This is a genomic window from Hymenobacter oligotrophus, assembly GCF_003574965.1.
GTDB lineage: Bacteria > Bacteroidota > Bacteroidia > Cytophagales > Hymenobacteraceae > Solirubrum > Solirubrum oligotrophum.
Window position 1 is genome coordinate 3,317,232 of record NZ_CP032317.1, and the last position, 56,734, is coordinate 3,373,965.

The 56,734-nt window shown below is 61.9% G+C and carries 49 protein-coding genes (2 of these 49 only partly in view); 17 read left to right on the forward strand and 32 right to left on the reverse strand.

Annotated elements, in window-relative coordinates; genetic code table 11:
- Nucleotides 1–352 carry the final stretch of a S9 family peptidase gene (locus D3Y59_RS14220; RefSeq protein WP_119445643.1) on the forward strand. 1,871 nt of this gene lie to the left of the window's left edge, so only the last 352 of its 2,223 coding nucleotides appear in the window; its start codon lies off the left edge, out of view; its stop codon occupies nt 350–352.
- A gap of 175 nt (nt 353–527) precedes the next feature.
- Entirely contained in the window at nt 528–1,994 is a 1,467-nt protein-coding gene (locus D3Y59_RS14225; RefSeq protein ID WP_162910799.1) for an energy transducer TonB, read from the forward strand.
- Between the two features lie 9 nt (nt 1,995–2,003).
- Here D3Y59_RS14225 and D3Y59_RS14230 read toward each other — a convergent pair whose 3' ends face one another.
- The 7 genes from D3Y59_RS14230 to D3Y59_RS14260 form a co-directional block, all read right to left on the reverse strand.
- Nucleotides 2,004–3,518, reverse strand: coding sequence for an ArnT family glycosyltransferase (locus tag D3Y59_RS14230; protein WP_119445645.1), 1,515 nt, complete (start codon nt 3,516–3,518; stop codon nt 2,004–2,006).
- A 57-nt stretch (nt 3,519–3,575) separates the two neighbouring features.
- On the reverse strand, nt 3,576–5,018 hold the full coding sequence (locus D3Y59_RS14235; RefSeq protein WP_119445646.1) for an aldehyde dehydrogenase: 1,443 nt from the start codon (nt 5,016–5,018) through the stop codon (nt 3,576–3,578).
- Between the two features lie 154 nt (nt 5,019–5,172).
- The gene (locus D3Y59_RS14240; RefSeq protein ID WP_119445647.1) at nt 5,173–6,138 is read right to left on the reverse strand and encodes a glycosyltransferase family 2 protein; all 966 of its coding nucleotides are present in this window, start codon (nt 6,136–6,138) and stop codon (nt 5,173–5,175) included.
- A 48-nt stretch (nt 6,139–6,186) separates the two neighbouring features.
- Nucleotides 6,187–6,957 carry a class I SAM-dependent methyltransferase gene (locus tag D3Y59_RS14245; protein WP_119445648.1) on the reverse strand — a complete coding sequence of 257 codons (771 nt, stop codon included), beginning with the start codon at nt 6,955–6,957 and terminating at the stop codon, nt 6,187–6,189.
- On the reverse strand, nt 6,958–9,225 hold the full coding sequence (locus D3Y59_RS14250) for a hypothetical protein (protein ID WP_162910800.1): 2,268 nt from the start codon (nt 9,223–9,225) through the stop codon (nt 6,958–6,960).
- A 263-nt stretch (nt 9,226–9,488) separates the two neighbouring features.
- On the reverse strand, nt 9,489–10,235 hold the full coding sequence (locus D3Y59_RS14255; protein ID WP_240410380.1) for a glycosyltransferase family 2 protein: 747 nt from the start codon (nt 10,233–10,235) through the stop codon (nt 9,489–9,491).
- Nucleotides 10,236–10,242: 7 nt separating this feature from the next.
- Nucleotides 10,243–11,034, reverse strand: a complete 792-nt coding sequence (locus D3Y59_RS14260; protein ID WP_119446491.1) for an SDR family oxidoreductase — start codon at nt 11,032–11,034, stop codon at nt 10,243–10,245.
- Nucleotides 11,035–11,231: 197 nt separating this feature from the next.
- Here D3Y59_RS14260 and D3Y59_RS14265 point away from each other — a divergent pair, with 197 nt between their 5' ends.
- From D3Y59_RS14265 to D3Y59_RS14290, 6 genes are all read left to right on the forward strand, one after another.
- On the forward strand, nt 11,232–11,768 hold the full coding sequence (locus D3Y59_RS14265) for a 3-hydroxyanthranilate 3,4-dioxygenase (RefSeq protein ID WP_119446492.1): 537 nt from the start codon (nt 11,232–11,234) through the stop codon (nt 11,766–11,768).
- A 6-nt stretch (nt 11,769–11,774) separates the two neighbouring features.
- Nucleotides 11,775–12,170, forward strand: a complete 396-nt coding sequence (locus D3Y59_RS14270; protein ID WP_119445650.1) for a four helix bundle protein — start codon at nt 11,775–11,777, stop codon at nt 12,168–12,170.
- A gap of 43 nt (nt 12,171–12,213) precedes the next feature.
- Nucleotides 12,214–13,314 (forward strand): amidohydrolase family protein, encoded by a 1,101-nt coding sequence (locus D3Y59_RS14275; RefSeq protein WP_119445651.1) that lies wholly within the window; start codon nt 12,214–12,216, stop codon nt 13,312–13,314.
- A 203-nt stretch (nt 13,315–13,517) separates the two neighbouring features.
- Complete coding sequence (kynU, locus tag D3Y59_RS14280; protein WP_119445652.1) at nt 13,518–14,804, forward strand: kynureninase; 1,287 nt, start codon at nt 13,518–13,520, stop codon at nt 14,802–14,804.
- A 118-nt stretch (nt 14,805–14,922) separates the two neighbouring features.
- Complete coding sequence (locus tag D3Y59_RS14285; protein WP_119445653.1) at nt 14,923–15,582, forward strand: hypothetical protein; 660 nt, start codon at nt 14,923–14,925, stop codon at nt 15,580–15,582.
- A gap of 35 nt (nt 15,583–15,617) precedes the next feature.
- Nucleotides 15,618–16,193, forward strand: coding sequence for an alpha-ketoglutarate-dependent dioxygenase AlkB family protein (locus tag D3Y59_RS14290; protein ID WP_240410381.1), 576 nt, complete (start codon nt 15,618–15,620; stop codon nt 16,191–16,193).
- Nucleotides 16,194–16,276: 83 nt separating this feature from the next.
- On the opposite strand, the gene D3Y59_RS14295 is transcribed toward D3Y59_RS14290, so the two are convergent.
- Together D3Y59_RS14295 and D3Y59_RS14300 are read right to left on the reverse strand one after the other, a co-directional pair.
- Entirely contained in the window at nt 16,277–19,045 is a 2,769-nt protein-coding gene (locus D3Y59_RS14295) for a TonB-dependent receptor (RefSeq protein WP_119445654.1), read from the reverse strand.
- Between the two features lie 256 nt (nt 19,046–19,301).
- Nucleotides 19,302–21,986, reverse strand: a complete 2,685-nt coding sequence (locus D3Y59_RS14300) for a TonB-dependent receptor (protein WP_119445655.1) — start codon at nt 21,984–21,986, stop codon at nt 19,302–19,304.
- 618 nt (nt 21,987–22,604) lie between these two features.
- Here D3Y59_RS14300 and D3Y59_RS14305 point away from each other — a divergent pair.
- Nucleotides 22,605–24,002: an FAD-dependent oxidoreductase gene (locus D3Y59_RS14305; protein WP_119445656.1), complete on the forward strand. Its 1,398-nt coding sequence runs from the start codon at nt 22,605–22,607 to the stop codon at nt 24,000–24,002.
- Nucleotides 24,003–24,056: 54 nt separating this feature from the next.
- Here D3Y59_RS14305 and D3Y59_RS14310 read toward each other — a convergent pair whose 3' ends face one another.
- Together D3Y59_RS14310 and rpoN are read right to left on the reverse strand one after the other, a co-directional pair.
- Nucleotides 24,057–24,683 (reverse strand): hypothetical protein, encoded by a 627-nt coding sequence (locus tag D3Y59_RS14310; protein ID WP_119445657.1) that lies wholly within the window; start codon nt 24,681–24,683, stop codon nt 24,057–24,059.
- Nucleotides 24,684–24,768: 85 nt separating this feature from the next.
- A complete protein-coding gene (gene rpoN, locus D3Y59_RS14315; protein WP_119445658.1) occupies nt 24,769–26,346 on the reverse strand; it encodes an RNA polymerase factor sigma-54 in 1,578 nt (525 codons plus the stop codon).
- A 281-nt stretch (nt 26,347–26,627) separates the two neighbouring features.
- Between rpoN and asnS the strand changes: the two genes are divergently transcribed.
- On the forward strand, nt 26,628–28,022 hold the full coding sequence (asnS, locus tag D3Y59_RS14320; RefSeq protein WP_119445659.1) for an asparagine--tRNA ligase: 1,395 nt from the start codon (nt 26,628–26,630) through the stop codon (nt 28,020–28,022).
- Nucleotides 28,023–28,078: 56 nt separating this feature from the next.
- Here the strand turns inward: asnS and D3Y59_RS14325 are convergent, their stop codons facing one another.
- The 3 genes from D3Y59_RS14325 to D3Y59_RS14335 all read right to left on the reverse strand — a co-directional run bounded on the left by D3Y59_RS14325 (nt 28,079) and on the right by D3Y59_RS14335 (nt 29,464).
- Nucleotides 28,079–28,381: a hypothetical protein gene (locus D3Y59_RS14325; RefSeq protein WP_162910801.1), complete on the reverse strand. Its 303-nt coding sequence runs from the start codon at nt 28,379–28,381 to the stop codon at nt 28,079–28,081.
- Between the two features lie 207 nt (nt 28,382–28,588).
- On the reverse strand, nt 28,589–28,837 hold the full coding sequence (locus D3Y59_RS14330) for a hypothetical protein (RefSeq protein ID WP_119445661.1): 249 nt from the start codon (nt 28,835–28,837) through the stop codon (nt 28,589–28,591).
- 111 nt (nt 28,838–28,948) lie between these two features.
- Nucleotides 28,949–29,464: a hypothetical protein gene (locus D3Y59_RS14335; protein ID WP_119445662.1), complete on the reverse strand. Its 516-nt coding sequence runs from the start codon at nt 29,462–29,464 to the stop codon at nt 28,949–28,951.
- A gap of 255 nt (nt 29,465–29,719) precedes the next feature.
- On the opposite strand from D3Y59_RS14335, the gene uvrA reads away from it, so the two are divergent.
- Both uvrA and D3Y59_RS14345 read left to right on the forward strand, forming a co-directional pair.
- On the forward strand, nt 29,720–32,737 hold the full coding sequence (uvrA, locus tag D3Y59_RS14340; RefSeq protein ID WP_119445663.1) for an excinuclease ABC subunit UvrA: 3,018 nt from the start codon (nt 29,720–29,722) through the stop codon (nt 32,735–32,737).
- A 132-nt stretch (nt 32,738–32,869) separates the two neighbouring features.
- Nucleotides 32,870–33,304 carry a hypothetical protein gene (locus D3Y59_RS14345; protein ID WP_162910802.1) on the forward strand — a complete coding sequence of 145 codons (435 nt, stop codon included), beginning with the start codon at nt 32,870–32,872 and terminating at the stop codon, nt 33,302–33,304.
- Nucleotides 33,305–33,311: 7 nt separating this feature from the next.
- On the opposite strand, the gene D3Y59_RS14350 is transcribed toward D3Y59_RS14345, so the two are convergent.
- The 4 genes from D3Y59_RS14350 to D3Y59_RS14365 form a co-directional block, all read right to left on the reverse strand.
- A complete protein-coding gene (locus D3Y59_RS14350) occupies nt 33,312–33,761 on the reverse strand; it encodes a RidA family protein (RefSeq protein WP_119445665.1) in 450 nt (149 codons plus the stop codon).
- 179 nt (nt 33,762–33,940) lie between these two features.
- The gene (locus D3Y59_RS14355) at nt 33,941–34,636 is read right to left on the reverse strand and encodes a DUF4142 domain-containing protein (RefSeq protein WP_119445666.1); all 696 of its coding nucleotides are present in this window, start codon (nt 34,634–34,636) and stop codon (nt 33,941–33,943) included.
- A 35-nt stretch (nt 34,637–34,671) separates the two neighbouring features.
- Nucleotides 34,672–34,935: a hypothetical protein gene (locus D3Y59_RS14360; protein ID WP_119445667.1), complete on the reverse strand. Its 264-nt coding sequence runs from the start codon at nt 34,933–34,935 to the stop codon at nt 34,672–34,674.
- A gap of 38 nt (nt 34,936–34,973) precedes the next feature.
- Nucleotides 34,974–35,546 (reverse strand): DUF4142 domain-containing protein, encoded by a 573-nt coding sequence (locus D3Y59_RS14365; RefSeq protein WP_119445668.1) that lies wholly within the window; start codon nt 35,544–35,546, stop codon nt 34,974–34,976.
- A 191-nt stretch (nt 35,547–35,737) separates the two neighbouring features.
- Between D3Y59_RS14365 and D3Y59_RS14370 the strand changes: the two genes are divergently transcribed.
- Nucleotides 35,738–36,583, forward strand: coding sequence for a hypothetical protein (locus D3Y59_RS14370; RefSeq protein WP_119445669.1), 846 nt, complete (start codon nt 35,738–35,740; stop codon nt 36,581–36,583).
- Between the two features lie 68 nt (nt 36,584–36,651).
- On the opposite strand, the gene D3Y59_RS14375 is transcribed toward D3Y59_RS14370, so the two are convergent.
- The 3 genes from D3Y59_RS14375 to D3Y59_RS14385 form a co-directional block, all read right to left on the reverse strand.
- Nucleotides 36,652–37,404: a hypothetical protein gene (locus tag D3Y59_RS14375; RefSeq protein WP_162910803.1), complete on the reverse strand. Its 753-nt coding sequence runs from the start codon at nt 37,402–37,404 to the stop codon at nt 36,652–36,654.
- A 142-nt stretch (nt 37,405–37,546) separates the two neighbouring features.
- A complete protein-coding gene (locus tag D3Y59_RS14380; protein WP_119445671.1) occupies nt 37,547–38,692 on the reverse strand; it encodes a S1 family peptidase in 1,146 nt (381 codons plus the stop codon).
- Nucleotides 38,693–38,747: 55 nt separating this feature from the next.
- Nucleotides 38,748–39,335, reverse strand: a complete 588-nt coding sequence (locus D3Y59_RS14385; protein ID WP_119445672.1) for an RNA polymerase sigma factor — start codon at nt 39,333–39,335, stop codon at nt 38,748–38,750.
- Between the two features lie 139 nt (nt 39,336–39,474).
- Between D3Y59_RS14385 and D3Y59_RS14390 the strand changes: the two genes are divergently transcribed.
- Both D3Y59_RS14390 and D3Y59_RS14395 read left to right on the forward strand, forming a co-directional pair.
- Nucleotides 39,475–39,741 carry a hypothetical protein gene (locus D3Y59_RS14390; protein ID WP_119445673.1) on the forward strand — a complete coding sequence of 89 codons (267 nt, stop codon included), beginning with the start codon at nt 39,475–39,477 and terminating at the stop codon, nt 39,739–39,741.
- Between the two features lie 170 nt (nt 39,742–39,911).
- Nucleotides 39,912–40,118 carry a hypothetical protein gene (locus D3Y59_RS14395; RefSeq protein ID WP_162910804.1) on the forward strand — a complete coding sequence of 69 codons (207 nt, stop codon included), beginning with the start codon at nt 39,912–39,914 and terminating at the stop codon, nt 40,116–40,118.
- A gap of 15 nt (nt 40,119–40,133) precedes the next feature.
- Here D3Y59_RS14395 and D3Y59_RS14400 read toward each other — a convergent pair whose 3' ends face one another.
- From D3Y59_RS14400 to D3Y59_RS14425, 6 genes are all read right to left on the reverse strand, one after another.
- Entirely contained in the window at nt 40,134–41,915 is a 1,782-nt protein-coding gene (locus D3Y59_RS14400; protein ID WP_162910805.1) for a hypothetical protein, read from the reverse strand.
- Between the two features lie 14 nt (nt 41,916–41,929).
- Entirely contained in the window at nt 41,930–44,152 is a 2,223-nt protein-coding gene (locus D3Y59_RS14405; protein ID WP_119445676.1) for a hypothetical protein, read from the reverse strand.
- Nucleotides 44,149–45,699 carry a BatA domain-containing protein gene (locus tag D3Y59_RS14410; RefSeq protein ID WP_262696957.1) on the reverse strand — a complete coding sequence of 517 codons (1,551 nt, stop codon included), beginning with the start codon at nt 45,697–45,699 and terminating at the stop codon, nt 44,149–44,151. Before D3Y59_RS14410 ends, D3Y59_RS14405 begins: the two co-directional genes overlap by 4 nt.
- A 62-nt stretch (nt 45,700–45,761) precedes the next feature.
- Complete coding sequence (locus D3Y59_RS14415; protein ID WP_240410382.1) at nt 45,762–46,643, reverse strand: DUF58 domain-containing protein; 882 nt, start codon at nt 46,641–46,643, stop codon at nt 45,762–45,764.
- Between the two features lie 11 nt (nt 46,644–46,654).
- The gene (locus tag D3Y59_RS14420; protein ID WP_119445678.1) at nt 46,655–47,641 is read right to left on the reverse strand and encodes an AAA family ATPase; all 987 of its coding nucleotides are present in this window, start codon (nt 47,639–47,641) and stop codon (nt 46,655–46,657) included.
- A gap of 82 nt (nt 47,642–47,723) precedes the next feature.
- Entirely contained in the window at nt 47,724–48,347 is a 624-nt protein-coding gene (locus tag D3Y59_RS14425) for a DUF4159 domain-containing protein (protein WP_119445679.1), read from the reverse strand.
- A 269-nt stretch (nt 48,348–48,616) separates the two neighbouring features.
- Between D3Y59_RS14425 and D3Y59_RS14430 the strand changes: the two genes are divergently transcribed.
- Together D3Y59_RS14430 and D3Y59_RS14435 are read left to right on the forward strand one after the other, a co-directional pair.
- Entirely contained in the window at nt 48,617–49,240 is a 624-nt protein-coding gene (locus D3Y59_RS14430) for a porin family protein (RefSeq protein WP_119445680.1), read from the forward strand.
- Nucleotides 49,241–49,361: 121 nt separating this feature from the next.
- Nucleotides 49,362–49,994 (forward strand): porin family protein, encoded by a 633-nt coding sequence (locus D3Y59_RS14435; RefSeq protein WP_119445681.1) that lies wholly within the window; start codon nt 49,362–49,364, stop codon nt 49,992–49,994.
- Nucleotides 49,995–50,051: 57 nt separating this feature from the next.
- On the opposite strand, the gene D3Y59_RS14440 is transcribed toward D3Y59_RS14435, so the two are convergent.
- The 5 genes from D3Y59_RS14440 to D3Y59_RS14460 form a co-directional block, all read right to left on the reverse strand.
- On the reverse strand, nt 50,052–50,720 hold the full coding sequence (locus D3Y59_RS14440) for a hypothetical protein (protein WP_119445682.1): 669 nt from the start codon (nt 50,718–50,720) through the stop codon (nt 50,052–50,054).
- A 63-nt stretch (nt 50,721–50,783) separates the two neighbouring features.
- Entirely contained in the window at nt 50,784–52,109 is a 1,326-nt protein-coding gene (locus tag D3Y59_RS14445; protein WP_119445683.1) for a TldD/PmbA family protein, read from the reverse strand.
- Between the two features lie 161 nt (nt 52,110–52,270).
- Nucleotides 52,271–53,920: a TldD/PmbA family protein gene (locus tag D3Y59_RS14450; protein WP_119445684.1), complete on the reverse strand. Its 1,650-nt coding sequence runs from the start codon at nt 53,918–53,920 to the stop codon at nt 52,271–52,273.
- A 143-nt stretch (nt 53,921–54,063) separates the two neighbouring features.
- A complete protein-coding gene (locus D3Y59_RS14455; protein WP_119445685.1) occupies nt 54,064–55,395 on the reverse strand; it encodes a TldD/PmbA family protein in 1,332 nt (443 codons plus the stop codon).
- Nucleotides 55,396–55,606: 211 nt separating this feature from the next.
- Nucleotides 55,607–56,734: the 3' portion of a TldD/PmbA family protein gene (locus tag D3Y59_RS14460; RefSeq protein WP_119445686.1), read on the reverse strand. The gene runs 519 nt beyond the window's last position; the window shows 1,128 of its 1,647 coding nt (coding positions 520–1,647); its start codon lies beyond the right edge, outside the window; its stop codon occupies nt 55,607–55,609.

The following is a 56,734-nucleotide window of genomic DNA, read 5'->3' on the forward strand; positions in this document are numbered from 1 at the left end:
CGACTTGTTTAAAGTGGGCATTTCGGTGGCGCCCGTAACCACTTGGCGTTACTACGACTCCATCTACACCGAGCGTTTCCTGAAAACCCCGCAGGAAAACCCTTCGGGCTACGACGACAACTCGCCTGTGCAGTTTGCTAACCAGCTGAAGGGCAAGCTGCTGCTGGTGCACGGTACCGGCGACGACAACGTGCACTTCCAGAACTCCGTGGCTTTTACCGATGCCCTCGTGAAGGCCAACAAGGACTTCCAGCAGCTGTATTACCCCAACCGCAACCACAGCATTTACGGAGGCAACACGCGCCTGCACCTGTTCCGGCAAATGACAAATTTCCTGCAGCAGAACCTGTAAAGAGTAAAAATTTCCAATAAAAAGTCCTTCTTTTGAGCTGAGCCCTAGGTCGCGCGTGCCCCCGGCACCGCAGCCAACGTGCTCGGTCAAGAGGAGGATTTTTTATTTTCCGTAAGAAAACCTGCCCCCGGCCGTTTCCCTACAGGTGAATTTTGCGTACAACCCCGCCATGCGTATGCTTACACTGAAAACGGCACTGGTAGGAGCAACCCTTGGGGTGTGGGTGCTTGGCAGCTGCCAACGCGAACCGGCCGCCAAAGCCGAGGCTGCCGCGGCGCGCCAAACCGATGCCCTGGATGCCGATGCCGCCCTAGGTGCCGACACCGCCGCGCAGCAGGCCACGCAAGTAACCTGGCACCGGCTGCAGCAAGCCACCAGCCGCAAAGCACCGCTCATTCGCTACGCCGCCGTACGCCGGCCCGCCGCGCTCGATACCGCCGCGCCGCCGCCCAGCGAAGCGCGCCTGTTCGACCTGACCTTAAAACCGAGCGAGTTTTTCCGCATCGACCCCACGCAGCCCGCCGAAGTGCGCGGCCGCGAGGGCACCGTGGTGCGCATACCGGCCAATGCCTTGGTTGATGCGCGCCAGCAAACACCTAGGGGCGCGGTGTGGGTAGAGCTGAAAGAATGCTACTCGCTTACCGATTTGCTGCTCTCGAACTGCGTGAGCATGAGCGTGAGCGGCGATGCGCTGCAGGCCAGCGGCATGCTGCTGGTGCGCGCCACCACCGCCCGCGGGCAGCAATTGCGGTTGGCCGAAGGCCGCGCGCTTGAACTGGTGGTACCCAGCGAACAGCGCCACCCGGGGCTGCAGTTGTACCACAGCTCCGGCCGCACGCCCAAACGCTGGGCCGCCGCCCCCGTACCCGCCGACGAAGAGCAGGTACTCACCGAGGCCCAAACCATGCCCAGCTACGGCAGCGGCCCCGAGGCCCTGAGCCGCTTGGTGCGCTACCCTGCCTCGGCCGCCGAGCGCAAAACCGAAGGCTTTGTGTTTGCCTCGTTTGTGGTTGATGAAGCCGGCCGCGTGCAAAGCCCCAAGGTATTGCGCGGCCTGGGCGACGGCTGCGACGAAGAAGCCCTGCGCGTGCTGCAGCAATCGTCGGGGCACTGGCTGCCGGGCCGGCAAGGCAGCCAAGCCGTGAAAGTGAAAATGGTAGTGCCCATCCGCTTCACGATGAACGATGCCGTGGTGGCTTCGGCTGAAAGCACGGCAGTGGCTGCTGCACCTGCCGCCAGCGAGTTTCCGGCCGCGCCCGCTGCTCCTGCCGAACCCGCACCCGAGCCCGGCTCGATGTTCCGGAGCGGGCGCCTAGGTTGGCTTACCTGCCTGCGCCCTTGGCGCACGGCCTCGCAAACTACGTCCTTCACCGTAGCTGCCGATGTGGATGAGCACACCACCGTGCGCTTGGTGTACCCCGATTCGCCCGTGATTCTGGAAGGCGAGCCGCAAGCCGATGGCTATTCGTTTGCGCAAGTACCGGCGCAGCAACGAGCCGTGCTGGTGGGCCTGCGCTACTTCAACGGCAGCCCCTACATAGCCATGCGCGAGGTGGTGCCCGGCAGTGGCCCCGTAGCGCCGCTCGAGTTCAAAGAAAGTACCCTCGGCGACTTGGAACAACTGCTGGAGCGCTTGCGCTAGCCTGCCAACCTAGGGCTGCTTGCGCGCGAGCAGGCGCACGGTTTTGCACGAGTCGGTTTGCAGGAGCACTTGCGTTTCGTACTGTTGCAGCCAATGGCGAGCGGCCCGGTCGCCGCAGGTAACGATAATTTTGCCGGGGTAGCCTTTGTCGGTTTGCCACGAGGCCAGGCGCTCTACTTGGTGGCCGTATTGCATTTCAGCGGCTGTGCGATAAAACTCCGGGCTGTCGTTGAAAATGGCCTCGGTTACCAGCGTGTACTGGCGCAGCTCGGGTAGCTTGGCCGCTTGCGCCTGAATGTGCCGGCCGTACAAGAGCTGCGACCAATCGAGGCGGTGCTTGTGCAGCATGCGGATGTGCTGCCACTGGGCCAGGTACGGAAAAGCGGCTACGGCCAGCACGCCACCTAGGCGCAGCAGCTCTTTCGGCTGCCGCCCGAAGTGGGCGGCCAGGGCGCGGCCCGTCCAGACCAAGCCCGCCGCCGCCTGCAACGCCAGCAGCGGGTATACCTGGGCATCGTACCACTCGAGGCGCGTTTGCACCAGCGAAATACTCAGCAAAAAGCTAACCGCTACGGCGGCCGTAAAGCGGCTAAGCCACCAACCGGGGCTGTGCTGCGGTTGCCAAAACCCGATCAGCCAACCCAATAGGGCAGCCAATAGCCAAGCCGTGAACTTGCGTTCGGCCAGCAGGCTGAGGTACCATTCGAAGGGGTGGTAATGCTCCTCGAGCTGCTCGCCGGCCGGGCCGCCCACTTCGTAAGCCCATACGCCCGCGAGGTAGCCGGGCGCCGCCAACTCGCGCACGGTGTACCAGCCAACGGCGGTAATCAGCACCAAGCCGGCGGCCAGCCAGGGCACCGGGTGGCGCAGGCGCTGCCACTGCTTGGTAAGCGCCACGGCCACCAGCAGCCCCGGGCCGAACAGCACGCCGGCAATGCCCTTGGTAAACAGCGCCAGCGCAAACGCTGCCCCCGTAAGCCAGGCCCAGCGGGCAGTGCCCGTGCGCAGGTAAGCCAGCCAGCTGAGCGCCCCAGCCGTGGCCCAAAAGGTGAGCAGCGTGTCGTAGTCGCCGGTGCGAGTAACGTGCAGCGTTACATAGCCTTGGCTAGTGAGCAGCACCAGGCCCGCCAGCAGGCCGGCGCGGCGGCTGCCCAGCCAGTGGTGGCCGGCGCGGTATACCAGCAGCACGGTAGCCAAGGCTACCAAAGCCGCGGGCAAACGCAAACCGAGTTCGTTCGGGCCAAATACCCGAAAGCTGAGGGCCAGCAGCCAGGGCCAAAGCGGCGGCTTGCCGTTCCACAAATCAGGCTCGCCTAGGTGGCGCAGCACAATCCAGTCGTGGTGCAGCCAAATGCCGAGGCCGTTTAGGCCCGTGCGGGCTTCGTCCCACTGCTGCACCGGCAAACTGCTCAGCAGCCAAAACAGCGGAATAAACGAAAGGCCCAGCAACAACAGCAACGGCAACCACCGCCGCCAATCCGACTTAGCCGAAACAGGAGAAGAAACCGGCACGAAACGCTTCAAGAACTTAACACAGAAGCAGCAAGCTACGAAAGCATACGCCTAGGTGCCTGCGGCTCGTTACAGCTTAACGGTAATGCTTTGGGGCTCGGTGAAAAAGCGCAACGCTTCCAAGCCGCCTTCGCGCCCCACGCCCGAGTTTTTCATGCCGCCGAAGGGCGTGCGCAGGTCGCGGTGCAGCCAGGTGTTCACCCACACAATGCCCGTTTCCAGCGCGTGCGCCACGCGGTGGGCCCGCTGCAGGTCGCGCGTCCAGAGGGTGGCGGCCAGGCCGTACTCGGTGCCGTTGGCCCAGCGCAGCACCTCCTCTTCGGTGTCGAAGGGCGTGAGGGTGACTACCGGACCAAACACCTCCTCGCGGTTGACGCGGCACTCCGGACCTAGGCCCTCGAACACGGTAGGTTGCAAAAAGTAGCCGCCGGCGCAGCGGCCACCTAGGTGCACGCGCTGCCCGCCGGCCAGCAGGGTGCCGCCTTCGTGGTGCGCCAGTTCGATGTAGCTCAGCACTTTTTGCAGGTGCGGCTCGCTTACCAGCGCGCCTTGGCGGCTGCCCTCTTCCAGCGGGTCGCCAACATTAAGCATGGCCACGCGCTCCAGAAATGCCGCCTTAAATTGCTCGTACACGGGCCGCTCCACGAAAATGCGCGAGCCGCACAGGCAAATCTGGCCTTGGTTGGCAAAGCTCGACTGCACGCTGGTATTCACGGCCGCTTCAAAGTCGCAGTCGGCGAAGACGATGTTGGGGTTTTTGCCGCCCAGCTCCAACGACAGTTTTTTGAACATGGGGGCGGCCGTGCGGGCAATATGCTCGCCCGTTTTGGTGCCGCCCGTAAAGCTGATGGCCTTGATGTGCGGATGCTCCACCATGGCTTGGCCGGCGCCGGGGCCGGTGCCGTGCACAATGTTCAGCACGCCCGCTGGCAAGCCCGCCTCCTGGCACAGCTCGCTCAGCAGGTAAGCCGTCATGGGCGTTACTTCCGAGGGTTTGGCCACCACGCAGTTGCCGGCGGCCAGTGCGGGCGCAATCTTCCAGGTGAAGAGGTACAGCGGCAGGTTCCAGGGCGAAATGCAGCCCACCACACCTAGGGGGTGGCGCACCGTGTAGTTCAGGGCTACGCCGTCCTGCATGTGCGTTTCGGAGGCAAAATGCTGCGCCGCCGTACCGAAGAAAGAGAAGTTGCTGGCAGCCCTAGGTATATCCACGGTGCGGGCCAGCTTCAGCGGTTTGCCGTTGTCGATGCTTTCGGCGCGGGCCAGCCGCTCCAGGTCGCGCTCAATCAGCTCGCTGATGCGCACCAGCAGCTTGCCCCGCTGCTCAGCCGGAGTAGCGCGCCACGCCGGCCACGCTGCCTGCGCTGCTTCCACGGCCCGTTGTACGTCCTGCGCATCCGAATCGGGAACTTGGCTGTACACCTGGCCGGTAGCCGGTTCGATGTTGGGCAAGTAGCGGCCGGCGGCCGGCGCTACCAATTGCCCGCCGATGTAGTTGCGAAGCTGAAGCATAAAGCAGGAGGTGTAAGCAGCCAAAGCTACCAAAACTGCCCGGCGTTTCGGCCAGCCCTAGGTGCCCAAAAGCGTTGGCACAAGCAGGAGCCGCCAACGGCAACGCCCCGCTCCGGGGCAGAGCGGGGCGTTGACAAACCTCGGAACGCGGCGCTTACGGATGCGTTGAGGACGACAACGCCTGCGGGTTTAGCTCCACCGGAATGTTGGTGTCGGAAATAATGTAGAGCGGGCGGCGGCGCACGTTGTTGTTGAGGCGAGCTAGGTACTCGCCAATCACGCCCACGGCAATCAGCTGCACGCCCCCCAAGAACAGGATGCTAACCATGAGCGAAGGCCAGCCGGGTTCGTATTCCTGCGCGATGAAGCGGGCGTATAGCGTGTAGAGCAGCACCAAAAAGGCCACACCCGATACCGTAAAGCCCATTATCGTAGCGGCTTTTAGGGGCACGTCGGAAAACGCCGTGATGCCGTCCAGAGCCAGCCGGAACATCTTGCGGTAGGTGTAGCCGGTTTCGCCGCCGGCGCGCTGGGCCCGGTCGTACTCGATGTAGGTTTGCCGGTAGCCGATCCACGATATCTGCCCGCGCAAAAACTTGTTCTGCTCGGGCATCAACTTAAGCGCCTCCACCACCTTGCGCGAAATGATGCGGAAGTCGCCGGTATCAACCGGAATGGAAACGTTAGTAATGTTGGCCAGAATGCGGTAGAACATCTTGGCCGTAAACAGCTTCATGGCGCTTTCGCCCTGGCGGCGGCGGCGCTTGGCGTACACCACTTCGTAGCCCTCGCGCATGCGCTGGTACAGCTCCGGAATCAACTCGGGCGGGTCCTGCAGGTCGGCATCGATAATCACCACCGCCTCGCCCTGCGACAAATCGAGGCCCGCCGTTACGGCAATTTGGTGGCCGAAATTGCGGCTGAAATTGATGTAGCGCACATCGGCGTGCTGGGCCGCCAGCTCATGAATCAGCGCCAACGAACGGTCGCGCGAGCCATCGTTGATGAAGATGTACTCGCACTGCAGCTGCATCGGGTCGATTACACCGCGCAGGCGCTGATACAGCGTCGGGATGTTCGCTTCCTCGTTGTAGATAGGAATGATAACGGAGAGGTCCACAGCGGGCAGGTATGTGGGTGGGGTAGGGCTAAAAACCGGGCTGCAAAATTAGGCTGCGGGGCAGCTGGGCTTGTGCGCCACGGCAAACACACTCATGCCCACCGGAAAGTTAAGGCGGTTGAGCACGGCGTTTTCGAGCCGTAGCAAACCGAGGAGGGTGCTGTTCAGCGGTTTGGGCAGGGCTGCTAGGTCGCCGCTGGCGTTGGTGGCTTGGCTTTGCGCTTTGCTGGGCTGCAGCAGCCGCTGTAGGCTGCGCACCAGCAGGGCGGGCGCAAACAAGGCCCCGTTCCAGTACGAGCTGCGGCTCACCCCGAACGCGCTGGTGCGCAACGCGGCCAACAGCGTTTCGCGCGTGTAGCGCCTAAAGTGGTGATTCACCACGTCGTGCTGGCTCCAGAGCACCGGAAAAGCAGGTACAAACACAAGCAGCCGCCCGCCGGGCTTCAGCACGCGGTGCCACTCGCGCAAGGCCTGGGCCTCGTCCTCGATGTGCTCGAGCACGTCGGAAGCAATGATCAGATCGAACTTTTCGTCCTCAAAATCGAGGTGCGCCGCGTCCATCACCGAGGTGCTGGGCAAGCCCCGTTGCTGGGCCAGGGCAATGGCACGCGGGCTAATGTCGATGCCCGTAAGGTTGCTAAAGCCTTTGTCGCGCATGCGCAACATCAGCGGACCGCCCGAGCACCCGATTTCAAGAATCGAAGCCGTAGGCGCAAGGCCCAGCTGCTGAACCAAGGAAAAGACAAAATCGCGGCGCCCTTCAAACCACCAGTGTTTTTCTTCCAGCAGGTGGTATTGCGCTTCGTAACGTATATCCATTTAAAGTCGGGGCAGGTTACCAATGGGGTAACCGTTTTTGGCTATTTGCTTGTGGGGGCCTAGGTTGCTGATGGTGTAAACATCGGTATCGAGCGGCCGGATCAGCAGCTCATCGGCAATCAGGTCGTCGTTTTCGTACAGCACCTCCAGGCGGGTGGTGGCCGGCGTGGCGTGCACCACCACGGCGCTGCGCACCCAATCGCCGCTGATTTCGGTGGAGCGCCGCGTGTCGTTTACTACGTGCTCCAGCAAGTTGCCCTGCTTGTCGTACAGCTTGGCCTGAATGTGCCCGATGCCGTACTGGCTGCGCGCGTCAATCCATACCGATACCTCGTAGCGGCCCGTATCGGCGGGGGCGGGCAGGGGGCCATCGTACAAGGTAGCAAAGCCTTTGGGCGAGGTAAAAGCCCCCGGCCGCAGAAACGCGCGCTCCGAAGCGCGGCCGGCGTACGACTCGAGCAGCACACCCCGCGGCGTGGTGGCGTACACCTGCTGCGGATGCGCCGTGAGCTGCAACCGGTGCTCCTGAAAATATTGCAGCGCAGCGGCTCGGTCGGTGGCGGCCAAGGCTGCCACCGGCAACTCGTACAAGCTGAACCTAGGGGTGCTGACCAACGGCTTGCCCAGCGCCACGATGCGCTTTTCGAAGGCGGCTAGCTCGTCGGGCGTTACCAGCAGCAAAAACGGTTTGCCGTTGGGCAGCTGGCGCAGCAAGGGCTTATCAACCAGCGGGCTGCCCAAAATCTCCGTCAGGCGCAGCGTTTGGCCGATGGAGGTGCGTGCCATGGCAGCCGAGAGCAACGGCAGTTTGGTATCGAGCGAGGCCCGAAAGCTCTCGTAACGGGCGCGGTCGGGCGCATCGAACTGCAGCTTGTCGGTGCCGAAACGAGCGTAGGGCAGCGGCAAAATGGCCTGAAAATCTTCGGGTTGGCGCCCAATGCCCCGCAGTGCTTCGCGGTAGTTGCCTTGGCCCGCCTGCAAGTCGGCGGCGTTGGCACGGTCGCGCAGCGGGCGGGCTTGCGCCTGCCAGTTCACCAACGCCTCGAAGCCGGCTACCGCCCCCGCCACCAACAGCACCGAAACGCCGAAGCGCTGGGCCCGGCGCTGCTTGAGGTAGCGATACAGCTGGTAAAAGTAGTAGGCGACGTAAACGGTGTAGACGTAATAGAAATACCAGGCAAAACGCCCCAACGCGCGCAATTGCTTAACAGGACCTAGGAACGGCAGCAGCAGCTCGCCGCCCGGCGCACGCAGCGGCAGCGCCATGGCCCACAGCAGCAGCAGCACCGAGGCCCACAAAGCGGCCCGCAGCCCTTGCGGCAGCGCTGGGCGCAGCACCAGGCGGGCATGGCCACGCATTACGTAGCGCACCAGCCGCACAGCCGCCACCACCAGCACCAGCAAGCCCAACGCGCCCACGTACGATTCGCCCTCCCAGGCGTACGGGTTCGGCAGCCACGGGAATATGTGTCGGAGCGCATCGCGCACGGGGTTAATTACCGGCAGAAATACGCTGGCGAAGTTGGCGTAGTAATGCATGAGCCCCCACGGGTTGGGCGGGCGGTCGGTTACCGCATCGGTAAGCAGCAGCCACACGCGGTACACCACCAAAGGCGTTATAGCCGCCGTAAGCAGGCGCAGCAGCCAAGCGTAGTGTTGCTGGCGCTGCCGCCATTGCTGCGCCAAAAACACCCCGCCGAACGTGATGGTGATGATGGAGCCCATCAGCAGGAAGTAGGGGTGCAGCAGCCCCGAAAGCAAGGCCGTAAGGGCGTAAGCCAGGTACCAACGCCAGCGGCGCGGCTCGTCTTTGCTGCGCAACAACCAGTACCACAGCAGCGGCAACACGGCCGGGTGCGCCATGGAGGCGTGCGAATCGAGGCGCGCCATTTGCGGCGACAAAAACGCGATGATAAGCGCCGCCGGAACGGCATACCAATTGGGCAGGCCCAAGCGGCGGCACACGCCCAGCACCGCTACCGGCGTAAGCCCAATCGAAGCCAAGCTGATGATATTCAGCACGCCCAGGATGCGCTCGTCGAAGGGCAAAAGGTGCTGGTTGACCCAGGCCAGCGGGTACGACACCAGCGGCTGCATATCGTTGTAGTTGATATGCTCGCCGTAGGGGTACTGCATGCCGCTAAAGTGCGTGCCGAAGTTGTAGCGGATGTAATAGGCTATTGAGTAGTAGCCCCGAACGCCGTCGCCGGCGGAGTTGAACAGGTATTGGTTGGGGTGAAATAACACCGGCCCGTATACAACAGCCATCAATCCCAACGTGATCAGCAGAATCAGAAAATAAGGCCAGCGTGAGGAATGCTGCTGCATCGGATGCGCCTGGGCAGGCTAAAGAAAATCAGACTAGTGTTGAACCCGCAAGTTACGCGTTCGGGCTTAAAGCAGGGCTAGGAGTTGGCGCGTAGGCCCGGCCGCCGCAGTGCTGCCTTTGGCCTAGGTGCCACGAGGCTGGCCGCGGCCTAGGAGCCTTGGCGGGGCGTGGGGGTTGTATGCCCGCGCCTGAAATTCGGAGCTTACCGGAACAAGCCGTACCGCGCAATGCACCACAGGGCCCACAGGCCGTCGCGCCAGTTAATTTTTTTGCCCTCGGCGTAGGTGCGCCCGTAGTAGCCCACGCCCACTTCGTAAATGCGTACGCCCGGCACGCGGGCCATTTTGGCCGTTACCTCGGGCTCGAAGCCGAACCGTTTTTCGCGCAGCACCAGGCCTTGTAGCAACTCGCGCCGGAACAGCTTGGCGCCGGTTTCCATGTCGGTCAGGTTCAGGTCGTTAAAAGCGTTCGATAGAAACGTAAGCAGCTTGTTGCCGATGCTGTGCCAGAAGAACAGAATGCGGTGCGGCTCGCCGCCCACAAACCGCGAGCCGTACACCACATCGGCGTTGGCCTTGAACACGGGTTGCAACAGCTTGGCGTAGTCGGCTGGGTCGTATTCCAGGTCGGCGTCTTGCACCACAATGTATTCGCCGGTGGCGGCGGCAATGCCGGTGTGCAACGCGGCGCCTTTGCCTTGGTTGTGGGCATGGCGCAACAGCCGCACACCTAGGGCGGGGCGGGCGGCGGCGTAGGCGGCCACCACGTCGGCCGATCCATCGGCCGAGCCGTCATCAATTACCACTACCTCGCGCGCCACGCCGGGCGGCAGCGGCGCCGCGTACACGGCATCGAGCACGCGCCCAATGGTGGCGGCTTCGTTGTAGAGCGGGATGATTACCGAGAGCAGGCCAATGCGCGGGGCTGGGTCGGGAAGGCTGGTAGGCAAAGCGGAGTTATAAACTGCTGGTGCGGCCGCCGTCTACGGGTACGTTGATGCCGTTGATGTAGCCCGCCGCCGGCGAAGCCAGGAAAGCCACGGCCGCTGCCACTTCCTCCGAGTGCCCAAACCGCCCGGCCGGAATCAGGCGCAGCATGTTGGCTTCGAGCGCCTCCACGGGTTGGCCCGTACTGGCGCTGCGTGCTTCGAGCAAGCTGTGGTGGCGCTGGGTAAGGGTGGCGCCGGGCAGCACGTTATTTACCGTAATGCCGTGTGGGCCCAGCTCGGTGGCCAGGGTTTTGGCCCAATTGGCTACGGCCCCCCGAATGGTGTTCGATACCCCTAGGTTAGGCAGCGGCTGCTTCACCGATGTGCTGATAATGTTGACGATGCGCCCGTACCCAGCTGCTTTCATGCCCGGCACCAGGGCTTGGGCCAGCAAGTGGTTGCAGATAACGTGCTGCTCGAAGGCAGCGCGCAAGGCATCCACGGCGGCGTCGAGCAAGGGGCCGCCGGCGGGGCCGCCGGTGTTGTTCACCAAAATGTGGGTGGCAGGATGACGGGCCACGTGGCTGGCTATCTGGGCGGCCACGTCGAGGGGGTGGGCAAAATCGGCCACCAGCCAATCGTGCTGTTGCCCTAGGTGCGCAGGCAGCGCGGCAGCGGCCTCGCGCAGGCGGGCTTCGTTGCGGGCCACGAGCGTAACGGCGGCGCCTTGCGCCGCCAGCGCCTCGGCCACGGCGCGGCCTATCCCTTGCGTGCTGCCGCACACCACGGCGCGGCGCCCCGAGAGTTGTTCTGAAAGCATAAGCTCGAAAGTAGACAAACGGCGGCTCATTGGCACCAAATGGGGCGTTTTGCGTAAGTTGGGCAGAGGAATTGCACCTCTGCCTAGGTGGTTTTGGCGCGGTGCTGCGCGGCCAGCCCAAGGCCCCGGCGCTGTTGCCGCGTACCCTAGGTGCCGGGCAGCAAGTTCCCTCACTTCACCACCCAACACTCCCGCCCATGCCCGTTACCCGCCCTTTCAATTTTCAGCAGTGGATTGATGAACACCGCCATTTGCTGAAGCCACCCGTGGGCAACCAGCAGGTATTTAAAGGCAACGACGACTTTATTGTAATGGTAGTGGGCGGGCCCAACGCCCGCAAGGATTACCACGTCGACGACAGCGAGGAGTTTTTCTTTCAGCTCGAAGGCGACATGACGCTGAAGATCATCGAGGACGGCCAGCCGGTGGACGTGCCCATTCGGGCCGGCGAAATCTTTTTGCTGCCAGCCGGCGTGCCGCACTCGCCGCAGCGCCCGGCCAACACGGTGGGCCTGGTGGTGGAGCGCTACCGCAAGCCCGGTGAACTGGACGGCTTTCAGTGGTACTGCGAAAACTGCGGCACCAAGCTGCACGAGGAGTTTGCCGAAGTAACCGACATCGTAAAGCAACTGCCCGTCATCATGAACAACTTCTGGCAAAACGAGGAGCGCCGCACCTGCCGTAGCTGTGGCACCGTAATGCAGCCCCCGGCGCCAGCTGCGGCCAAGGAATAAGGAAGAATGACGAAGGATGATGCCGCAGGCTCGCAAGTGCGCAGCAATGTGCTGCTAGATAAGTCCTTCGCGTTTGCGGTGCGCATTGTTCGGCTGAGCCGGTATTTGCGCGAGCAACGTTGCGAAGCCGAGCTGGTGCGCCAACTGCTGCGCAGCGGTACTGCAATCGGAGCCAACGCCGAAGAAGCAGCCGGCGGCATCTCTAAAGCCGAGTTTTCGCAGAAAATCGGTATAGCTTACAAAGAAGCGCGCGAAACCTCCTATTGGCTTCGGCTCTTGCGCGAAGTAGGCTCGCTGGAGCCAGCTGCTTACGAAAGCCTGCAAGCCGATTGTGACGAGCTGTGCCGCATCAGCCGCGCCATCCTCAACTCAACGCGCGAAAACCGTCGTGCTGCCTCCTGACGCCCCTGCCAAAGTTGCGAAAGAGGATACGGCTTACCCACCCATGATCCAGTCTGCTGCCCACCCCAATCAGTCCTCCTTGGTCCTTCCTCCTTCCTCCTTAACGGTAGACATCCACACCCACATCCTGCCCAAGCAGTGGCCCGATTTGCGCGAGCGATACGGCTACGGCGGCTTCATTCGGTTGGAGCACCACAAGCCCTGCTGCGCCCGCATGATGCAGGACGACAAGTTCTTCCGCGAAATCCAGGACAACTGCTGGGACCCCGCCGTGCGCCTGCGCGAGTGCCAGCACTTTGGGGTGGATGTGCAGGTACTGAGCACGGTACCCGTGATGTTCAGCTATTGGGCCAAGCCCCACGATGCCCTCGACCTGAGCCGCCTGCTCAACGACCACCTGGCCGGCGTGGTGGCCGACTACCCCGACCGCTTTGCTGGCCTGGGCACCATTCCGATGCAAGCGCCCGAGCTGGCCGTTAAGGAGCTGGAGCGCTGTGTAAAAGAACTCGGGCTGATCGGCGTGCAAATCGGTTCGCACGTCAACGACTGGAACCTCGATGCCCCCGAACTGTTCGAGGTGTTTGCGGCGGCCGAGGAGTTGGGCGCGGCCGTGTTTGTGCACCCCTGGGACATGATGGCCCAGCAAAAAATGCCCAAGTATTGGCTGCCGTGGCTGGTGGGCATGCCCGCCGAAAGCACCCTAGCGCTCTGCTCGCTGGTGTTTGGCGGGGTGCTGGAGCGCTTGCCCAAGCTGCGCGTGGCCGTAGCGCACGGCGGCGGCACCTTTGCGGCCACCATCGGGCGCATCGAGCACGGCTTTCAGGTACGCCCCGACCTCTGCGCCATCGATAACCCCGTGAACCCGCGCGAGTACCTAGGGCGCTTTTGGGTTGATTCGCTGGTGCACGACCCGATGATGCTTGATTACCTGGTAAAAACCGTAGGCCCCGAAAAAATCGTGCTCGGTACCGATTACCCTTTCCCGCTCGGCGAGCTGGAGCCCGGCCAGCTAATTCGCTCCATGCCCTACGCCGACGACGTGAAGGCCCGCATGCTCGGCCAAAACGCCCTGGACTGGATGGGCATGCCGGCCGAGCATTTCAGCAAGCACCTGCTGGGCCGTGCCAGTGCCCGGCGCGGCTAAAGCAGGGGGCTGGCGCAGCCGCGCCGCGTCGCTTCGCGGGTGCGGCCAGGCATCGGGCCAAGCCATCGGCAGCCCAGCGCTTGCTAAAGTACCGCAGGGCGGTGGTAACTTGCCCGGCCCGTGGCGGCGCCTGCCCAGCCTGCCTCGCCACGGGTTTGCACAACAGCCGCTCCCGTTCGGTCGCGCGGCTTCAACCTGGTTTCATGACGTTTCAGAACACCCATAGTTTCGCCCTCCAACTCGATGCGGCCGACCCGCTCCGCGCGTTTCGGGAGCGGTTTCACATTCCTGCCGGGCCCAACGGCCAGCCGGCTATTTACTGCTGCGGCAACTCGCTGGGGCTGCTGCCCAAAAACGCCCGCGCGGCCGTGGAGCAGGAGTTCCGGAGCTGGGAGGAGCGCGCTGTAGAGGGCCACTTTCATGGCACCTCGCCCTGGATGCACTACCACGAAACCCTCACCGACGCCACCGCGCGGGTAGTTGGGGCCAAACCCCTGGAAGTGGTGGTGATGAACAACCTCACCACCAACCTGCACCTGCTGCTGATCTCGTTTTACCGCCCCGCCGGCAAGCGCTACAAAGTGCTGATGGAGGGCGGCGCGTTTCCTTCGGATCAGTACGCCCTGGAAAGCCAGGTGAAGCTGCACGGCTACGCCCCCGACGACGCCATTGTAGAGCTGGTGCCCCGCCCGGGCGAGCATACCCTGCGCACCCAGGACATTGAAGCGCGCATCGCGGAGTTGGGCGAAGAGCTGGCCTTGGTGCTCCTAGGTGGCGTAAACTACTACACCGGCCAGGCCTTCGACATGGCCGCCATTACGCGCGCCGGCCACGCCGCCGGGGCCGTGGTAGGGTTCGACCTGGCCCACGCGGCCGGTAACCTGGTGCTGCACCTGCACGATTGGGACGTTGACTTTGCTTGCTGGTGCACCTACAAGTACCTGAATTCGGGCCCGGGCGGCACTTCCGGCGTATTCGTGCACGAGCGGTTTGCCCACCAACCCGATTTGCCGCGCCTGGCCGGCTGGTGGGGCCACGACCCCGCCGACCGTTTCCAGATGAAAAAAGGCTTCCGGCCGATGCCCGGGGCAGCGGGTTGGCAGCTTTCCAACGGGCAAATATTCCCGATGGCCATTCATCGCGCCGCGCTGGCGGTGGTTGAGGAAGCCGGCGGCATGCCGGCGCTGCGTAGCAAAAGCGAGCAGCTGACGGGCTACCTCGCGTTTGTGCTGCGCGAAGCCGGCCTGCCGGCCAACGAGCTGGAAATCATTACGCCCGAAAATCCGGCCGAGCGCGGCTGCCAGCTTTCGGTGCTGGTGCACCGCGAGGGCCGCGCTTTGTTCGACTACCTGGCCGCGCAAGGCATTGTGGCCGATTGGCGCGAGCCGAACGTTATCCGGCTGGCGCCCGTGCCGCTCTACAACTCGTTCGAGGAGGTGTGGCGCATTGGGCAAGCGTTTGCGCAGTGGGCCAACCGATCGGCGCGCTAAACGGTTTACTACCGTGGGCAGTGCTGCAAACCTAAGCTACCCAAGGCCCTAGGTTTCTCGTACTATTACACCGGCAGGCCGCCCACTCTCGGGCGGGCCTGGTTTTCGCCTTTGCATTATGGAAGATTACGCCGCCAAAATGGTCGGCAAAACCGACGCCGAGCTTCTGCTGTACGTGGAGCGCCGCAACGAATACCGCGAGCAGGCTGTGCTGGCAGCGGTAAACGAATTGGAGCGCCGGGGCCATGCCATCGATAACGTGGCTGCGCTGCGAAGCGAGCTGCAGGCTTCGTTTGTGGAGTCGGAGGCGGAGGCCCTGCGCAACCCCGCGCCCGAACCGGCCTGGATGACCAGGCCCGCCACTCCCGAAGAACCCGAACAGGTTGCCCCGGATGCGCCGGCCCTGTACTCGCCCACCACGGTGGTGGTGTTTTCGGTATTCTCTTTTCTGATTGGCGGCGTGTTGATGCTGCTAAACTTGCTGCGCCTGCGCCGCTACGGCGGCGCGGCCTTGCTAGTAGCATTGGTGGTGCTGGGCATCAGCGGATTAGGCTGGATATCGAAGCTGGTGGCAGTGCGGCCCGAATACATTTTTCTGGCCATCAACGTGGTGCTGGCGGCGCTTTATGTGTACGTGCTGTGGCCCAACTTTATCGGGGCCCAAACCTACCGGCCCCGCGGCTGGCTAATGCCGCTGCTCATCATCTTCGCCCTCAATATGCTGTTTATGGTATTGCTGCGCTACGCCGGCGTGGCCATACCGGGCCTCGGCCAGTAACCCAGCGCCTAGGTATGCCGCTGCTGCCGCTTGCCATGCCCCGCGCCGACGTGCGCTTCCAAAACGACTTTCTGCCCCCCAACGAAGCCGCGGCCTTGTTTCTGGAGCTGACCAACGGCATTGCGTGGCGGCAAGAAGCAATTCACCTGTTTGGCCGCGCGGTGCCGCAGCCCCGCCTTATTGCCTGGCACGGCGACGCCGGCGCTACTTACCGCTACTCGGGCTTGCAGCTGCAGCCCGAGCCGCTCACGCCTGTGCTGCATGCCTTGCGCCTGCGCCTGCAGCAAGCCACCGGTGCCGCGTACAACAGCGTGCTGCTCAACCTCTACCGCCACGGGCAAGACAGCATGGGCTGGCACGCCGACGACGAGTCCGAACTTGGTCCCGCTCCCGTTATTGCTTCGCTGAGCCTAGGTGCCACGCGGCGCTTTCGGTTTCGGCCGCGTAGCGGGGCCGGTTTCGAAGCGGCGCCCGTGTCGCTCGAGTTGCCCGGCGGCAGCCTGCTGCTGATGCAAGGCCCCACGCAGCACAACTGGCAGCATGCCCTGCCTAAAACGGCCCGCTCAGTGGGTCCGCGTATCAACCTCACGTTTCGTCGCATCGTGGCCTAGGTGGCGGCGGGCGCAACGGCGCGCACGAAAAAGCCGGCCCCGCACTGCGGGGCCGGCTTTTTTGTGCGGTGGTAATGGCGTGCTTACTTCAGCTCGATAAGCAAGCCTAGGTAAGCTAGGCGGCCGATGCCGGGGCCACCGTATACCTGCACGTTGTTGTTGTTGAGCAGGTTGGAAGCACCCAGTTGCAGCGTGGTGCCCAGCTTGGGCAGCGTGTAGCCGGCCGAAGCATCAAGCGTGCTGTAGTCGCTAACGGTGCCGGTGGCAAAGGGCATTTCCTGCAAGTGGCGCTCCACCCAGCGGTAGTTTACGTTGTAGTGGAAGTGCTGGCCCACCTGGCCTTCGGCGCCCACGTTATACTTGTGCTTGGGCGTGTTGAAGAACGTTACGAAACCTTGGGGCAGGTTGTCGCGGTCGAGCACGTTCAGCGAGTAGTTGGCCGAGAGGTGCAGGGCCTGAGCGGCGTAGTACGTAAGGCCCACGGCGCCGCCGCGCGTGTGCACCTCCTGCTCGTTGTTGTTGTACACAAACAGGTAGCGCGTGGGCTGGCCCGGCCCAAAGTTGGCGCGCTGGGCCGTTTGCAGCTGCTGCTGCGTGGGGCGCGTGCCATCGGTGTTGCCCACAAAGTAAGTGGCCCCGATGAAGTCGTTGTAGCGGCTGGTGTAGAAGTTTACATCGGCGTACAGCTTGGGCAGAATAACGCCTTTGTAACCCACCTCCAAGGTGTTTACGCGCTCCAGACCTAAGGGCTTCACGTTCAGCTCGAAGGTGCTGAGCGGCGCCGTGCCAAGCGGCTGGCCCTGGCTGTTCACGAGGCTGTAGCCCTGGTAGCCGTTGCCGATGTTGCCTTGGTACACACGCCCGATAATATCCACCTGCGTGTATTGCTCCAGCTGCGCCGGGCTGCGGAAGGCCGAGCCAAAGCTGCTGCGGAAGCTGTGCTGCTTTTCGGCACCAAACGAATACACGGCCGACACCCGCGGCGACACAGCCGCCTTAAAGTTCTTGAACTCATCGACGCGGACTGCGGCGGCCAGCTTCAGGTGGTCGTCGAGCAGGGTTTGGGTAGCCTGGGCGTAGGCGCCATACTCGTGGTTGCGGACGCGGTTGCCCGGCGTATCGGCAAAAATGCGGCCGCCCGAGCCTAAGCGGTACGCGCGGTAAGCGGCGCCCACGGTCAACTGCGTAGCCTCGGCCAGCTTAAACTGGCGCTGGCCGCTCACGTCGTGCAAGTACGAGTCGAGGTTCATCTTGGCGCCCCGGTTCACCGGGTCGTCGTTGCCTATGAGTTGCTGGCGCAAAGTGGCAAAGCGCGGATCGGTGCTCTTCAGCATGGTGCGCGCGGCCTCCGCCTGCGCCATAGCCAGGGCCTGCTCCACGGTGCGGTTGGCGCCGCGGGCCTGCTTGTACACGGCGTTGTAAGTGCCAATGTATTGGTCGGCGTAGCTTACCGTGGCGCCTTCCTGAGCCGGGGCAACGGTCAAGAACGAGCCCAACAGGTTCAGCTCGTACGAGTCGCCGCTGAAATCCTTGGTGGTGTAGGCCCGCAAAAAGCCCTTCGAGCTTTTCAGCTCTAGGCGGTATTGGTTGATGCCTAGGTCCTTGATGCGGAAACGGCTCAGGTTTTGGTACGTGGCCGTGCCGGCGGCGCGGCGGGCGCTCAACGTCAGCTTCAAGTCGTCGCGCAGCAAGTACGCGAGGGTACCTTCCACCCGGTACGAGCGGGTCTTGTTGTCGTCGGCAATAAGCTCCTGCTCGGTGTAGCCAGGGGCGTACAGGCGCCGGCCGTACAGCTCGGGGCTGGTGCCGCCGGGCAACTGCTGCTGGGGCGTAAAGGTGTAGCTCAGGTCGCCGTAGCGGTTCACGGCGTCGTAACCCAGGGGCGAGCCTTCGGCGTTGGCCGAGGTGGCGTTGGCCTCGTAGTTGCGGGCTATCCAGTCGTTGGCCGTGAGGTAGCTGCCCGTTACTTTAAAGGCCAGCTTATCGGTAATGCGGCGGGCGTAGCGCAGTTGCCCATCGAGGAAGTTGCGCTGGCCGCCGCGCAGCCGCATCGTCAGCCCTTCGTACACAAACGGGTCCTTCGAGTTAAACAGCACCACGCCGTTGAAGGCGTTAGCGCCGTACAGCGCCGAAGCCGGGCCGTGCACAATCTCGATGCTTTCCATGTCGACCTCCGGAATGCCCACCAGGTTACCGGGGCTGAGGTTGAGCGAAGGCAGCTGCGAGTCGGCGTAGTCGTAGAGCTGAATTACGCGCTCCGATTTGGCCGTGTTGAAGCCGCGCGTGCTGATGGAGGTAAACAGCATCGAGGCCGAGTTCACGTCGACGCCCTTAAACTGGCCCAAACCAGCCAAAATTTCGGGCGTCGAAACGCGCTCGATCTGGCGGCCGGTAATCTTTTCGACCGTTACCGGAGCGCGCATAATTTGTTCCTCCACGCGCGAGGCCGATACCACGGTTTCGTTTAGTTGCTGCGGGCTAGCCGACAGGCCCACGCTCAGTTGGTTATCGGGCAAGCGCAGCTCCAGCTCCTGGGTTTGGTAGCCCACGTACGAAACCACGAGCACCACCGGCTGGCTGCCAAAGGGCGCCTCGAGCCGGAACTTACCGAACTGGTCGGTGCTGGTACCGATAAATGTGCCTTTCACGAACACGGTAGCGCCCGGCAGCGGCATGCCTTCGTCGGTCCGCACCACGCCACCTAGGGCCTGCAGGGCGTTGTCGGCAGCAGAGCGGGGTGGTTGCGCGGCCGGTCCTTTATTGCCCGCCGGGTTGTCGGTTTGGGCCATGGCAACCGGGGTAGCCTGCGTAAGCAAAAGCCCCGATAACATCAGGGGGTAACAGTACTTCATTGCAAAGGGTGTGTGGGGAAATTTGGAAACGGATGTCAAGCTTACTCACGCGCGGCGCAGCACAAGGCTCCAACTCGCCCAACAAGCCGAAATCATAGCCGAATACCGTTGGGCTTTAGCTGGGCAATTGGCCTTAGGTGCCCACAGGCACCAAGCGCGCTCAGGAGCAGCTAGGGCCAAAAGCCAACCGCCCGGCACCGCTGCCGAGGAGGCAGGGTACCGGGCGGTTGGCGCCTGGTAGCGGCTAACGCAGCTGCTACTTAATGTCGACGAGCAGGCCCACGTAGGCCAAGCGGCCAATCTGCGGACCGCCGTAAATCTGCACGTTGCGGCTGTCGAGTACGTTCGAGGCCCCTACTTGCAGCGTGCTCGAGTACTTGGGCAGGGCGTAGCCTACGTAAGCATCCAGGGCGCTGTAATCGCTCAGCTCGCCAACGGCAAACGGCGTTTCGTAGAGGTGGCCTTGGGCCCAGCGGTAGTTCAGCGAGTAGCTAAACTGGCCAGCGGCACCGTTGGCACCCACGTTGTACTTGTGCTTGGGCGTGTTGAAGAACGTCTGGAACTCGGGGTCGGCAATGTTGTCGCGGTCGAGCACGTTCAGCGAGTAGTTGGCCGTCAGGTTCAGGGGTTTAGCCACGTTGTAGCTTAGGCCAATGGCCGCACCTTGGGTGCGCACCTCCTGATCGGCGTTCGTCCATACCTGCAGCACGCGGGTGGGCAGGGCCTTGTTCTGGAACTGCGCGGGCGCGGCGGCCTGCAACTCCTGCGGCGTGGGGCGCGTGCCGTTGGTGTTGCCGATAAAGCGGCGGCCACCAATAAAGTCGTTGTACTGGCTGCGGAAGTAGTTGATGTCGACGCTCAGCTTGTTGGCAAATACGCCACGGTAGCCGCCTTCGTAGGTGCTCAGGCGCTCCAGTTTCAGCGGGGCCAAGTTGATAGCGCTGCCCACGCCTTGCGCCGTGAGGGCGTAGCCTTGGTAGCCGTTGCCCACGTTGCCAAGCAGCAATACTTGGCCTACATCGAGGCGGATGTACTGATCGAGCTGGGTGGGCGAGCGGAAGGCGCGGCCGTAGCTGGCCCGGAAGCTGTGTTGCTTGTTGGCACCGGCCGAGTATACAACCGAGGCCCGCGGCGACACAGCCGGGTCGAAGTTCTTGAAATCATCCACGCGCACGGCCAGCGCCAGCTTCAGGCGGTCGTCGAGCAGTTGGTGCGCCAGCTGGGTGTAGGCACCCATTTCGTGGTTCTGGATGCGCTCGTTGTCGTCCGAAAACAGGTTGCCGTTCGAGCCCAAACGGAATTTGCGGTACGCCGCACCCAAAATCAGGTCGGTTTTGCCACCCAGGCGGAAGTTGTACTGCGCGTTGCCTTCGTTCAGCAGCGAGCTGGCGTTCAGGCGCGCGCCGCGGCCAGGCGTTGCGTCCTTGATAATGGCCGCGCGCAGCTGGCTGAACCGCTCGCTGTTCGGGTCGAGTTGCTGCTTGTTGGCCTCGCGCTGGGCCACCTGCAGGGCTTGTTCGGCCGGAAGGCCGGCTGCACGAGCTTGCTTGTAAGCAAAATTGTAGGTGCCGAAATATTGCTGCGCGTACGACGGAGCGTTGGCACCCTCGGAAGTTGGAGAGGTCTGAAGAAACGAACCTAGGAAACCTAGGTCGTAGCTGCTGTTGCCGAAGTCCTGGGTGGAGGAGCCGCGCAAAAACCATTGCTCGCCCTTCAGTTCGCCGCGGTACTGGTTGGTGCCGAAGTTGCGTAGGCGGTAGCGGCTCGAGCTTTGGTAACTGGCAGTGCCGCGGGCCAGGCTGGCGCTTACGGTGGCCTTCAGCTTATCGGTAAGCAGGTACGATACCGTGGGCACTACCTTAAACGACCGGGCTTTGTCGTCGTCGGCCACGAGCGTTTGCTCGCTAAAGCCCGGCATGAACACCGTTTTGCCCACCAGCTCGGGGCTAACGCCCGTTGGGAAAGGCTGGCCGGTCCGGAAGGTGTTCGACACGTCGCCGTAGCGGTTCACGGCGTCGTAGCCCAAGGGCGAGTTGGCGTCGTTGTTGGTCGGCACCACGCGCTTGCTGGTCGGGTCGAAGTTGTTGGCCAACCAGTCCTGACCGGTGAGGTAGCTGCCTACCACCTTAAGGGCGAGTTTGTTGCCAAACTTCTTGGCGTAGCGCAGCTGCCCGTCGAGGTACGTCCGTTCGCCGCCGCGCACGCGGGCGCTCAGCCCTTCGGTCACAAACGGGTCTTTCGAGTTTAGCAGCACCACACCGTTGAAGGCGTTGGCGCCGTACAGCGCCGAAGCCGGACCGTGAATCACTTCAATGCTGGCAATATCCAACTCCGGAATGCCCGTGAGGTTGCCCGAGTTAACGTTGAGCGAAGGCGACTGGGTATCGAAGTAATCGACCAGCTGAATTACGCGCTCCGATTTAGGAGAGTTAAAGCCGCGGGTGCTGAGGCTGCTCATCACCATGCTGCTCGAGTTCACGTCGATGCCTTTGTAGTTGTTCAGGCTGGCCAGCACATCGGGCGGAGGCACGCGCATAATCTGCTGCGCGCCTACTTTCTCAATGGTTACGGGTGCCTGTTGCAACGATTCTTCCACGCGCGAGGCCGCCACTACCACTTCGTTCAGGGTTACGGCTTCGTTCAGCGTAACCACCACATCGGGAGTGGGCTTAGTCAGTTCCAACTCGCGGGTTTCGTAGCCCACAAACGAGATGGAGATAACCACGGGCCCGCGGCTGAAATCGGCGGGCAGCGAAAACTGCCCTAGGTAGTTGGTGCCGGTACCGATAAGGGTGCCTTTCAAGAAAACAGTAGCGCCGGGTATAGGCTCGCCAGCATCGTTGCGTACGACGCCGCTAACACCGGCTTCCGACTGGGCAAGCGCAGGAGCTGCTAACAGCGCGCCGCCCAAAGCAAGCAGGCAGGGGTATAGTTGCCGCATAAAAAAGGTGTGAAAAAGAAGAAAGAAAAAGCGGAGCGAAGAGTGCCGAAGATCATTCGGCAAACGTGCAAAGATCAGGAACTTTATAGAATTCTATATTCCTCGGAAAAGCACAGCAAGAAATATACAGCCGAGAAGTAATAGTCCAATTCATGATTTTTGTCATAAACCGGGCGGTGGCGCATGCGCGCCGCGAGCCTGCGCTGCTATTGTAGGTTAGAGTAGCCTGAAAGCTGTGTTTCGTGCGAGCTTCCTGTTGCAAAGCCAGAGGTGCTCAATGGGTGGGCTAATAAAGCATCGGTTGGCATCTAAAAACAGGTGGCACAGCTCGGTACACCGGTGGTCGGCTTAGGTCCTTAGTAGGCGGCATCTGGTAATTGCGCCACAAATGCGGGCGCGCAGAAGTACACAAGGGCATACAAAGAACTAAGGAAGATTACGCGAATAGGGCGGTAGCGTAACTGGTTGGCTAGTAGTGCCCAAAGGTAAGCGCAGGCATTGCCGCGGCCAAACAAATGCGCTAATACGATGCTTTTCCGGGCTGAAGGCAGGAGTTTCCTATGTCAACCACCGTATCAAACCACTAATTTGGCACGTTTGCCTGGCCTACCCGCACCCATGACCTCCAACGCTCCCCAACCTGCCGCATCACACAACCAAACTGAAAAAGAGCAGCTTACCGTAATGGGTGGCGGCTTGGTAGGCTCGTTGCTGAGCTTGTACTTGGCCCGGCACGGGCACCGGGTGCAAGTGTTCGAGCGGCGGCCCGATCCGCGCCGGGCTGGCGCCGACGGTGGCCGCTCCATCAATTTGGCGTTGTCGGACCGCGGGTGGCGCGCCCTAGAGGGCATTGGCATTGCCGAAGCCGTGCGCGAAGTGGCCATTCCGATGTACGGCCGCGTGATGCACGACGCGCAGGGCAACCTCAGTTACCAACCCTACGGGCAGCCGGGGCAGGGCATTTACTCGGTGTCGCGCGGGGGGCTAAACCGTCGCCTGCTCGATTTGGCCGAGGCCGAGCCTAACATTCAGCTCAACTTCGGGCAGCAATGCCTCGAGGTGGATTTGCGCGGCCAACAGCTGCACCTGCGCGACGCCGCCACCGGCCAGGAAAAGCACCTAGGGTACCAGCGCCTGTTTGGCACCGACGGCGCCTTTTCGGCTGTGCGCGGCTCCATGCAGCGCACCGACCGCTTCGACTACGCGCAATCATACTTGGAATATGGCTACAAGGAGCTGACCATCGCGCCGGCCGCCGACGGTACCTGGCAGCTCGAAAAACACGCCCTGCACATTTGGCCGCGCGGGCGCTACATGATGATTGCCTTGCCCAACCTCGACGGTACCTTCACGTGCACGCTGTTCTTTCCCTTCGAGGGCGAAGAATCGTTTGCTGCGTTGCGCACGCCCGAGCAGGTGCAGGCATTCTTCGAACGCGTATTTCCGGATGCCGTGCCGCTGATGCCTGAACTCACCGACGACTTTTTTGGCAACCCCACCGCGTCGCTCGTTACGGTAAAGTGCTTTCCGTGGGCGCACCAGGACGATGTGGTGCTGCTCGGCGACGCGGCCCACGCCATTGTGCCGTTTTACGGCCAGGGCATGAACGCCGGCTTCGAGGATTGCACCGTACTGGATGAGCTGCTGCGCCAGCACCCTGGCAATTGGCACGCCGTGTTTCAGGAGTTTCAGCGTGTGCGCAAGCCCAACGCCGACGCCATAGCCGATTTAGCGGTGTACAACTTCGTGGAGATGCGCGACAAGGTGGCCGATCCGAAGTTCTTGTTGCAGAAGAAAATAGAAAGCAAGATTGCCGCGCAGTACCCCGATCAGTGGTTGCCGCTGTATTCGCAGGTTACGTTCTCGCACCGCCCCTACGCCGAAGCCTGGGCCAACGGCCAGCGGCAAGACGCCATTATGGGCCGCCTGATGGCCCACATCCGCACCGAAGAAGACTACGACCGCTCTGAGGTGCAGCAACTGGTGCAGCAGGAAATGGCGCAGGTAGATAAGTAACAGGTTACAGGTAACACAGGACAGACGCCGCTGCCGCCGAGCACGGGCATCGGCCTACACTAGCCAGCCGGCACCTAGGGCCACTGCGGCCCCGAGGCCCAGCCCTGCAGCAACCTGCGCCGGCGTGTGCGCCCGCAACGCCAGGCGGGCCCAGCTCACGGCGGCTGCCACCCCGCCCGCGGCCAGCAGCCACCTAGGGCCACAGGAGCCGATGGGGTAGGGGCCCAGCACCAGCAGTAGCAGCAGGCCCAACGCACCGCCCATGCCGACGCCGTGCGCCGATATTTTCCAGCGCAGCGTGATGCCCAGCGTGAGCACAACGGCCAGCGTAATGCTGCCGAGCATTAGCAACAGCAGCGGGGCTCGGTAAGCTGCCGTGCTGCCCAACAGTGCCGTGGCCGCCCCGAAACCTAGGGCTGTAAGCAACAAGGGCACGGGGCGTTGGCGACGTTCGTATAGCTCAACCGAACTAATGCGCCCGGCGCGGTACAGCAGCCACGTGCCCAGGCCTGGCAGCCAAAACGTAAGCAGCCACACCCACAGCGTCAGTTGCCAGCGTGCCTCCGTTGCCAGGGGCAGCAGTGCCGTTGGCATACCATAGGCCAACATCAGCACCAGGTAAGTGGGCACCAGCAGCGGATGAAACACAGCCGACAGACCGAAGGCCAAGCGGTTTTTCAATGAAAAAGGAAGAATGAAAAAGCAGAAACGAAGCGGACTGCCCACTTGGCTCGTCCTTTCTCATTCCTCCTTCGTCCTTAACTTATTATAGCTCTTTGCGCAAACGTGCTACCGGAATGTTCAGCTGTTCGCGGTATTTGGCCACGGTGCGGCGGGCAATGTTGTAGCCGCGGGTGTTCAGCATCTTTTCCAGCTTGTCGTCGGAGAGCGGGCGGCGCTTGTCTTCGGCCTCAATGATTTCTTTCAGAATGTGCTTCACCTCGCGGCTCGACGCGTCCTCGCCCGAGTCGGTAGCAATGCCCTCCGAGAAAAAGTACTTAAGAGGATAAATGCCAAACTCCGTCTGCACGGCTTTGGAGTTGGCCACGCGCGACACGGTGCTGATATCCATGCCAATTTCCTGGGCTATGTCCTTCAGAATCATGGGCCGCAACTTGCTCTCGTCGCCTTCCAGGAAGAAATCTTTCTGGTAGCGCACAATGGAATCCATGGTGCGCAGCAGGGTTTGCTGGCGCTGCTTGATGGCGTCGATAAACCACTTGGCCGCGTCGAGCTTCTGTTTCACAAAGGTCACGGCTTCCTTCAGCTTCTTGTCCTTCTTGGCGCCCTTGTCGTAGGCCTGAAACATTTCTTGGTAGTCGCGGCTCACGCGCAGGTCGGGCGCGTTGCGCGCGTTTAGCGTGAGGTGCAGCTCGCCGTTGTCGTTCGTCAGGATAAAGTCGGGGATGATGTACTGCACCCGGCCCCCGCCGGTAGGGTCGGAGCCGCCTGGCTTGGGGTTAAGTTTCAGAATCAGGCCGATAGCTTCCTTAATTTCCTCGTCGGTCAGGTCGAGGCGCTGCTGAATTTTGGGGTAGTGCTTCTTCGTGAACTCGTCGAAGGTTTCCTCCAGAATGCGCTGCGCGTGCTCCACCACGTCGTCGTGGGGGCGGCGGTCGAGCTGCAGCAGCAGGCACTCGCGCAAATCGCGCGCGCCAATGCCGGGCGGGTCAAACGTCTGAATTAAGCGCAAGGCCTGTTCAATTTCGGCCTCGGTGGCTTCGATGTTTTGCGAAAAAGCCAGGTCGTTGGCAATGGCTCCTAGGTCGCGGCGGATGTAACCGTCGGCATCAATGGAGCCAATGAGCTGGCGGCCAATGGCCTCGTGCTTTTCGTCGAGGTCCATAAAGCGCAACTGCTCGAACAGAGAATCGGTGAGCGTGCTGCCGGTGTCGGCCAGGGGCATGTCGCGTTCTTCCTCGTCGCCGCCGGTATCGCCCTGCATTTTGTAGCCGGCTATTTCGTCGTCGTTGAGGTAGTCTTCGAGGTTCAAGTCGTCCGAGTCCTTGGTTTCGCTGGTGTCCTCGTCGCGGGGCATTTCCAGCTCGGGCTCCGGCGTTTCGTCAAAGTCTTCGTCGAGAATATTCTCGTCGTTGTCGTACTCCTCGCCTTCGGCCGGGGTGTCGTCGGTATCGTCTTGGTCGTCGCCGAAATCGTCGTCGGCATCGTCATCGGCCATGTCGGCCTCTTCCGCATCGCCTTCTTCGAGCGCGGGGTTGGCTTCCAGCTCTTCTTTAATGCGCATCTCCAGCTCTGCGGTGGGTATCTGCAGCAGCTTGATGAACTGTATTTGTTGGGGCGACAGCTTCTGCGAGAGAAGCTGTTTCATGTCTAGTCGTTGCATAACTCGGTACGCGTGCGTCGGCTGCCGTGGGAGGGCGCCGCTTCTGCCAAAGATAGCCTTTTGTGTACTTCGGTTTTAGGGCAAAGGTTGGTGCACGTAGGCTGTTTTGGCGCAGGTGGCTTTAGCCCGCAGAGGGCGCCGAGGCTTTCGCAGAAGGCGCCGAGCTTTGCGTCATCTGCGGAAGCCTCGGCGCCTTCTGCGGGCTAACTAACGTCGGCGTAGTATGGCGGGCTTACGACACTTACCGCTATTTTTGCCCGCTCATTCTCATTGCCAACACAATGTCCGTCAGAAGATCAAGCGTAGAGGCGCTGCTGGCTAGCCAAGAGCTAGACCGCGAAGTGCTCGTGAAAGGTTGGGTACGCACCCGCCGCGGCAACAAATACGTGCAGTTTATCGCCGTAAACGACGGCTCCACGATCAATAATCTGCAGGTAGTAGCCGACGCTGAGAAGTTTCCGGAGGAAACGCTGAAGGACGTGGCCACCGGCGCCTGCGTGGCCGTGCGCGGCACCTTGGTAGCCTCGCAGGGCAAGGGCCAATCGGTTGAGATTCAGGCCACGGAAATTGAGGTATTGGGCAAAGCCGACCCCGAAACGTACCCGCTCCAAAAGAAAGGCCACTCGCTGGAGTTCCTGCGCGAAATTGCGCACCTGCGCCCCCGCACCAACACCTTTGGCGCGGTGCTGCGCCTGCGCCACGCGCTGGCGTTTGCCGTGCACCAGTACTTCAACGACCGCGGCTTTTTCTACGTGCACACGCCCATCATCACCGGCTCCGATGCCGAGGGTGCCGGGCAGATGTTTCGGGTAACCACGCTGCCCGAGCAAAACCCGCCGCTCAACGAGCAGGGCCAGGTAGATTACAAGGAAGACTTTTTCGGCAAGGCCACCAACCTCACCGTATCGGGCCAGCTCGAGGGCGAAGTAACTGCCATGGCCCTTGGTAAGGTGTACACCTTCGGTCCCACGTTCCGGGCCGAGAACAGCAACACGGCCCGGCACCTGGCCGAGTTCTGGATGATTGAGCCGGAAATGGCGTTTTTCGACCTGCACGACAACATGGACCTGGCAGAGGACTTCCTGAAGTACCTCGTGCGCTACGCCCTGGAGAAGTGCCCCGCCGATCTGCAGTTCCTCAACGACCAGTACGACAAGGAACTCCTAGGTCGGTTGCAGTTCGTGATTGACAACGACTTCCAGCGCCTGACCTACACCGAGGCCGTGGAAATTCTGAAGTCGGCCAAGCAGAAATTCGAATTCCCCGTGGACTGGGGCACCGACCTGCAGTCGGAGCACGAGCGGTACTTGGTGGAGAAGCACTTCAAGAAGCCCGTAATCCTGACGAACTACCCGAAGGACATCAAGGCATTCTACATGAAGCTCGACGAGGACGGCCGCACCGTGCGCGCCATGGACGTGCTGTTCCCCGGCATCGGCGAAATCATCGGCGGCTCGCAGCGCGAGGAAGACCTAGGGAAATTGCAGCAGCGCATGCAGGAAATGCACGTGCCCGAAGAAGACCTGTGGTGGTACCTCGACCTGCGCCGCTTTGGCTCGGCCCCGCATTCGGGCTTCGGTCTGGGCTTCGAGCGGCTGGTGCTGTTCGTGACGGGCATGACGAACATTCGGGACGTAATTCCCTTCCCGCGCTTCCCGAAAAACGCGGAATTTTAAGCGGCTCTAAACTTTACACGAAAAAGCCAGCACGCTGTAGCGCTGGCTTTTTCTGTTTACAAGAGTTTCAAAACCGCCTTTTCGTAGAAATTCGCGAACCGATCAGGCTTGTTGCGGGAGCAAATACTGGTGTACAAATAAGGACTGACTTGCGGCCCCAGGTCGAGGATGCTTTGGGGTTTAACATCCCGAAGCCAACTGTAAATTAGGTAGTCGGTGTCTAGGTTAAAGCTGCTGCCGCAAGCGGCCGAACTGCCGCTGCTTTGCACCGAAAGCGTATCTGTTTGGGCCGAGCCTTTGTAAAGATGCTTTACCCGGAAAATATACCGCACCAGCCCGCCCACTTGCGTTTTGCTCACGAGAGTTCCCGCAAATATTACGTCGGCTTGCCGGTAGCTTTTGCGGATGCCAACCTCCACGCAGGAGCAGGCCATACTTGGGGCCGGCGTTGCTGCCAGCAGCGCTGCTACCAATAGCCCGTTGCTTGTGCGCATGATGAATGACCTAGGGAATTTGTGCGGCGGAAGATACGCCTTAGCGCCAGTTAGCAACCTTCTCCAACAGGCTCAGCAGTAATTCCGCAGCTCCTTGTCGTCAACGGCTACTAGGTTGTCGAGCCGCACCTCGAAGCCATCATCCAAGCGCAGGTACTCCACTTTTTCGCGGATGTAGAGTTCCTTGATGATGCCCTCGTAGGTGCTGGGCGGCGTGTCGGGCTCGGTGCGGTAGGTGAGGGTGCAGCGCTGGCCGGTGGTGGCGCGGGCTTCCAGTTCGTCGTAAAACGAGCAGCTGATGGGGCGGTATTCGGTTGGCATGGCGCGGGGTGGCGGTTTAAGGTGCGGGTTGCTCCTAGGTACGTAAAGCAAACAAGCCCCGCCTAGGTTTGGGCGGGGCTTGCTGCAAAAATCGAGAAGCAAAACAGCGGTTTAGTGCTTGCCTTTGCCGTGGCCCTTGCCGGGGTGGCCACCGCCGTGCTTGTTGCCACGGCCGCGGCCTTCGTTGTAATCGTCGTCGTAGCGGCCGCCGCCGGGTACGTTCACGATTACGCCGGGCTGCGCAGGGTAATTGCCGCGCATTTTTTTGGCCTGGCCGGGCGGCATGCCGTGGGGGTGGCCGTAGCGCGTGCGGTGCTGCGAGTACTGCGTCCAGGGTGTAGCGCCCACGTAATCAATTACCACGGGGTGGAAGTTGGCCGGGTTGTAGCCGTTGAGCGAGCGAAGGCGCGTCCATTTACCGCTGCGCTGCACAATGTATTGCCGGTCGCGCACGTCGTAATAGCCGCCGTACTCGGGCACGTAGTAGTACTGGCGGCCGGCGGGCACAGCAGGCCCCCAGCTCGGCGGGTTGACGTTGATGGTAACCTGGGCGTTGGCCTCGGTAAAGGCGCCGGCCGAGCTCAGCAAAAGCAAGGCGGCGAACAAGGTTTTGGAAAGGCGCTGCATAACGCGAAATGCTGGTGGTGAAGACAAGGCTAAGCCTTGGGCAAGAACAAGGCCAAACTGCCGGCCTGATTGTGCGTAGGCTCATTACGAAGATAACACCCGTGGCACCTAGGGCCCGAACGAAAAGCCCTAACACGCGGTTGAGTACTATTGCACCCGGCCGCTGTGGCTAAAGCCACTGGCAAATAAGCTATTCGGAGTAGCCAGCGGGCGGGCATTTCACGTATTTTTGCGGGCTTATCTGCTACGCACTGCATGGCTAAGAAAAAATCGGCGGCCTCGGCCGCTGCGGTTGCTCCGGCTTCGGCCCCCACGTTAGCGGCTACGGCGGCTGCGGATGTTTCTGTTGCAACGCCCGAGGCTGCCCTGCCGGTAGGTGCCAACGGCTCGGCTTACCACTCGTCGGCGGCTACCATCGAGGCGCCTTTCATTGAGGTGTACGGCGCGCGCGAGCACAACCTCAAGAACGTGTCGGTGCAAATACCGCGTGGCAAGCTGGTGGTGTTCACGGGCATTTCGGGCTCGGGCAAGTCGTCGTTGGCGTTCGATACCATTTACGCCGAGGGCCAGCGCCGCTACATGGAAACATTCTCGGCCTACGCCCGCTCGTTTATGGGCGGCCTGGAGCGCCCCGATGTCGACAAGATCGAAGGCTTGTCGCCGGTAATCAGCATCGAGCAGAAGACGACCTCGCGCAACCCACGCTCCACGGTGGGCACCATCACCGAGATCTACGACTTCCTGCGCCTGTTCTACGCCCGTACGGCCGAGGCCTTCAGCTACGTAACGGGCAAGAAGATGATCCGGCAGTCCGACGACCAGATCATCAACTACATCATCAAGCACTTCGACCAGCGCAAGCTGGTGGTGCTGGCGCCGGTGGTGAAAGGCCGCAAAGGCCACTACCGCGAGCTGTTTCAGCAGGTGGCCAAGCTAGGCTTTACCAAAGTGCGCGTCGATGGCGAGCTGCTCGACATCACGCCCAAAATGCAGCTCGACCGCTACAAGATTCACGACATCGAAATCGTGATTGACCGGCTGGTGGTGAAGGAGGACGACCGGTTTCGCTTGTCGGGCTCGATGCAATCGGCCCTTACGCACGGCAAAGGCACGGCACTAGTGCTCGATACCGAGGCCAACAAGACGCAGTTCTTCTCGCGCTTCCTCATGGACCCGGCCACCGGCATTGCTTACGACGACCCGGCGCCCAACACCTTCTCCTTCAACTCGCCCTATGGTGCGTGCCCCACTTGCAACGGCCTGGGCGAGATTCAGCGCATTACCGAGGAAACCGTGATGCCCGACCCCAAGCTGAGCATCAGCCGCGGCGGCATTGCGCCCCTAGGTGAGTACCGCGACATCTGGATCTTTCAGCAACTGAACCTGATTCTGAAGAAGAACAAGGCTTCGCTGACCACGCCCATCGAGAAGCTGCCGCGCGAGCTGGTGGAACGCCTGCTCCACGGCGTGCCCGAAACCGAAGACGAGGACGACGACAAGAAAAAAGCCACGTACAGCGAGCCGTTCGAGGGCATTATCCCCTTCCTGCAGCGGCAGATGGATTCCGACTCGGAGAACATTCGGGAGTGGATTCAGCAGTACACCCAAGCTGTGGAGTGCCCCGAGTGCCACGGCCACCGCCTGAAAAAAGAATCGTTGCACTTCAAGATTGACGGCAAGCACATCGGCGAGCTGTCGATCATGGATATTGGCGAGCTGAGCCGCTGGTTTGAGGGCCTGGAGGAACGCCTGTCGGAACGCCAGAACCTGATTGCCCGCGAGCTGCTGAAGGAAATTCGCAAGCGCATCGGCTTCTTGCTGGAGGTGGGTTTGGAGTACCTCAACCTGCACCGCTCGGTGCGCACGCTGTCGGGCGGCGAGTCGCAGCGCATTCGCTTGGCTACCCAAATCGGTACCCAATTGGTGGGCGTGCTCTACATCATGGACGAGCCCAGCATTGGCCTGCACCAGCGCGACAACGAACGCCTCATCAACGCCCTCAAGCACCTGCGCGACCTAGGCAACTCGGTGATTGTGGTGGAACACGACAAGGACATGATCGTCCATGCCGACCACGTGCTCGACATCGGTCCCGGGGCCGGCATACACGGCGGGCACGTGGTAGCCGAAGGCGAGCCCGACGCTTTCTTGCGCAGCGGCTCGCTCACGGCGCAGTACCTCAGCGGCGAAAAGCACATCGAGCTGCGCAAAAAGAAGCGCGAGGGCGAAGGCAAGGATTTGGTGCTGAAAGGCGCCAAAGGCCACAACCTGAAGAACGTAACCCTGAAAGTGCCCCTGGGTAAGCTGGTGGCCGTTACGGGGGTGTCGGGCTCGGGCAAGTCGTCGCTCATCCACGATACCTTGTACCCCATCCTCAACCGTCACTTCTTCAACGCCAAGCGCGAGCCGCTGGCATTCGGCAGCATCGAGGGCCTGGAGCACATCGATAAGGTAATCGAGGTGGATCAGTCGCCGATTGGCCGCACGCCGCGCTCTAACCCGGCTACGTACACCGGCGTGTTCACCGAAATCCGGCAGCTGTACTCCAACCTGCCCGAGGCCAAAATCCGGGGCTACGGGCCGGGCCGCTTCTCTTTCAACGTGAAGGGCGGCCGCTGCGAAACCTGCGAGGGCGCGGGCATGCGCACCATCGAGATGAACTTCTTGCCCGATGTGCACGTGCAGTGCGAAACCTGCAAGGGCCGCCGCTACAACCGCGAAACGCTGGAGGTGCGCTTTAAAGGCAAGAGCATCACCGATGTGCTCGACATGACCATTGAGAAGGCCGTGGAGTTCTTCGAGAACCAGCCCCGTATTTTGCGCAAGATCAAGACCTTGGCCGATGTGGGCTTGGGCTACATCACCCTAGGTCAGCAGGCTACCACGCTGAGCGGGGGCGAGGCGCAGCGCGTAAAACTGGCCACCGAGCTGAGCAAAAAGGATACCGGCAAGACCTTCTACATCCTCGACGAGCCCACCACCGGCTTGCACTTCGAGGACATTCGTCACCTGTCGGATGTGCTGCAGAAGCTGGCCGACAAGGGCAACTCTGTACTCATCATCGAGCACAACCTCGACCTGATTAAGGTAGCCGACCACATCATCGACCTAGGACCCGAAGGCGGCGCCGGCGGCGGCATGATTGTGGCCCAAGGCACGCCCGAGCAAGTGGCCAAGGTGAAGAAAAGCCACACCGCACGCTTTTTGGCCGAAGAGCTGAAGGTGAGCAAGTACGCCGAGGAAAAACCCAAGGCAGCCGAAGAGGCCGCTTAGTTGCGCATAAGCCTAGAGCGTTGCCGCCCCGCCCAATGTTAAATTTTAGGCGGGGCGGCGTTTTTATGTTGCCTAAATATTACGCGCGGCCTATTTTAGGTGCTTCCATTCCTACCCACCCGCTCACCTATTGTGAAACATCTACTCTTCCCTGTCCTGTTGGCCGTTGCCATCATGAATGCCCCCGCCAAAGAAGCGCCGCCAAAAGGCACCAAATGGGAGGGCACCATCAGCAACGGCATGAAGGGCGACAAAATCAGCTTTGTGGTGTCGCCCGACGGCAAGAAGCTCTCCGACCTCACGTTTTCGGGCTACTGGCGCTGCAGCGGCAAGCTCGAGCAAACCACCGTGGGGCCCGATTCGGCATTTAACATCGTGGGCGGCAAAGTAGCCGGGGTGGCCGTCGATCCGCCCAACGGCGGCAGCACGGCTTGGCGCTTCGAGGTGCAAGGCGAGTTCAGCGGCAAAGCCGCGGCCAAAGGCACTTTCCGCATGAACATCAACAACCTGGGCTGCGACACTTACAAGCTGCAGTGGGCAGCCGCTCCTGTTGGCGTAGCTAAGTAAGCAACACCTAGGGCGTAGGCTTCATGGCCACCAGCTCTATTTCCACCAACGCCGAGGGCATCAGTAAGCGTTTTACTTCCACCCAGGTAGCGGCGGGGTACACGCCGTTGTAGTACTTCTTGCGCAGCTCGTTTTCCTGCGGAAAGACGTTTAGGTCGACGGTATACACGTTTTCCTTTACCACGTGCTGGAAGCCAAGGCCGTGGTGCGCCAGCGTTTTCTCCAGGGTTCGGTAGATGCCTGCTACCTGCTCGGCCATGGTTTTGCCTGGGTGCACCGTGCCCGATATGTACAGGGTGTTGCCAACCAGTACGGCTTGCGCATAGCCGTATTGGTTTTCGCCGGCTGCATGCAGGTTAAAAGTTTGGCGATTAAGTGATTTGGCTGGCGCTGCGGTTTGCGCCGAGGTAAGTTGCGCACCGCCAAGCAGCGCGGCTGCCAAGAACAAGCGTTTCATAGTTGATGAGGTACTGAAGGTTGAATCTGCCCAACGTCGATCGGCACCGGCTACCGTTGCACCTCACCAAGCCAACTCACATCAGTATGTGAGCGGGCCTAGTGCTGCCCTAACAACAAAGCGCCGCCTGCTGGTTAGCAGGCGGCGCTTTGTTGTTAGCCTTCGAAGGGCCAGTCAGCTTACATTTTCATGTTGCTGTGCTGCTTCGAGGTATCGAGGTGCTTCTGAATCACGGGCGTGGTTTTGGTGATGAAGCCCTTGATGTCGGCGTCCTGGGTCATCTGCAGGTGAGCCTGCATGGTGTTCAGGGTTTTCTGGTGGTCGGTTACCATTTGCTGCATAAAGCGTTGGGCCAGCTGCTCGCCGCCCAGCTTGCGCATTTCGTCGGCAATGGCTTTGTGCTCGGCGTCCATGTCGGTGGGCAAGGTTACGCCTTTCTTTTTGGCAATGGCCGTCAGGTCAGCCGTCGACTTGGTGTGGTCGGTAATCATCATGTTGGCGTGGTCCTTGGCCATGCCCGTTACGCCCTTCTCCAGCACGAGGCGGCTTAGCTGAATCTCGTTCTGGTCGCTGTGCGCGGCTGATTTCATGAACTCGGGGTCGTCTTTGTGCGGTGCGGTTTCGCCCGAGTTGTTGCCGTTCATGCCCATCGGGGCAGTGCGGCTATCAGCCGACATGCCCGCGCCCTGGCCGGTGGTGTCGCCGTCGTTCGAGGCGTTGGCCATGCCGTTGGTGCCGTTGCCCATGGCGTTGTCGTCGGCGTTGTTGTTGGCCGTGGCAGTGGTGTCGGGGTTGCTGCCCTTGTTGTCGGTGCAGGCTGAGGTGCCGGCCAGCAGGGCCGCGCTAAGCAGCGCCGGCAGAAGTAGCTTTTTCATGAATGAAACAGTGTTATGGTTGGGTAGGGAAAAAACTATTGGTTGGCGGCTGCGCCCGAGGTGTCGCCGGCGGCGCCGGCCTGGGCTGCGCTGTCGGCATCGGCCGAAACGGTGGGGCCGGCGTTGTTGTCGATAACCACTGCCTCCGACTCTACACCGCCTTCATCGGCTGCTTTGTCCATATTGGAAACGGCCTCGCCGGCGGTGCCGTCGGTGCGCTGGGTGTCGTTGCCGGAGCAAGCGGTACCTAGGGTAAGCGAGCCAGCCAGCAGGGCCAGCCATAGGGTTGAGCGTTTCATGCGGTGCTAAGTAAAAGTGAACGAAAGGCCGGTGGCGCCTAGGGCTTTAGCTGGTCTTCTACCTGCTCGGCCTGCTTGCGGTGCTCCTCGAGCACGGGCGCGTACTTGGCGGCAAACGCGCGAATGTCGCCGTCGTACGCTTCGTCGGCCATGTCCTCAAAGGCATCTTCGGCGTTGCTATGCGCATCCACAATTTCCTCTACGTATTGGCGGTCGAATTCGGCACCCGTCAGGCCTGCCAATTCTTTGTACAGATCCTGCTGGTCACCGCCCAATCCATCGGGCACGGCAATGTTTTTCTGGCCGGCCAAGGTGCGCAACGAGGCGTTGATGCCCGTGTGCCCACGCATAAGCTGTTGGGCCAGGTTGCGCACTTCGGGGCGGGTCGCCTTCGACTGGGCAAGCTTGCTGAGCTCTACTTCGAGCAAGCCATTGGTGGTAGCCTCCACCAAAAATTCGGCGTCTTGCTCCTGGCGTTTGGTTATGTCTTCGTTGCCGATGCGCTGCTCGTTCTCAAACTTGGCGTCGGCCACTGGGTCGCGGTTGCCGGAGTTACAAGCCAGCAGGCTACCTAGGAGGCATAGCGGTAAGTATTGTTTGAGCAGGTGCATAATCGGTGCATTCGGGCCGGCCCACGTCCGGTATCTGGGCTATACGCACCCATGCGCAAGCGGTTCATAGAAATTAGTTCCGCCTCCGGAAAATTTTTCTGCCAAGCCATTAAACCACAGCGTGGCAGCACCTTCTAAGCCATTGCTAATGCCCTTAACAGCCGGTATTTTACACCCCACACAACTCCATCATGAAACACACCGCCTATCGTACCGCACTTGCTGTACTCCTTGGCTCGGGCCTGCTTGCCGGCCTCGGCAGCTGCGCCAAAGATGACCTAGGACTGGCTACCACCACCTCCGCTGAAGACCAGGCCGACGCCGAAGGCTCCGACGCCGCCACCCTGGAATACATCGATGCCAACGCCCCCGCCGATGTAAACCAAGCCGCTGCCGGCACCTACGCCTCCGCCGACGACTTGCGCTCGGTGTGTGGCTCCTGCGTTACGCGCACCTACGACGCCGCCACCCGCACCCTCACGCTCACTTTCGACCCCAACGGCTGCGTGGGCCGCGACGGCCGCGTGCGCCGCGGGCAAATTGTGGCGGTATTCAGCGGGCAGCACCGACAGCCGGGCGCGTCGGTGGTGGTTACGCAGGTGAACTACTCCGTAAACGGCAACCCGCACAAAGGCACCCGCATCATTACCTACACCGGCAACGGCACCTATACGCTGCGGGTGCAGGAAGCGAGCATCACCACACCCACCGGCACGGCCAGCTGGAACTCCGAGCGCACCTACACGCAAACCGCCGGCCAAGCCACCCGCACCTTGCTTGATGACGAGTTTAGCGTAACCGGCAACGTAACGGGCACCAACCGCAAGGGCGTATCGTTTGTGGCCACCATTCAGCAGCCGCTGAAAAAGGTGTTTCAGCGCGGATGTGCCCGATTCTTCACCGCTGGCACCGTCGAAATCAAGACGAGCAAGGAGAAAACCCTGCTGCTGAACTACGACCCCGCCGGCACTGCCGCCTGCGACAACATTGCGTCTGTTACCATCAACGGCCGCACCCGCACCATTCGGCTGCGCTAAATATCAGCGTTACCCTCAAAAAAGAAGCCCCAGCAATTGCTGGGGCTTCTTTTTTGAGGGTAACGCTATTAAGACTCGCGAGGAAGTTCACCGGGGAGACTGCCAGGATCAGTACCGGTACCAGGACCAGGCGCTTGGCAGCTAGGTCCTTGCACTTGCCCTTCTTGGCAATTGTTGCCATACTTAACCCACGACGCCGCATTGCCAACGTAGTAGGTCCCGTTTAAAGTAAAGGTGAAAGTGTGGGCCGCACCATCGGATACCGTAGAGGGCAAATTGTCGAATTTCAGAATATTGGCACCTACGGCGCTGCTGCAACCTGTGCCGCGGCCTTCGCTGCTGGCAAGGTTACGGTAAGCTCTGCCGTCGAGCGTAGCTCCTACTACGTTTGCGAAGGTAACGGCTTGAGTGCAGCCTGTTGGCAAAGCCACAATCCAGTGGCTAAGCCCGTTGGCCCTAGCGGGGCCAGTGCGCCGGATAGAATACGTATAGGTAGTAGTGTTGCGGTCGTAGCTTACTCCTTGAAAAGCAACGTCGTAGGCGCCGATAGTTGCACTTTGAACCAAGGCGGTAGCGGCATCGAGGTTGTCGGTGGCAGGACTCACGGATTCGTTTTTGCTGCAGGCAGCCGACAGCATCAGCCCGAGCATCAAACTGCTACGGTAAAACAAAGTAGAGAATTGCATTTGGTGGAGAGATAATGGGTGAAAAATTACGTTGGCGGCGAAATATACAGTACATATTTGGTTTATAATAAAGCGATATAATATAATATTTTCCGAAGCTTCATCTGCTTTGATTAACACGCATCCTGAACGCATTGCAAGCGTTCATTACTGATTGTGAAGTTGGTAGTGCAATGGAGTACAGACACTGCCATTTATACTTGCCATCCACAAAAAAGCGGCACCGCCCTAGGTCAGGGCGGTGCCGCTTTTTGTTTGCGGGCTCAGCCAGTCAGTTCTATTCGAACACCTTCACAACAAACACGAAATCCTGGAGTTTGCGCAGCTGCTGCGGGCGCGATTGGCCGGCCAGCTGGTTTTGGCGCGGCACGTTGTAGCCCGGCGCGGCACCGGCAGCCGAAAGCGAATCGACCAGGCGCATGAGGTACGACGACTTGGTGGCAAACGCGGCGCTTTGCACGTCCATCTGCCGGCCGCTGATTACGCCGATTAGGTTGCCGCGGTCGTCGAGCACAGGGCCGCCCGAGTTGCCGGGGTTCACGGGAATGCTGATTTGGTAGAAGCCCGAGTCGCCCTCAAAACCGCTGCGGGCGCTCAAGGAGCCTTCGCCGTACACCACGTCTTCGCGCGGGTAGCCCAGCGTGTAAACCCGTTCGCCTAGGTCGGCCTGGCGGCGCTTAAAGGCGTAGGGCAAGCGGCCGAAGCCGGTAAAGCGTGCGTCGGTGACGCGCAAGATGGCCAGGTCGTGAGCCACGTCGGTAAACACGGGCTGGGCGCGGTAGCGCTGCCGGTCGCGGCTTTCGATCAGCAGCGAGTCGGCCCCCTGAATTACGTGGTAGCTCGTCACGAGGTAGCCATCCGACGTCAGCGCGAAGCCCGTGCCGCTGAACTTGCCCAGGTTGGGCTGCTCCGAGCCGGAGCGCGCGCCAATTTGGGTAATGGCCTGGTTCATGGTGCGCTGGTTCTTCTTGATGCGGTCGACCTCGCGGCGCAAGGTGGCGTAGCCGTACACCGAAGGCTGCTGGCGGGCTTTCCACCACTCCATACCTAGGAGCGTGGTGAACACAGCCAGTACGGCCACGGCCGCGGCTACCGCCATGGTAGCGCGGTGCCCGTGCCAAAAATTGCGCAGCCACTGCTCGGTGCGCGATATGCGCATTACCGGCATTTCGGGCCGGCCCGTTTCCACAGTGGTTTCCTGCTCCGCGTCGATTTCGGCCTGCAGTGTGCGCAGCCGCTCACTCAGATGCAGCCGTTGCCCGTAGCTCTGCAGCGTGCCCGTAAGCTGCCGAAACTCGGCCAGACGGCCGGCCAAAACCGGATCGGCAGCGAGGCGCTGCTCCAGCTCGGCCCGCGCCGGCGGCGCCAGCTCATTGCTGAGGTAGCGCTCGAACAGGGCGTAATAATCTGCTTCGGTTTTCATAACAATAGGGCGGGTGTTGCTCCCGCCAGAAGGAGAGAAAGAACAAGTGCGTTTGCTAGGGAAGCGGTTCTTCTTTGTATTGCTGGAAAAACAACTTTTTCAAACGCACGAGGCATTTGTACTTCTGGTTCTTGGCGTTGTCGGCGTTGGTATAGCCGTGTTCCGCCGTGAGTTCCTGCATGGACTTGTCGAGGAGGTAAAAGCCCTCCAGCAACGAGCGGCACGGCTCACCTAGGCGCAACAGCGCTTCGCTCATTACAGCGAATTGCTGATCGCGCTGTTCGGCTTCGGCCAGGTCGGCCTCGGCCCCCGTTTCGAGGTACGGTTCGTGGTCGTCGAGGCGGCCGCCGTAGCGGCCTTTCTCGGCCAACCGCTTCAGCCACAACCGGCGACACACGGCGTAGAGGTACGTTTTAATCTGGCAGCTCAGCTCGAGCGTGCCCTCGCGTACTTTCTCGTAAAACACCATCACGCCCTCCTGGTAAATGTCCTTGGCCTCGTCCTCGGTTCCGCTGTTGTGCGTTACCAAATGAATGACCATCGGCAGGTAGAGGCGGTACAGGTGTGCCAGTGCCCGGTCGTCGCCGCGGCGGATACCCGCCACCAGCTCCTCGTCGGTAATAGAAGGCTGTGCCTTGCCCATGCGCAGTTACTCGTTCTTAATACTTTGCCTCCGCTGCGGTAACCCAACAAATAAATTTTTTCTACCGATGGGTTACCTCTCTCGATCTGCGGTATGAAGGGCGTTTTTCAGACCCAACATTTTCAAACTTACCACACAGATGAAAAATCTGCTCAAAGTTGCCGCTCTGTTCGCTGTAGTTAGCCTCGCTTCGTGCGGCGGCGAGAAGGCTGCTGAGACCACCGAAGCTACCACCACCACCGAAACCACCACGGCTGAGACCACGGCTCCTGCTGCTGATGCTACGGCTGCTCCGGCTGATTCGGCTGCTGCTGCTACCACCGAGGCTGGCGCTGCCACCACGACGGAAGCTGGTGCTGCTACCACCACCACGACCACCGAAGCTACCACCACTACCCAACAGTAGTGCGGCCGGCCAGCCCAGCGCTGGCCCGCTAGCTTTCGGGCGGCCCGGTTTTCTCTGCGGAGAAAGCCGGGCCGCTTTTGTTATCCAAAGGTGCTCATTCTCAATAGTCGAGCTGAGCATATCTCAAGTAGTTGTGTATCTTGGCCACCAGCACCAAGCATTGTTTGTTAATGTCTGATCTGGTTACAGTGCCAAACGAGCCGAGCAATGCGCTGGCCAACCCCCACCACACCAGCTGCCCCATTCTGGCCGATACCCTTGAGCACCGCGAAGAACCACAGGTGCTGCCCACCGCCAACGTGCTGCAAATAGGCAGCTACCTGGTGGGCGAGGCCCACGACCCGAAACTGTGCGGGCACCCGTATATCAGGTACTAATATTCCGCTGCGGGGCTAGCGTTTTTCATCGAGCCACAGCACACCCGCGGCCACTAGAAACAATGCGAAGAACCAGCCTGCAGGCCAAGGCTCGTGGCGCTGTTGCGGGAGCGAAGAAAAGGCCGCGCCGCCGCGCCATTGTTGCGCCGCCACGTAGCGCTCGGCAGCTTGCGCGGCTAGCCAATCGCGCGGCGTATACACGTAGAAGGCGCCGGCAGCTTGCCCCGCAGCCTTAACGGTGTGCCAACCTGCGCTAGCAGGCCAGTAGCTGCCTTGCCACACAGCGCCCCGGTTGGGATGCTGACCTAAGGCTACCTGCACCGCGTTACCTTGGGCATCGAGCACGCGAGCCTGGCTCTGGCGAGCCGAGGTATACGTGGTGAGCCGCAGCTCGGCAGGCCGATGGGGTTGTGGCCAAGCTGCAGCTGCCCATTCGGCTGCGAGTTCGGCGGGGCGAGCGGCTGCGGTTAGCAGGCGGCTCCAGTAGCCGTCGTAGGTAGCGGTGGTGCCGGCTAGTTGCCACCGGTAGGTGTTGGCGGCGGTGCTCACCACCACGGTGCCCCAACCCACGCGGTGGGCTGCTGCTACCACTTCGGTGGGCCGGGCGGACGTAATTAGCGGCTGCAGGCGCACCGAGGGGCGTAGCAAAGCAGGCAGTAGGGTTTGGCCGCTGCCCGTGGGCCAATGCAGTTGCTGCGGCCGCTCAGCCACTGCGGACGGGCGACTTTGCAAAGCAAACTGCGCCCGGCCCGGCAGGCTGCGCGGCAGTTCGGTTGGGGTGAGCAGCACCACGCCCAAGCCGTTGCTGGCTGCTGCACCTAGGGCCCGGGCCTCGGTACCCGAGAGGATATTTAGCGCATCGGCATCGGCTACCAGCACATCGTGCGCGGCAAGCAGCGGGGCGGTCAGCTGACCCAGGCTTACCTGCGCGTGATTGATGAAATCGGTTTGCTGCAGCCCGCGGCCAACGCTTACGCGCAGCGCAACGTGGTGGCCTTGCTCGCCCAAACGGGTTTTCAGCAGGTTAAGCTCGAACGAAGGAGAACCGGCAAGCAGCAGCACGCGCAGCGGCCGAGCGGCTTCGACTTGGGTGGGTATCGGCTCGGCGGCCAGTAGTTTGCTGCCTTGCCGGGCCGAAAGCCGGGCAAGCAGCCGGCCAGCGCGGCGCGGTGTGTAGCTAAGCGAAAAAGCGCCGCTGCCCGAGTTTAGCTGCACCGAATCGCGCACGGCGCCGGCCTCCTCCAGGCGTACCCACACCGGGCCTTTGCCTAGGTGATTGAAGCTGCCCTCGACGCGCAAGGCAGTGCCAAGCACCAATTTATCTGGCCAACTACCTGCGTTGAAACCGGTAGGGGCGTAGCCATGCGGTATCAGCTTTACCGATGCGGGCAACGTTGGCAAGTCGGCTTTGGGTAGCCCCACGCCCAGCACGTGCAGCTGCCGCACCTGCGGGTAAGCTTCGGGCAAAGCCGCCAACGACGACAAGCTAGCCGTGTCGGCGGCGGGGCTGCCCGTGCGGTAACGCAACACCGGTACCGGACCTAGGGCGCGCAGCAGGCGTTGCAAGGTATCGGGCTGGTAATGCTCGGTAAGTACAATGGCTGCATCGGGCGCTGCTACGGTTATGGTGCGCTGCGGCGGGTAGGCACTAAACCACAACGCTGCGGCGGCTACCAAGCCCGCCGCTAACCTGGCTATGCGGCGCCACCCCCGGTAGCGCAACGCTTGCCACCCGAGCAAGCCCGCCAGCAACAGGCAAAGGAGAAGGTGCGCGTACGAAAGGGGCGTCGACATCATGCTAGTACAGCTGGCTAGCGGTTAAGCTCTTGAAAGTAACGGCGCGACATGGAGCCCACCGGCGGCCGCACCGGCGGCGCGCTGGGGGCGGGCAGCAGGTTGGTAAGGGCGCGCTCCACGGCCGCCAAATCGGCGGGGGCGGGTTGCTGGCCGATGCGTACTTGCTGCAGCACTTGGCGCCAGGCGCGTAGCGTTGCCAGCGAGGCGCTGGGTTGGCTAAGCGCCGCTTGACCTAGCAAGGTGACGGCCGGTTGCAAGCGGCCTAGGTCGGCAGCGGTGGGGCGCTGGCCGGCGCGGTACGCGGCTATTTGCGCCAGCGCCGTGCGCACGGCCGGCTGCGTGGCCGGCGGTGTGCGTTGGGCTTGGCGGGTGGGTGGCTGCACCGCGCTTACATCGCCCGATAGGCGCTTTTCGGCCTCGGGTAGCGGCGGCAAATCGACGCCGGATTTGCGCACGTACAGGCGGGTTTGCTGCTGCACTTCCTTCAGCAACCGCAGCGCGCGGTACTCAAACGGCAGGGCCTCGCTGAGCTGAGACAGGCGCAGGCGCAGCTCGGCTTCCCACATTTGGTTGAGCACGGCGCGCAGCTTGGTTTTTACCTGCGGCTCCAAAAAATCAGCGGTTTCTTCGTCCTCGTGCAAGTGCATGTAGGGTTGCGTCAGGGCTTCGGTGCTGGGCGCGCCTTCGCCGGCAATGGGCAGGTGCTCGTGGCCGTGGTCGTGCCCATCGTCGTCGCTGTGCTTCTCTTCCTCCTCTGCTTCGCCTTCTTCGGCAATGGGCGGGCGGGTGGAGGTTTCGGTGATGCCTTTTTCCGATTCTTCGCCCAAAAACTTGCCGTAGCGCAGGCGCAGCATCTTCTGGTCGTCGCCTAGGTTGTTGGCGCGGCTTTGCAGCTCGGCAGCGGGCAGCTTGCGGCGCAGCGCTATCAGCTTTTCGGTATCGATGATGATCTGGCGCTGGCTGCGGAAGTAGGCCGGCATTTGGTTTACGCCCAACGAAATAGCAGCCGGGCCGCTGGTAGCGGCCGTGTCTTCCCACTGCACCAAGGCGGCGTCGGTGCGGGCGCGGTGGCCGGCGTTGTCCCAGGCCTCGGCGTACACGTACAGCTCGTCGCCGTAGGTGAGGCCCAAGGTGGGCAGGCGCAGCGTAACGCTGCCCGTGTGCTGGCGGGGTTTGTTGCCTAGGGCCGCGCTCAGGTCGCGGATGTGCTCCGTAAATTTCACGCCTTCGCCCGAGCCTTGGGCAGTAGTTACCACTAGCCGGGCGCGGGTTAGGCCGTAATCATCCTGCAAGGCTACGCGCACGGCTACCTCAGGCCGGCGGCCGTACTCCACCAGCGTGTAAGGCTTCGGCGAAAGCATTTTGAGCGTAGGCGCGCGGTCGGGCACTACCTCAATGGCGTAATCCTCCGACTCTTGTCCCGCAAACCGCACGCGGTAAATCGTTGATTTGCTGATGCGAAACTCGGCCACGTATTGGTTGGGCTGACTAGCTGCCGCCCGGAACGACACCGGCCGCTGCCCCGCAACGAGCAGTTCCGAGGCCTTGGCGGGTTTATCGGTGCGCAGCGTCCAGCGAACGGTAGAGCCCTCGGGGCAGCGGAACGACAGCGCTTCGGGGGCAAAAACCGCTTGGCGCGTGTAAGCCGGCGGCAGCACCTGCACCGTGGTTGCGAGCAGGCGCGGCGCTGCAGGCGCTGGTGCCGCCTGGGCCGTGGCGGTCGGGAATTGCAGCTGCAGCCGCGGCGCAGTCGGTTGCGCCTGCGCTGCGGGCCACAGCCAAAGCGCTGCACCTAAGGCTGCCAGGCCGGCAGCTACGCCGGCCCTAGGTGCCCACGGCACGCGCAGCGCTGCGGGCAGCGGCAGGTGCACCAGGCGTTCGGCAATGCGTTCTTGTTGCAGGCGGGCCAAAAAGCCACTGGGTTCGGCTAGGAGCAGGCCGGTGCTGTCTTCCAGTTCCGGAAAACGCCGATCGAGGCGCTGCGCGAGGTGCGCCAAGCCGAAGCGCTGCAAGCGCCACAGTGCAACCGCCACCAACCCCAATACCGCTACCCCAACACCCAGCCACAGCGCGCGGCTTTGCGGCCAATGGTGCGCGGCGCCCAGCAAAGCCAGCAATGCGCCCGCGCCAAGTAAGCCAATCGAGAGAGCAGCGCGCCCTAGGTGCTGGCGCCGCACGCGGGCCAACTCGGCCTGCGCCTGCGCTACTTGCGAGTAGTGCTCCTGAACGGTGCTCATGCGGCTGTGGCGGTTGAGGTTCGACGACGCGCGAATAGCCGCTCAAGACCAAACAGTAGCCCGGCGGCTAGGGCTACCCACGGTTGCAAATCGGCGTAGCGGGTAGCGGGTTGTAGGTTTCTCTCGGGTGTGTCGGCCGAAGCGTGGGCCAGCACTTGCGCGGCGTCAAGCTGGCGAAAATCGTTGATGGCGCCTAGGTGCGCATCCGGAGTCATGAGGTTGAGCAGCACCTCGGGCAGCTGACCATCGGTAGGCAGACTGCTCCATTGCGGATGCACGCGCGTGAGCAGGCGGTACTCGGCCCCGCGGCCTGCTGGTTGGCGCACGAGCAATGGCTGCCCTGCGGCATCGCGCCACAGCACTTGGCTTCGGGCACCTAGGGGCGTAGCCACCGCGCGGCGGAAAAGCTGCGCCGCCGTGGCGTAAGCGCCCGGGCTGAAGCTGGTGGCTACTGCTTGTGCCTGCCTGCCGGCTGTTTGCAGCAGGTTAAGGCCTTGGTTTATCTGGGCACGCACGGCAGCCGGCGCCGGCGAGTTGCTCAGCCAGATAAGCCAATCAAGTGAGTCGGACGGGAGAGTTGAGCTTACCTGCAACTGCATGCCCGCCGGAAAAGCCGACGCGGCCGCCCGCAGTGCTGCGCGTGCGTAGCGGGCGTCTTCGGTGTGGGTGCGCGCGTCGAAGTAAACGGCCACCCGCAGCGGCTTCTGAACAATTACGTTGGCTTGTGTGGCTGGCTTGGCCGAATCTGGCTGCTGCGGCTGCACCACATACCGGCGGCCTTGCTGCACCAATTGCATGGCCGGCAAGCCGGGCAGCGGTAGTGCGTGCGGCAGCTGTGCGGGCCAGGCCTGGCGGTAGTTGCGGAAGATGGTGCGCGTGTTGCTGCCGTAGCCAACTACTAGCCGAAGCGAATCGGGCACGGGGCGCACGGCCGCTTGCACCCACGCGCCGCTATCGGCGGCAGCCGGCACGGTTTGCCAGCGCACACGCGCCGGCAGCAGCGGGCGGGTACCCCGAAAGTGCTTGGCTTCGGCAGTGGTGTAGATGCGCAGCGGCCGGTTCGGAAAGCTGTCGGCGGCTTGGGCAGCACGGCCCCAATACCACTCCGAAGCAGCTTGCTGGGCTACCGCCGGAGCAGGCGCCTGCGGCAACGAGTCGGGCAGCAGCCGAAAACCAGCGCCTAGGTAACGCAGCTCGGCCCCGCTGCGGCGCAGCGAATCGAGCGTGGGCAGCAGCAGTGGCCACGCGGGCGAGGCCAGCACGCCGGGGCTCAGCAGCACCTGCGGGCGCAGTGGCGGAGCGGGCTTGCTCCACCGAGGGCCGGCAATGGCTAGCCCCAACAGCCCTAGCAAAGCCAGGCGCAGCAGCAGCAAAGGCCACTGCGTGAGGTGCAGCTGCCGCATGCGGCGGTTGGCACCCGGTGTAAGCCAGCGCAATGCGCCCACCGGTACCACCCGGCCGGGGCGCCGGTTCCAGAGGTGGATGGCCAGCGGCACCAGCAACCCGGCAAGGGCAAGCAAGGCAGCAGGATTGGCGAACGTGAGCAAAGCAGGCGAAATAAGCAGGTAACAGACGGTAGAGCCCTAGGCAAGGATGCTTGCCTAGGGGGTCAGACGGGAGCACCCTGGCGGCGGCGCAGCACCTGCCGCAACGCTTGATCCGGTGGCTCGTCGGTAAGCAGGCGGAAGTAATCGAGGCCATGGCCGCGCACCGATTGTTCGGTGCGGCGCAACCAGTCTTCGAGCTGCCGTTGGTACTCGGGGCGCTGGGCAGGGTCGAGCTGCATGCGTTGGCCGGTTTCCAAGTCTTCGAGCGTAGCGGCATTGGGGTAATCCAGCGTCAGCTCGTTGGGCGCAAGCAGGTGCAGCACCACTACATCGCCGCCGGCTGCGCGCAAGTGCGTCAGGATTTGCTCCAGCTGCGAGCCTTCTTCCAGGTCGTACAAGTCGCTAACCACTACGGTTATCGTGGCGCCTTGCCGCCCAAACAGCGGCGCAAGGGTGGGCACGCCTGGCAACGAGCCCGCGGCTTGCACGGCACCTAGGGCGTGGTAGAGGCGCTGCAGCTGGCCGGCGTCGGAGCGCGGCGGCACGGTTTGCAAGCCGGTAGCTTGCACGGCGTACAAGCCCACGGCATCGCCTTGCTGCTGCGCCACGTAGGCCAAGCCCGCCAGCAGCAGGCGCGCGTAATCAAGCTTGCTCACGCCGGCACTGTCGGGGTGGTTCATGGAGGCGCTGGCATCGAGCACCAGCCTTACAGTCAGGCGCGTATCCACATCCGACTCGCGAATGTAGTAACGGTCGGAGCGGGCGGCCAGGCGCCAGTCGAGGCGGCGCAGGTCGTCGCCGGGTTGGTAGGGGCGGTACTGGCTGAACTCCATACCTGCGCCGCGCCGGCGGCTGGGGTGCAGGCCAGCCTGCCCGCCCTCGGCAATCAGGCGGGCCACGAGGGGCAAGTTGCGCAGGGCAAGCAAGGCAGCGGCGTCGAGCACGGCAGCAGGGGTTAAGCGTTGCCGATGGGCAGTTCTTTCAACATAGCGGCCACCGCATCGTCGGGCGTGAGGCGGTTGGCTTCGGCCTGAAAGTTCAGCAGCAACCGGTGGCGCAGTACCGGCGCGGCCAATTGGCGGATATCCTCGGCGGTAGCCGCAAAGCGACCGTGCAGCAGCGCGCGGGCTTTGGCGCACAGCACCAAGGCTTGCCCGGCCCGCGGGCCCGCACCCCAGCGGCCGTAATCCTGAATAAACTTAACCGGCGAGCCGGCCGGGCGCGTGGCACGCACCAGGCGCGTTACGTACAGCAGCAGCTCGGGGCTGATGCTTACCTCGCGCACCAGCTGCCGCAACTGGCGCAACTCCACGGCGCCAATTACCGGCTCGGGGTGGCCCACTGCGGTGCCCGTGGTGCCCTGCAGAATGGCCAGCTCCTCTTGCTCCGAGGGGTAGCCGATGCGGATATACAGCAAAAAGCGGTCGAGCTGGGCTTCGGGCAGCGGGTAGGTGCCGGCCTGCTCGATGGGGTTTTGCGTGGCCAGCAGGAAGAAGGGGTCGGGCAGCGGGTGCGTTTGGCCGGCGTACGTCACCTCAAATTCCTGCATCACCTCGAGCAGCGCCGCCTGGGTTTTGGGCGGCGTGCGGTTGATTTCGTCGGCCAGTACGAGGTTGGCAAACACGGGCCCGCGCATGAACTGAAACGAGCGGTGCCCGGTGGCGTGGTCTTCCTCCAGAATCTCAGTGCCCAAAATGTCGGTGGGCATCAGATCGGGCGTGAACTGAATGCGGCGGAACGACAAATCGGTAGCGGCGGCCAAGGTGCGCACCAGCAGGGTTTTGGCGAGGCCCGGTACGCCCTCGAGTAGCGCGTGGCCGCCGGCTAGCAGGGCTACTAGTACTTCGTCGAGTACCTCGTGCTGGCCCACGATTACTTTGCCGATTTCCTGACGCAGGCGAGGTAGCTTATCGAGCAGGTGGTGGAGTTCTTGTTCCGTCATGCGAGCAGAAGAGGTAAGCGAAGCGGTTTGGGTTGTAGAGGCAGACACTGGTGAGGGCAGGTTGATGGGCTAGCGGCGCGAGTTACGCCGTGAGGGCATACAGCAGAATATTGACGCCGAACTTGGTGTTGTCTTCGGCCAGAAAGCGTTTGTTGCGGAAGTCGTAGTCCCACTCGCAGCCGTAATCCTTGTTGGAATACAGCACCCCGATGCGGCCCTTTATTTCTACGGCCTTGAGGTAGTCATGAATCAGGTCGTCGCCCCAGCCGTTCAGCTCAAAGGTGGTGGCCGGTGGCCCGTCCTTGAACTTGAAAAACTGCGAGTAGATGGGGTGCGAGTTGGGCAGCTTTTTGAGGGCGCCGGCCCCAAAGCATTGGCGCATTTGCTCCTCAAACGAGCGGGCAAACAGCCCGTCGATGTCGTGGTTGCAGTCGTCGACGAACACAAAGCCGCCGTTGCGCACGTATTGCGTAAAGTTTTTCTTTTCGGCTGCCGTAAACTGCACCAGCCGGTGACCCGAGAGGTAGCAAAACGGGTAATTGAATAGCTCTGGCGAATCAAGAGCCACCACCTTCTCCTTGAGGTTCACCTTCACGGTGGTGTACTCGATAAGCGAGTGCAGCAGGTTGGCGGGCATGCGTTCGTCTACGGCATCCCAGTCGCCGGAACGGTAGCTGAGACGCACGAAGGTGAAAGGAGTGGGCACGGGAAGTAGTAACGCGGCGGGTATTGCCGCCAATGACACAAGCTAACCTAGGCAGGACGTACGGCCGCCTGCAACATTTTCGTTCTACAGCAGGCGCGGCCACCGGCAAAGTAACCATCCGAGGGCAAGCCCGAAAGCAAAATCGGCACAACTGCCGCCTGGGTGCCCGCGGCATCCTGCAATAGCCTGGGTTTTGTGCTAGTGTTCAGCCGCTTGGCGCAGTGCTGCGTACGTACACGAACTCTCTTCGCTCCGCTTACCTCACCGCTATGAAACGTACTGCTTTAATACTGCTGGGCGGCCTGCTCGTCGCCGGCTCGGCCCATGCCCAACTCGGCGTGAAAGCGGGCCTGAACGCCGCCGTGCTCGACGGCGACAACCTTTCGGCCCGCACCAAATTCAAAACCACGCACCACGTAGGTGTTTTCTACGAAACCAAAATCCTAGGTCCGGTCTCCATTCAGCCCGAGTTGCAGTACTCGTTGCAGGGCGGCAGCTTCAAGTCGGCCGTTACTAACTTCGATACCAAGCTGCACTACCTCTACGCACCGCTGGTGGCCAAAGTGCGCATTGCCCGGGCCTACGTAGAGGCCGGTCCGCAATTCGGCTTTTTGCTGAAAGCCCGCGAAGAGGGCGAGGTAGTGGTGGGCGAAGATGAGAACGGCGCGGCCGTAGTGGCCTCGCGCGCCCGCGACGCTTGGAGCCGCTACGAGAAAACCGACATGAGCCTGTGCGTAGGTGCAGGCTTTAAGCTCATCGGCGGCTTGTCGGTGGGCGCTAGGTTTGTGGCTGGCCTCAGCGACGTGAACGATGCCAACCGCATTACCGGCCTCAACGACGAGCGGCTGCGCAACCGCGTGGTGCAAGGTTTTGTAGCCTTTCAGCTGCCCTAGGTGGCTCGGCCGCCCGCGGTACCCAGGGCCAAGTGGCGGGGCTCACCCAAACATGCTATTGTAAAGGCGGCCGCAGCGCCGGAACTTGCGACGCTTTCTTACCTCTCGCGTCGTTTTCGCCATGAAAAAAATCCTGCTGTTGTTGCTGCTGAGCGTGTTTACGGGTGCCGCCGCCCAAGCCCAGTATTTCGGCGTGAAGGGCGGGGCCAACGCCGCTGTGCTCGACGGCGAACGGATATCGGCCAAGTCGGATTACAAAATCACCTACCACGCCGGCGTCTTCTACAATTACAACATCATCGGCCCGCTCTCTCTGCGGCCCGAGCTGCTGTACTCGCTGCAAGGCGGCGAGTTTAAGGGCGGGCAGGAGGCCTACGAAACCAAGCTGCACTACCTCAACCTGCCCTTGCTGCTCGACGTGAAAATTGGCCCCGTGCACCTGCAAGGCGGGCCGCAGTTTGGGGTGCTGCTCACGGCCAAAGAGGCCGGCGTGTTCCTGACGGGCTACTCGCCCACTGGGCAGGCCCAATACAGTAACCTGAGCGGCCAAGTAACCGACCAGTACAAGAAGCAGGACTACAGCCTGTGCGCTGGCCTCGAGTTGGAAGTGACCAAGAACCTTTCCCTAGGTGGCCGCTTCAACTCGGGCCTGAGCAACGTCGAGGACTTCGATGACATTCGCAGCGCCAACGACCCGCGCCTGAAAAACCGCGTGTTCCAGGGCTACCTCGCCATCCGGATGAGCAACAAGTAACAGCTGCCAACCCACCAAAAAAGCCCGGCCACCTAGGCCGGGCTTTTTTGTGCTAGTTTATTTTGCTGCCTGCTCCTGCAGGTGTTGGTTGTAGAGGCTGACGATGTTAGGCATATCGCCATAGCGAAACCCTTTCGCGCCTTGCAGAATCTGTTCCTTCACAGCCAAGCAGTCCTGCGTGTAGGTGCTCATTTGCTCCTGAAAGTCTTTGCGGCGCACGCGCTCCAATTTGTTGTTGTGCCGTACATACCATGTGCAGTCCGGAATTCCACTTAGGGCCCCCGTGAGTGCCGCAACACCTACGCCCATAAGCGGTACCGGAAACACCTTGGCATCAACGTACGCAAACAGCTCTACGGGTCCATCCACCACGCGGCGGGCCATTATTTGTGGGTGTGCGTCGTTGGGCAAGCGCATGGTTTCAAAGTAATTGCCGCGCACCGTCATGGAATGCAGCTTTTCTACTTTGGCAAAGGCCGGCTCCGGAAATGGGCGTACCTCAGGGCTGGAGTTGCGGTAGGGTACCGTGCCTTCGTACCCTAGCTCTTTCCAGGGTAAAAAAGCCCGAATGGTACGTCCGTCGGCAGCAACAACCATGGTACCCAGACCAAAACTTGCGGTGGGTTTGGTATCCTGCCACCGAAGCGAATCGGGCGGCAACTTGCGTTGCGCAAGGGCCGGCGCCAACGCCATCAAAGCAAGTAACAGAATAGAGATACGCAGCATAGGCAAGCAAAAAGCCGCCTCAACCACGAGGCGGCTTGTAAGTTAAGCGGTTCCGGGCAAGGGTTACACCGCGTCGGAAAGCGAGGTGAAGGTGAAGTCGCGGATCTTCAGGGGCGGCACCAGGTTGCCGCCTAGGCGCTGCGCCCGGCCCACGGCCTCAATGTTGTTCAGCATAATCACCGGCGACTCGTTGAAGCGCATGTTCTTCACCGGGTGCTTGATTTTGCCGTTCTCGATGTAGAAGGTACCGTCGCGTGTCAGGCCCGTTACCAGCAGTGTCTGCGGATCAACGTCGCGGATGTACCACAGGCGCGTTACCAGGATGCCTTTCTGGGTGCTCTTGATGAGGTCGGCCGTGGAGGCGGTTCCGCCTTCCATCACAAAGTTGCCGGTAAAGCCCGTGGGCGCCACCTTGTTTTTCTCGGCCCAAAAGCGCGAGTAGTACAAGTTCTTCACCACGCCCTTCTCGATGATGGGCAGCTTTTTCACCGGCAGGCCTTCGTTGTCGAACACGCCGCTGGGTGCCAGCAGGTTGGTAGGGTCGACGCTGATGCTTACGCGCGGGTCGAACAGCTTTTCGCCTTTGCGCGTGCCGCCGCCTTTTTTGCTCAGGAACGAGCGGCCCTCGTCGGCCTCGCGCGCGTCGAAGGCCCACACCAAGCGGTTAATCAGGCCTTCGTCGGATACCAAGGCGGCGGGCTCCAGAATTACGGTGTACTTGCCCGGCTCAATGGCCTTGGCGCTGACGGAAGCCGAGGCCTTGTCGGCGGCTACCTTGGTCATGGCTTTGGCATCGAACTTGGCGGCATCGGTAAAGTCGGCCACGGCGTAGCCCGAGCCGAGGCCGTCGGGCGTGCGCACCGTCACCGAAAAGTCGAGGTTGGTGAACTGCTGGTAGGCCTCCAGGCCCTTGCTGTTGCGGATGGCCGCAAAGCTTGCGCCGTCCTCCAGGTAGCCAGCGGCCGTGAGCTTGCGCGCTTCGCACAGGGCTATGCTGTCGCCGGCGGCCTGGGCCCGAAAATCGGGCGTGATGCCGGCCGTGCTTTGGGCAAACGAGTTGGCCGTGAGGTACTGCTGCGGACTGAGGCGCGGCATGTAGTCGGGGTCTTCGGGCGCAAGGCGGGCAATTTCCTCGGCGCGCTGCACGCAGCGGCGCAGCGTTTCGTCGTCGAACTGGTTGCAGGTGGCCACGCCCGAGCGGCGCCCAAACCAGCACTGCACCACCAACGACACGTTATCGGCCGCGCCGGCCGTGGTTACGGTGTTGCGGGCGTAGCGCACGTTGCCGGAGGTGCGGCCGTTCAGGTTCGCCTCGCACTCGTCGGCTTTCGTGAAGCTCATGACCTTCTTCAGAATGGTCTGAGCATCATCTTTTGATAGGATAGGCATTGGTTGCTGTTGAGAGAGGAGAGAAGAACGTGTAGCGCTGAGTGGCACTCGGCGCTGGCGCCGCAGGCGCCAATCCGGAACTGTGCCGCTCGGGTTAAAGCCGCGCAGTTCCGGATGGCCGCCGTGGACGGCCGCGCCGAGTGCCACTCAGCGCTACATGCCTAGATTTTGCGGGCCGTGTTGATGACGTTGACGCCGTTGAAGCGCGTGGTGGCCGAGCCGTGGCTCACGGCCGAGCTCTGCGAAGGCTGGCCTTTGCCGTCGTTGAAGAAGCCCACGAGGCGGTAGTCCGACTGGTCGCAGGTAGCGGCGCAGGAGTTCCAGAACTCCAGCGTGTTGGCCTGGTAGGCCACGTCCTCCAGCATGCCTGTGATTTTGCCGTTCTCGATGGCGTAGAATACCTGCCCGCCGAACTGGAAGTTGTAGCGCTGCTGGTCGATGGAGAAGGAGCCGTTGCCGGCGATGTAGATACCTTTCTCCACGTTCTTCACCATGTCGTCCACGCTCAGCTTTTGCGCGCCGGGGCGCAGGCTCACGTTGGGCATGCGCTGGAACTGCACATCCTGCCACGATTGCGCGTAGCAGCAGCCGTCCGATTCGTTCTGCCCCACGATGTGCGCCTGGTCGCGGATTTTCTGGTAGTCCACTAGCTTGCCGTCCTTGATCAGGTCCCACTCCTTGGTTTGCACCCCTTCGTCGTCGTAGCCCACGGCACCTAGGGAGCCGGGCTGGCGCTTGTCGGCCACAATGTTGACGAGCTTCGAACCGTAGGGCTTGCCTTGTTTTTTCCAGTCCAAAGTAGCGAACGAGGTGCCGGCAAAGTTGGCTTCGTAGCCGAGCACGCGGTCGAGCTCCAGCGGGTGGCCCACCGATTCGTGAATGGTAAGCCCGAGGTGATGCGGATCGAGCACAAGGTCGTACTTGCCCGGCGTTACCGATTTGGCCGTGAGCTTTTGCTTGGTTTGCTTGGCGGCCAGGGCAGCGTCCTCGAGGATGTCGTACGAGTTCTTGTAGCCGATAACATCGGAGCCGGCCGGGCCGGCAATCTTGTCCTGGGCTTTGGGGGTAAGGTACTCGTATCCCAGGCCCATGGAGGCGCTCAGGGCCTGCCGCGTCCGGAACTTGCCGGTGCTGCGGTCGACCACGGTAATGCCGAACGTGGGCCAAATGCGGTGGATGTCCTGGTCGATGTACGAGCCGTCGGTGGAGGCAAAATACTTCTGCTCGTTCACCTGAAACAAGGCCGAGTTCACGAACGAAGCGCCGTTCTCCATGGCCTTGGCGTTGGCAGCTAGCAGCAAGTCAACCTTCTGGGCAATCGGCACCTCAAAGGCGTTCTGCTGAATCGGCGCTTTCCACGACACCTCGCCGTAGCCTTTTTGCGGGGCCAGCTTCACGGGCTCCTTCTGGGCTTTGGCGTTGGCCTTGGCAATTTGCACCGCTAGCTGCGCGGCCTTGGCCAGGCCAGCTTCCGATACGTTGTTGGTAGCCGCAAAGCCCCAGGTGCCGTTGGCAATTACGCGCACCCCGGCGCCGTAGCTCTCGGTGTTGGCAATGTTCTGCACCTGCTTTTCGCGGGTAAACAGCGCCTGATTCAGGTAGCGCCCAATGCGCACATCGGCGTACGAAGCACCGGCCGATTTGGCCGCGTTCAGGGCCGCGTCGGCCAGGCGTTTATTAATAGCGGCGTCCATCACCGGATCGAGCAGGCGGGCCAGCTCTACCGGCTCGCCGGCCAGGCTCGGGAACGAAGGCAGGAACAGGGCACCGGCAGCCAGGCTGGTAAGGCCTACAAAGTCGCGACGTTTCAAGGTATTAAGGGTAAGGCGGTGAGAGGAGGGGGAGAAGTAGCTGGCTGGCGCATGGGTGCCAAGTAGGCACCTAGTGCTCAGTGCAAAAAGACCCCGCCCGGCCGGGCCGAACGGGGTCCGCAGCATGCGGCAGCGCTGTTGGCTTAAACAGCGTCCGACAGCGAGGTAAAGGTGAAGTCGCGGATCTTGAGTGGGGGCACGAAGTTGCCACCCAAGCGCACCGGGCGGCCAATGGCCTCCAGGTTGTTGAGCATGATAATGGGCGACTCGTTGAAGCGGAAGTTCTTCACCGGGTGCTTGATTTTGCCGTTCTCGATGTAGAACGTACCGTCGCGCGTCAGGCCCGTGTACAGCAGCGTTTGCGGATCAACGGGGCGGATGTACCACAGGCGCGTTACCAAGATGCCCTTTTGGGTGCTCTTGATGAGGTCGGCGGTAGAAGCGGTGCCGCCGGCCATGATGAAGCCGCTGGGGCCGGGAATGTCCGGAATACCAGCTTTTTGAGCCCAAAAGCGCGACGAGTACAGGTTCTTCACCACGCCCTTCTCAATCCAGGTAGTCTTCTGGCGCGGGCGGCCGTCGCCGGCAAACACCAGGCCCGGAATGTCGGCCGAAGTGGGGTCGGAGTAGATGGTAACGCGCTCGTCGAAAAGCTTTTCGCCTTTCTTGTTGCCGCCCCCTTTTTTGCTCAGGAACGAGCGGCCTTCGTCGGCCGAGCGGGCGTCGAAAGCATTCATCAGCGCACCCAACAGCGAGGCATCGGTGTTCGATACCAAAGCGGCGGGCTCCAGAATGACGGTGTACTTGCCCGGCTCAATGGCCTTGGCGCCTACCGAAGCAGCGGCTTTGTCGGCCGCAATCTGCGTCATGCGGCCCGCATCAAACTTGCTGATGTCGGTGAAGTCGCCGGCGGCGTAGCCCGAGCCGAGGCCGTCGGGCGTGCGCACCGTTACCGAAAAGTCGAGGTTGGTGAACTGTTGGTAAGCCTCTAGGCCTTTGTTGTTGCGCTTGGCAATAAAGCCCGATTCGTCTTCCAGGAAGCTAGCCGAGCTGAGCTTCTTCTGGTCGCACAGCTTAATGCCGGCCAAGGCTTGCGAGGCGCGGTAATCGGGCGTGATGCCGGCCGTGCTTTGGGCAAACGATGGAGCCGTGAGGTACTGCTGCGCACCCAGCATGGGCACGTATTCGGGGCTTTCGGGGGCCAGGCGGGCAACCTCTTCGGCGCGCTGCACGCAGCGGCGCAGGGTAGCGTCGTCGAACTGGTTGCAGGTAGCCACGCCCGAGCGTTTGCCAAAACGGGCCTCTACGGCCAGCGAAATATTGTCGACGGCACCGGCGGTGCTCACCGTGTTGCGGGCGGTCCGGATGTTGCCGCCGTTGGTGCCGTTGAGCGTGGCTTCGCACTCGTCGGCGGTGGTGAAGCTCAGCACCTTTTTCAGGATGCTCTGGGCTTCGTCACGGGAAAGAATGGCCATTGTAAAGGAAAGATCTTGAGGAGGAGAGAGGAGGAAGAAAGCTCCCCTCCTCAGCTGAGGAGGGGATGCGGCCACGCAGTGGACGCTGGGGTGGTTGGCGGGCGTCGGATAGTAACTACCTAGGCAAACAACGTCAGCAACGACGTTCAACCACCCCAGCCGCAGCTGCGCCGCGGCGTCCCCTCCTCATCTGAGGAGGGGAGTTTGGGGCTTACACCTTGCGGGCCGTGTTGATGACGTTGACGCCGTTGAAGCGCGTGGTGGCCGAGCCGTGGCTCACGGCCGATACCTGCGAAGGCTGACCTTTGCCATCGAAGAACGAGCCAAACAAGCGGTAGTCCGATTGGTCGCAGATAGCGGCGCAGGAGTTCCAGAACTCCAGCGTGTTGGCCTGGTAAGCCACGTCTTCGATCTGCCCGGTGATTTTGCCTTTTTCGATGGCGTAGTACACCGTGCCGCCGAACTGGAAGTTGTAGCGCTGCTGGTCGATGGAGTACGAACCGCGGCCGGCGATGTAAATGCCCTTGTCCACGTTCTTCACCATGTCGTCGACGCTCATTTTCTGGGCGCCGGGGCGCAGGCTCACGTTGGGCATGCGCTGGAACTGCACCGAGTCCCACGAGTCGGCGTAGCAGCAGCCGTCCGATTCGTTTTGGCCCACGATGTGCGCCTGGTCGCGGATTTTCTGGTAGTCCACCAGCTTGCCGTCCTTGATCAGGTCCCACTCCTTGGTTTTCACGCCCTCGTCGTCGAAGCCCACAGCGCCCAGCGAGCCAGGCTGCAGTTTATCGGCCACGATGTTGACCAGCTTCGAGCCGTAGGGCTTGCCTTGCTTGCGCCAATCGAGCGTGGCGAAGGAGGTGCCGGCGTAGTTGGCTTCGTAGCCCAGCACGCGGTCGAGCTCCAGGGGGTGGCCTACCGATTCGTGAATGGTGAGACCTAGGTGGTTGGGGTCGAGCACAAGGTCGTACTTGCCGGGCGTTACCGATGGGGCCGTGAGCTTGCCCTTGGCCTGCTTGGCGGCCAAAGCCGCGTCTTCCAGAATGTCGTACGAGTTCTTGTAGCCAATCAGGCCGGTGTCGGCGGGGCCAGCAATCTTGTCCTGCGCTTTCGGCACCATGTACTCGTAGCCCAGGCCCATGGGCGCGCTCAGGGCTTCGCGGGTTTTAAACTTGCCCGTGCCGCGGTCGACGGCCGTTACGCTGAAGTTCGGCCAGATGCGGTGAATATCCTGGTTGATGTACGAGCCGTCGGTGGAGGCGAAGTACTTCTGCTCGTTCACTTGGAACAAGGCCGAGTTCACAAAGTTGGCGCCGTTGTCGAGGGCCTTGGCGTTGGC

What these genes read in the sequence shown, in the direction of transcription:
- D3Y59_RS14260 (WP_119446491.1), bottom strand. Translation starts at nt 11,034, where the DNA reads ATGCTTTCAGAACAACTCTCGGGGCGCCGCGCCGTGGTGTGCGGCAGC.
- D3Y59_RS14330 (WP_119445661.1), bottom strand. Translation starts at nt 28,837, where the DNA reads ATGCCAACCGAATACCGCCCCATCAGCTGCTCGTTTTACGACGAACTG.
- D3Y59_RS14300 (WP_119445655.1), bottom strand. Translation starts at nt 21,986, where the DNA reads ATGCGGCAACTATACCCCTGCCTGCTTGCTTTGGGCGGCGCGCTGTTA.
- D3Y59_RS14400 (WP_162910805.1), bottom strand. Translation starts at nt 41,915, where the DNA reads ATGATGTCGACGCCCCTTTCGTACGCGCACCTTCTCCTTTGCCTGTTG.
- D3Y59_RS14360 (WP_119445667.1), bottom strand. Translation starts at nt 34,935, where the DNA reads ATGAAACGCTCAACCCTATGGCTGGCCCTGCTGGCTGGCTCGCTTACC.
- D3Y59_RS14295 (WP_119445654.1), bottom strand. Translation starts at nt 19,045, where the DNA reads ATGAAGTACTGTTACCCCCTGATGTTATCGGGGCTTTTGCTTACGCAG.
- D3Y59_RS14275 (WP_119445651.1), top strand. Translation starts at nt 12,214, where the DNA reads ATGATCCAGTCTGCTGCCCACCCCAATCAGTCCTCCTTGGTCCTTCCT.
- D3Y59_RS14270 (WP_119445650.1), top strand. Translation starts at nt 11,775, where the DNA reads ATGACGAAGGATGATGCCGCAGGCTCGCAAGTGCGCAGCAATGTGCTG.
- D3Y59_RS14370 (WP_119445669.1), top strand. Translation starts at nt 35,738, where the DNA reads ATGAAACACACCGCCTATCGTACCGCACTTGCTGTACTCCTTGGCTCG.
- D3Y59_RS14305 (WP_119445656.1), top strand. Translation starts at nt 22,605, where the DNA reads ATGACCTCCAACGCTCCCCAACCTGCCGCATCACACAACCAAACTGAA.
- D3Y59_RS14385 (WP_119445672.1), bottom strand. Translation starts at nt 39,335, where the DNA reads ATGGGCAAGGCACAGCCTTCTATTACCGACGAGGAGCTGGTGGCGGGT.
- D3Y59_RS14225 (WP_162910799.1), top strand. Translation starts at nt 528, where the DNA reads ATGCTTACACTGAAAACGGCACTGGTAGGAGCAACCCTTGGGGTGTGG.
- D3Y59_RS14420 (WP_119445678.1), bottom strand. Translation starts at nt 47,641, where the DNA reads ATGACGGAACAAGAACTCCACCACCTGCTCGATAAGCTACCTCGCCTG.
- uvrA (WP_119445663.1), top strand. Translation starts at nt 29,720, where the DNA reads ATGGCTAAGAAAAAATCGGCGGCCTCGGCCGCTGCGGTTGCTCCGGCT.
- D3Y59_RS14365 (WP_119445668.1), bottom strand. Translation starts at nt 35,546, where the DNA reads ATGCACCTGCTCAAACAATACTTACCGCTATGCCTCCTAGGTAGCCTG.
- D3Y59_RS14440 (WP_119445682.1), bottom strand. Translation starts at nt 50,720, where the DNA reads ATGCTGCGTATCTCTATTCTGTTACTTGCTTTGATGGCGTTGGCGCCG.
- D3Y59_RS14405 (WP_119445676.1), bottom strand. Translation starts at nt 44,152, where the DNA reads ATGAGCACCGTTCAGGAGCACTACTCGCAAGTAGCGCAGGCGCAGGCC.
- asnS (WP_119445659.1), top strand. Translation starts at nt 26,628, where the DNA reads ATGTCCGTCAGAAGATCAAGCGTAGAGGCGCTGCTGGCTAGCCAAGAG.
- D3Y59_RS14290 (WP_240410381.1), top strand. Translation starts at nt 15,618, where the DNA reads ATGCCCCGCGCCGACGTGCGCTTCCAAAACGACTTTCTGCCCCCCAAC.
- D3Y59_RS14235 (WP_119445646.1), bottom strand. Translation starts at nt 5,018, where the DNA reads ATGCTTCAGCTTCGCAACTACATCGGCGGGCAATTGGTAGCGCCGGCC.
- D3Y59_RS14285 (WP_119445653.1), top strand. Translation starts at nt 14,923, where the DNA reads ATGGAAGATTACGCCGCCAAAATGGTCGGCAAAACCGACGCCGAGCTT.
- D3Y59_RS14350 (WP_119445665.1), bottom strand. Translation starts at nt 33,761, where the DNA reads ATGAAACGCTTGTTCTTGGCAGCCGCGCTGCTTGGCGGTGCGCAACTT.
- D3Y59_RS14250 (WP_162910800.1), bottom strand. Translation starts at nt 9,225, where the DNA reads ATGGCTGTTGTATACGGGCCGGTGTTATTTCACCCCAACCAATACCTG.
- kynU (WP_119445652.1), top strand. Translation starts at nt 13,518, where the DNA reads ATGACGTTTCAGAACACCCATAGTTTCGCCCTCCAACTCGATGCGGCC.
- D3Y59_RS14265 (WP_119446492.1), top strand. Translation starts at nt 11,232, where the DNA reads ATGCCCGTTACCCGCCCTTTCAATTTTCAGCAGTGGATTGATGAACAC.
- D3Y59_RS14390 (WP_119445673.1), top strand. Translation starts at nt 39,475, where the DNA reads ATGAAAAATCTGCTCAAAGTTGCCGCTCTGTTCGCTGTAGTTAGCCTC.
- D3Y59_RS14245 (WP_119445648.1), bottom strand. Translation starts at nt 6,957, where the DNA reads ATGGATATACGTTACGAAGCGCAATACCACCTGCTGGAAGAAAAACAC.
- D3Y59_RS14395 (WP_162910804.1), top strand. Translation starts at nt 39,912, where the DNA reads ATGTCTGATCTGGTTACAGTGCCAAACGAGCCGAGCAATGCGCTGGCC.
- D3Y59_RS14375 (WP_162910803.1), bottom strand. Translation starts at nt 37,404, where the DNA reads ATGCGTTCAGGATGCGTGTTAATCAAAGCAGATGAAGCTTCGGAAAAT.
- D3Y59_RS14380 (WP_119445671.1), bottom strand. Translation starts at nt 38,692, where the DNA reads ATGAAAACCGAAGCAGATTATTACGCCCTGTTCGAGCGCTACCTCAGC.
- D3Y59_RS14455 (WP_119445685.1), bottom strand. Translation starts at nt 55,395, where the DNA reads ATGGCCATTCTTTCCCGTGACGAAGCCCAGAGCATCCTGAAAAAGGTG.
- D3Y59_RS14430 (WP_119445680.1), top strand. Translation starts at nt 48,617, where the DNA reads ATGAAACGTACTGCTTTAATACTGCTGGGCGGCCTGCTCGTCGCCGGC.
- rpoN (WP_119445658.1), bottom strand. Translation starts at nt 26,346, where the DNA reads ATGCAACGACTAGACATGAAACAGCTTCTCTCGCAGAAGCTGTCGCCC.
- D3Y59_RS14335 (WP_119445662.1), bottom strand. Translation starts at nt 29,464, where the DNA reads ATGCAGCGCCTTTCCAAAACCTTGTTCGCCGCCTTGCTTTTGCTGAGC.
- D3Y59_RS14355 (WP_119445666.1), bottom strand. Translation starts at nt 34,636, where the DNA reads ATGAAAAAGCTACTTCTGCCGGCGCTGCTTAGCGCGGCCCTGCTGGCC.
- D3Y59_RS14435 (WP_119445681.1), top strand. Translation starts at nt 49,362, where the DNA reads ATGAAAAAAATCCTGCTGTTGTTGCTGCTGAGCGTGTTTACGGGTGCC.
- D3Y59_RS14445 (WP_119445683.1), bottom strand. Translation starts at nt 52,109, where the DNA reads ATGCCTATCCTATCAAAAGATGATGCTCAGACCATTCTGAAGAAGGTC.